Genomic DNA, 57,671 nt, shown 5'->3' with positions numbered 1-57,671 from the left:
CAGCGTCCTCGAGAACGTCATCCTCCCGCTCAAGATCGCCGGCGTGGGCCGCTCCGAGCGACGCCGCCGTGGTCACGCCGCGCTGGAGCAGCTGGAGCTCGATGACAAGGCGAAGAACAAGGCCGTGAATCTGTCCGGCGGCCAGAAGCAGCGCGCGGTGATCGCGCGCGCACTGGTGAACAACCCGCGGGTGATCTTCGCCGACGAGCCGACGGGGAATCTGGACACGACTACCGGCGCGATCGTGGAAGACATCCTGTTCGCACTGAACCGCGAGAACGGCATCACCCTCATCGTCGTGACCCACGATGATGAACTCGCTGCTCGATGCGATCGCCGCCTCTTCATCCGCGATGGCCTGCTGGTCGAGGACTCGGCGGCGGTTGCCGCATGAGAACCGTCGACCTCATCGGCTCCGCCGTCTCCAACACCTTCCGCTCCAAGACCCGCACGATTCTGACGATCCTCGCCATCTTCGTCGGCGCCTTCACCCTGACGCTCACCAGCGGACTCGGAACCGGCATCAACGCGTACATCGACGACACTGTGGCCTCGATCGGCGCCTCCGACGTCATGACGGTCACGCACACTCCCGAAGGGGCGACCGGAGTCGATGCCACCGACCCCGTCGAGTACAACCCGGACGCCATCGCCAGCGGCCAGCCCGGCCCTCCCGGCACGACGGTCGTGGCCCTCACCCCTGAGGACCTCGAGACCGTCGCGGGGATCGAGGGCGTGACCGACGTCGTGCCGACGCTCTCGATCACTCCCGACTACATCCAGGCCGGCGACGGCACGAAGTTCGTGATCGGCGTCGGGACGCTCGTCGCCGGGCAGACGATCCAGCTGGTGTCGGGCGCCGCGCCCGACGACGGCTCCTCCGAGGCGCAGGTGGTGCTGCCGATCGCTTTCGTCGAGCCGATGGGCTTCGACGACGCCGAGAGTGCGATCGGGCAGACAGTGTCGATCACGATCACGGATGCCGAGCGCACGCAGCACGTCGTCGATGCGACGGTCGTCGGCATCGCAGAGGAGGGCCTGGCCACCCCGACGGGAGCGAGCATGCTTCCGAACACGGCGCTCAGCGATGAACTCTACGCCGCGCAGAACATCGGCCTGCCCGCCGAGGACGTGGAGCGCTACGCACAGGCGAGCGTCTTCTTCGACCCCGCCGCCACCGACGACGAGGTCGCCGCGCTCAAGGACCGCCTCGCCGACGCCGGCTTCACCGGGTCGACCGTCGCCGACCAGCTCGGCCTGTTCAAGACGGTGATCGACGGGATCGTGCTCGTGCTGAACGCCTTCGCCATCATCGCGCTCCTTGCCGCGAGCTTCGGCATCGTCAACACGCTCTTCATGTCGGTGCAGGAGCGCACCCGTGAGATCGGACTGATGAAGGCGATGGGCATGGGCAACGGTCGCGTCTTCAGCCTGTTCAGCCTCGAAGCGGCCTTCATCGGGTTCCTCGGCAGCGCCATCGGAGTCGCGATCGCGATGCTCGCCGGGTCAGCGCTCAGCTCCGCCCTCTCGACCTCTCTGCTGGCGGACCTGCCCGGACTCACCATCATCGCCTTCGACCCGCTGTCGATCGTCGGGATCATCGTCGTGGTCATGCTCATCGCCTTCCTCGCCGGCACCTTGCCGGCCGCGCGCGCAGCACGCGCGGACCCGGTCGACTCACTCCGCTACGAATAGGAGTCAGCGGGCGCGTGGGTCGACCCCGAAAAGCCAAGAGGTGAGCGCCAGACGACTAGGTCGACGACTGGTCCGAGGTCTACCTGTCGCGGTTCCCGCGCTCCTTCGCGGCATCTGCGGGCTTGCCGTTCGCGGGCTCCCGCTGGGCGGGCCCGTCGACTGCCTCGTTCTTCTTGGGCTTCGGCTCGACTTCGGGCTCCGCTTTCGGCTCGTCGTCTTTCGGCTTCGGCCCGTGCTCGACCTTGAGCGGGTCAGTGTCGGTTCGTGTCACCGAGCCGGGATCGACGACCTCGTTCGAGGATGGGGTGTCCGAGGCAAGCTCGACAGTTGCCGGGGACAGCGCGGGGTTCAGGGCCATTTCTTCGGCGAGACGGTCGACAACGAGACGCGGGGCGGGCGTCGTGCCGGTCGATCCCGCCACCATGCCCGGGATGCACACCAACGCGACCGCGAAGAAGGATGCTGCCGCGCCGGCGCCGATCCATGCCCCCGGACGATGGCGGCGGCGAGCGACTTGGGTGGGCGTCGGTGCAACCGGGCGACGGCGCATGGGTGCAGTGTCGGCCGGGACCACCGACTGCGGGAGCACAGCGGTCGATGCGGGGCGGGCGGCGCTCGCGGGCAGCGTCGAGACGGTGTCCAGGACCTCGAGAGCCGTGGGGCGTGCCGTCGGGTCGGACAGGGTCATTCGTCTGACCAGATCCGCCCAACCGGGGTCGACGTCGCTCGGGATGGCGGGCGGCTCCAAGAGCCTCGCCATGACGGCGCCGATTCCCGACGCGTGCCCGAACGCTCGCTCCCCGGTCAGGGCTTCAAGGAGAACCAGGCCGAGCGCGTAGGTGTCCGAGGCTGCTGAGCTGGCCTCACCTCGGACCTGCTCCGGCGCGAGGTAGGCCGCTGTACCCGTCACCATTCCCGGAGTGGTGACGGATGTCGCATCCGCCAGCTGCGCGAGCCCGAAGTCGGCGAGCTTCACCCGGAAGAAGGTGTCGGGTCGCGGGGCGGGAGCGAGGAGGATGTTCGACGGTTTGATATCGCGATGCACCAGTCCGGCGGCATGAACGACCGCGAGTCCGGAACCCAATTCGCGGGCCAGGTGCGCCACCTGCGCCATCGAGAGTGGCCCGTCCCTCAGGAACCGGGAGAGGTTGGGGCCGTCGATGTACTCCATCACCAGGTAGCGACAATCGCCGGGAGCGAGGTTCGCCTCCAACAACGTCACGAGGGAGGGGTGATTGAGTCGGGCGAGCGCGCTGACTTCCCGATGCGCGCGCACCGGAGAGGCCAGCACCTCCGCCTCATTCCTCAGCAGCTTGATGGCGACAATGCGTCCGAGAAACGTGTCCTCGGCTCGGTACACCGTGGCCATCCCGCCCTCGCCGACGCGCTCATGAAGCTGGTAGCGGGCGTCCAGAAGAGCCACCGTCTGGGGCGGTTCCATCGGAAGTGTCACGCTGAAGTCCTCCCCCCGCTCTGCAGCAGCATTGGCGCCGACTGCCGCAAAAGTACACGCCGAGGGCGCGGCGAAATGCCGGGTTGACAGCGGACCCGGGAGCACTCCGGCAATCGGCGCGCGCAGCCCGGTCGGTCGGTCTCGGGATGAGCATCCGGCAGCGATGCCGTTCGCGGCGTGAGTGGGCCAAGATATGCGCATGGCGACTGTTTCAGGAATCCTCGGGACTCTGGTCCCGCCGAGTCAGCGTCAAACCGCTGCCGACGTGACCGAGGCGCTCGATCTCGGCTCCGGCGACCGGGTGGGAAAACGCAGCGGCTTCCTCATCATGCTCACGCTCGCCGGCATCGTGGCGATCGCGGGCGTCCTGACGGACTCCACGGCGACGGTCATCGGCGCCATGATCATCGCGCCACTGGGAACACCGATCCTCGCGATCGGCCTCGGCATCGTCACCGGTCATCTGAGCCTGGTGGTGCGATCGATCCTCTGGGTCCTCGGAGGCGTGGCGATCGTCATCGTTCTCGGCTTGTTCTTCTCGATGTTCGTGGCCACACCGCAGAGCCTGGAGAGCAACTCGCAGGTGCTCGGGCGCACGTCGCCGAGCTTCATGGACCTCGTCGCCGCACTCGCCACAGGATTCGCGGGCGGATTCGCCATGTGCCGCAAGGACCTCAGCGCCGTCCTTCCCGGGGTGGCCATCGCGATCTCGCTCGTTCCCCCGCTGGGCGTTGTCGGCGTGTGCGCAGGTCAGGGGCTGTGGGCCGACGCGGCCGGCGCGCTGTGGCTGTTCCTCTCGAATGTGGTCGCGCTCGTCATCGCCGGCAGCATCGTCTTCACCCTCGCCGGCTACGCCCGCGAGCCAGGTTCGTCACGGGTCGCCAACCGCCGCCGCGCGTACCTGATCGTCAGCGCGTTGATGGTCGTCATCGCCATTCCGCTCGCCGTCAACTCCGTCGTGTCGATCGCGCTCGCACGCTGGTCGGTGACGATTCAGCAGGCCACGACCGACTGGCTCGCCGACGAGGCCGGCGCGCGGGTGTACGGCGTCGACTGGTCGGGAGCGAATGCGACGGTCGAGATCACGACCGAAGACGGCTCGACACCTTCCATCGAGGCGCTGCGCACATCGCTCGCCGGCGTGCTCCCGGGAGTCGTGGGCGTCTACATCGACGTCGGGCAGGGCACCGAGATCAAGATCCGATAGGTTCTGTTCTCCGCACGACGGCGCGTGACGGAGCATCCGTGCAGTCGGGGCACCTCCGCGTCACCATCACCGGACCTCTTCGCGTCGGTCCACTCCGGTGACCAGGCGAAGGCCGGCGCGTGCGGGGCGGACGTGCGGCCCCTCAGCAAGGAGCCAGCTCGCGGACGTCTGATTCCGCTCGATCGCCCCTTCGTCTACGGATACTCCGTGCCCCGGAGTGTCGCCGAGCACGATGCCGCCGTCGACGATCTCCTGATCGATCGTGAGTCCGAACGGGGAGCCGAGATCCTGCACTTCGATCGAGAGATGATTCGGAGCGGATGCCGCGGCATGCGCGACGGCTTGATTCGTCGTGAGTCCGACCGGACTGATCGGGAGGTCGCGCGAGTGCGCGACGGCCGCGACGCGAAGGAAGTGAGTAACCCCCCACGTGCATCCGACCTGTACGACGTCGACGCCGTTCGCGTCGAGGAGCGGGCGAAACTGCTCGAGCCCCGAGAGGTTCTCGCCTGTGGCGACGGCGGCTCTGATGGAGTTGGACAGCCGCGCATGCCCTGGGGCATCCCACCGGCGCAGCGGCTCCTCGATCCACGTGAGGTCCATCTCGCGCTCGATGTCAGACACATAGCGGACCGCCTGTTTGAGGTTCCATGACTCGTTCGCATCGAGCATGAGCGCAGGTTTCGGGGTATTGCGCTTCAAGGCGTCACGGACGATCCGCAATCGCCGCAGGTCGGCATCGAGGTCGAGGCCGCCCTTGAGTTTGCCGCTCGTGAAGCCGCGGTCCGCCATGACGGAGTAGAACTCGGCGAGCTGTTCGTCGTCCAGCGCGATATCCAGACCCGAGGCATATCCCTCGACGAATCGATCTCGGGCACCGAGCAGGCGCCACAGCGGCTCTCCGGCGATCTTGGCCTTGAGATCCCAGAGCGCCATGTCCAGAGCGCCGATCGCCCCGAAGGTCGCCCCGTTGTGGCCTGCCTTGAACACGCGAGCGAGCATGCGGTCGTACAGCGCTGCCACCGCGCGCGGATCCTCGCCCTCCAAGGCGGGGAACAGCTGGTCGAGATTCTGGTCCGATCCCATGCCGATCCCCTCGATCCCCTCGTCGGTCTCGAGGATGACGATCGGCACGTCCGTGACGCCGTTCTTCAAGAAGCCGTTGACGTCCCCGATGGGCCGCCCCCAATCGCGAAATGTGCGGAGACATCGGTAGCCGGTGATCTTCATATCGTCCTTCATTCGTGAGCGCGGGAGAGGAACGGATGCCGCCTCGCTCGGCCCGGATCATGGAGCGACCGCACCGCCGCTCACTCGTCCCGGTAACCCAGCAGCGGGGAGTGACGGAAGTGGGCCGTCGCCGCAGCGACATGTTCGAGTTCGAGGATGACGAGGTGATTCGAGCCCGCACGGGTGACGGGAGCGGGGACGTAGAGCGTTCGCTGCGGTCCCTCCGACCAATACCGCCCGAGGTGGAATCCGTTCACGAACGCGAACCCCTTCGCCCAGCCTGTGGTGTCCAGAAACAGGTCCGACCGCTCCTCGAGCACGAAACCGCCGCTCAACGCGACCGGGCCGACCACGGGGCTCTGCGTTGCCTCATCCGCCGTCCGGCAGTCGTCGACCTGGACCTGGCGGGCCATCGACTCGACATCGATCGTGGTGGCCCGCCACCCCTGCAGCGGCTGCCCACCCAGATGCACCGATCCGATCAGTCCCTTCGGCTCGCCGATGTGGCTCGCGTAGTTGACCCGACCCTGATCCTCGACGAGCACCGTCAGAAGGCGACCCGGGGCAACGGCGACCGCCCGATCATTGCTGCGTCGGCTCAGCCGCTGCGGGGGCCCGTCGTCTACGCGCACCCACGCGAGATCACGCACCTCACCGAATTCGAGCAGCTGAGGCGATGTCATCTCCGGCAGGTCGACCTCGTACCTGACCAACGCACCATCGAACCCCAGCTCGTCGAAGGTCGGCGGCGAATCGGACCGGGTGCCGGATTCCCCGGCGACAGGCATCCAATCTCCTGCGGGGTGCAGCTCGACGGTGACCTGCGGTGAGGGAGACCCTGTCGCAGGCAGCTCGTCAGGCACGCTCGCATACCGAGCGATGACCTCACGGAAGGCGAAGTACTTCGCGGTCGGGCTGCCGGCTTCATCCAGCGGCCCGTCGTAGTCGTAGGACGTGACGATGGGGTGGTAGCGACCATTGTCGTTGGCGCCGTTCGTCAGTCCGAAGTTGGTCCCACCATGGAACATGTAGAAGTTGACGGATGCACCGGCGGCGAGCATCGACTCGAGCTCCGCGGCAGCCTCGGCGGGATCGGTCGTGTGGTGGTGGCCGCCCCACCGGTCGAACCATCCGTCCCAGAACTCCATGCACATCAGGGGCCCGGTCGGCTGGAACTCGCGGAGAGTGGCCAGCCTCTCGGATGCACGGGACCCGAACGAGCCGGTGAGGTGGACGCCGGGCACGCTGCCGTCACGGAGCATCTGCGGCTGCGGTTGATCGACGGTCGTCAGCGGGACGGTGATCCCGGCGTCGCGGGTGACCGCGACCAGTGCCTCGAGATAGTCCTTGTCGGCGCCGTAGGCTCCGTACTCGTTCTCGATCTGCACGAGGACGACGTTCCCGCCCCGATGGATCTGGCGTGGGCCGACGATCTCGTAGACGCGCCGGAGAAAGCGGGACGCCTCGGCAAGATAGCCGCGCTCAGAGCTTCGCAGGCGGATCCCGTCGTCGGCGGTCAGCCAGACGGGCAGTCCGCCGTTCGCCCACTCCGCGCAGATGTACGGACCCGGCCGCACGATCGCATACAGCCCCTCTTCGGCGACGGCATCGAGGAACGCGCCGAGGTCGTTCCAACCCGAGGCATCCCACTCGCCCCGGATCGGCTCGTGTGCGTTCCACGCCACGTAGGTCTCGATCGAGTTGAGCCCCATGAGGCGCGCCTTGCGGATGCGGTCCGCCCACTGGTCAGGATGAACGCGGAAGTAGTGGATGGCGCCGGACAGTACGCGGAACGGCTCTCCATCCAGCAGGAAGTCGGTGTCCCCGATGGTGAAGGATCGGCCGTTCGCCGATGCGTCGTCAACGCCGCGCATATCAGCCCTTCACGCTGCCGGTCGCCAACCCGGACTGCCAGTAGCGCTGAAGGAAGAGGAAGGCGACGATCAGCGGGACGATGGCGACGAACGACCCGGTGATGACCGTGGAGAACAGCGCCTGGGTTCCACCGCCGGCCGTGGCAGCGGCCTGCAACTGCGCGAGACCGACGGTGATCGGGTAGAGCTCCGATGTGTTGAGCATGATGAGGGGCAGGAAGTAGTTGTTCCACGTCGCGACGAGCGAGAAGAGAAAGACCGTCACCAGTCCAGGCCCGAGCATGCGCAGACCCACCTGCCAGAAGATGCGGAACTCCCCTGCTCCGTCGACACGCGCCGCCTCGATGAGAGTGTCGGGGATGGCGTCCGCAGCGTAGACGCGCATGAGGTACACCCCGAACGGGCTGACGAGGGAGGGAATGATCACCGCCCAGGGGGTGTCGGTGAGACCGGCCTGTGAGAACAGCAGATAGGTCGGCAACGCCAGAGCGGTGAGCGGGATCATGACGGCGCCCAGGGTCGCGCTGAACAGCACCTTCTTGCCCGGAAAGTCGTACTTCGCGAACGCGTAGCCGGCCATGGCCGAGAGGACGGTGGCGCCGAAGGCGGCCGTCACGGAATAGACGACCGTATTCAGGAGCCACCGGGTGTAGAGGCCGCCGCGGATGGTGAACAGCGTCTGCAGGTTGTCCCAGAGCGAGAGCTCCGGAGCGAACCACAGCCCGAACGTCGAGAACAGAGCGGAGTTGTCCTTGGTCGAGGACACGAACAGCCACCACAGCGGAACGATGAAGTACAACACGCAGAGCCACAGCAGCACGGTGAGCAGGATGCTGCGCCGACGCGCTGGGTCGTAGTGCCGGCTTCCGCCGCGACGATGACGGGGCGTTCCGGGAGCGACGAGAGCCCGGGTCTCGGTGACTGTCATCACGCCCCCTTCCGCTCGCGGCGCGCGCTGCGTTCGGAACCGAGTTGGACGAAGTACGAGATCACCGCGATCACGAGTCCGAGCAGGAACGCGACAGCGGCCGCGTAGTTGAGCTCCTGGTTGACGAACGCGAGGTTGTACGCGTAGTAGTTCGGAGTGAAGGAGTTCGTGATCACGGTCGGTGCGATCGTGTTCAGGAGGCTCGGTTCGGCGAACAACTGGAACGAGCCGATGATCGAGAAGATCACGGTGAGCATGATCGCGGGGCGGATGGCGGGGATCTTGATACTCCACGCCAGGCGGAACTCGCCGGCGCCGTCGATTTCGGCCGCCTCGTACAGTTCTCCGGGAATGGCACGGAGGGCCGCATACATGATGATCATGTTGTAGCCGATGAACTCCCACGTGACGATGTTCATCATCGAGAAGAGGATGTTTCCGGGCGACAGGAAGTCCGGTGTGCCGAGGCCGACCGCCCGTGCGATCTGGGCGATCGGGCCGAAGTCCGGGCCGTAGAGGTAGCCCCACATCAGCGTGGCGACGACCGCGGGCACGGCGTACGGCATGAAGATCAGCAGTCGGATGCCCTTCGATCCCCTGGCCCGCATGGTGTCGAGCGCCAGGGCGAAGAAGAGCGCGAGGCCGAGCATGATCGGCACTTGGACGATGAAGAACAGCCCCACCCGGCCCAGGCCGCCGAGGAACTCCGGGTCGGTCAGCGCGCGGGCGTAGTTGTCGAGGCCGGCGAAGACCTCGCCGCCGATGAGCTTGCTCTCGAAGAGGCTCAGATAGCCGGCGTAGACGAGCGGGATGACGAGCATCGTGATGAACACGACGAAGAACGGGACGAGGAAGAGGTACGCCGCCAGGTACTGCTTCCGCTTTGTCGGACTGGTGCGCCGCGTCACTGCGGACTTCCCGGTGGTGCGCGCGACCGTGAGCCTCGATGCATCCGACACGGTGACTCCCTCGAAGAATCGATCTGGATCCGGTTGTGGGGCGCCCGCCGCGCTGCGACGGGCGCCCAGTCCTGGTTTACTCCACGGTGAAGCCCTGGTCCTCCGCGTAGGAGACGATCTGCTCCTGCCACGCATCGAGGGCGGCAGCGATGTCGCCCTTCTCGGCGATGACCGTACCAACCGTCTCCGCGTAGGCGGAGTCCACGTAGTCCATGAACGGCAGCCACTGGAAATCAGGGTCGACTGTCGTCGAGATCTCAGCGAACAACGCGTTCACCTTCTGTCCCCCGTAGAACTCCGACTCCTGATCGATGAACGCCGGGTCCTCGAGCACGGAGACCTGCGGGGGGAAGAGGAACTGCTCCGTCGCCAACCTCAACGCGGACTCGGGGTCGTTGTTGACGAACTTCGCAAGCTCGTAGGCGGCGATGGGGTTCTCGGTGTCAGCGAGGACCGCATCCGAGGAGCCGCCGAAGTTGCCCGACACCTCGGTACCGGCCTCCCACTGCGGCAGCGGCGCCGCGCGCCACAGCCCAGAGGTCTCCCCCGCTGTGCCCGACAGGAAGACCGGCGCCCAGGCGGCCGTGAGCCACCCGGCGTACGTGCCGTTCGCGAACTTCTGGAACCACTCGTCCGTGAAGTCGGGATCTGTGGAGATGAGGTCGTCCTGGATCAGCCCGGCCCAATAGTTCGCCACCTCCTTGGCCCGATCGCTGTTGACATTGATGCTCACTGTCTCCTTGCCGTCGTACGAGAACGGCTTGACTCCGGCCTGCCAGAAGAAGCCCTCCATCTGGGCAGCTGACGTCGGGGCGACGTTCGAGATGTACGAACCGGTCTTCTCCTTCACCGCCTTCGCCGCCGCAGCGTAGTCGTCGTATGTGGCGGGGGGTTCGGTGATCCCCGCCGCGGCCAGGATGTCCTCGCGATACAGGTTGCCCATCGGTCCGACGTCCTGCGGAATGGCCCACACCTCATCGGCGGGCGACACCTGGTCCCACGACCAGCCCACGTAGTCGTCCGCGAGGTCATCGGCGCCGTAGGGCGCGAGGTCGAGCAGCGACTCGGTCAGCACGAACGAGGGGATGTACGGGTACTCGATCTGTGCGACATCGGGTGCGCCTTCACCCGCTTCGATGGCGGTGCGCAGCTTCTGGTAGTGCGCGAGGCCCTGGCCCACGTTCTCGACCTTGACCGTGATGGCGGGGTACTTCGCCTCGAAGAGATCGACCTGATTCTGGATGTCGGGAACCCACGTCCAGAAGGTCAGCTCGGTCGGGGTGGTCATCGCCTCGTCGATGTCGGCCTGGCTGATGCCCGTGGCGCTCGGGGTGGTGTCGCCCCCGCCGCCGCTGCAGCCGGCGAGGACCAGACCTGTGACCGCAATGCCTCCCAGCAGCGCCATCGCTGTTCTTGGTGCCTTGTTCATGGTTGCTCTTTCTTGTTTGGGTGTCGGATCTCGTGATCCCGGAGTCTCACCGGCTGACGAATGCTCGCGTCGACCATCCCTCGAGTGAGAGTGCGGTACCCGCCTCGAGCGGGCCACCCGTCACCAGATCTGTGACGGGACGTGAAAGTGTCACTTCTTGTTGCGGCCATCCCCAGTTGAAGACGAACCAGGCCCGGCCGCCGTCGGGCAGGGCTCCCGACGACACCGTGACGGGGAGGGATGCTGAACCCACCAGTTCCGATGCGATCGCCGCGGGGACGATCCACTCGATGATGCGAGCGGCCAGCTCCGGCGAGGGCACAGTGCCCACCACCGTGATGCGCCCGGAACCGAAGCGATGAGTCGTCACCGCCGGGAAGTCGCCGAATCGTGGGTGCTCATAGGTGGCGAGCACGTCCGCGCCTTCCGCGATGAGACCGTCGATCCACAGTTCCGCGGCCGCGGCATCCGTCTGCAGCCGATCGGTGCCGACGACGGGGATCCTCGCCTCGAGGTTGGAGTACTCGTCGTAGCGAACTCCGGCTGCCTCGTGCAGGCCCGCTGGCGACACGGCGATGCGTGCGCGTGCCTCGTCATCGGCGTAGCCGGTGCGGATCCCGAGGACGAGATGACCGCCGTGCTCGGCGTACTCGCGGAGGAGCGCGAGGTCGTCGTCCGTCGAGATGTAGAGTCCTGCCGCGATGAGAACCGGGAATCGCTCGGCCAGCTGCGCCGCACCCATCCCGCGGGCCTGATCGACGTGGAGGATGCGCGCTTGACGGCCGGAGTCGACGACTCCCCGGTGGAATGCGTCGATGATGCGCTCATAGGCCGCGTCGTCGACCTCGCCGGCGAGGCGGAACGGCGGGGCGAACTGCAGGGCGAATCTGCTGTCGTTCGACCACAGGATGGCCACGTCGGCATCCGGCTCGTACCCATCCAGGGCGTTGCCGATCTTCTCGAGCGAGGAACCGAGCTGCGAGAGTTCTTCGTAGATGCGACCGGGAATGAGACTGTGCGGCAGAACTCCGCCCCAGTAGGTTTCGGCTCCGTAGTGCAGGGTGTGCCAGTGCCAGTACTCGATCATCGCCGCTCCGCGGGAGATCAGCGCGAACGCGGACTGGGCGAGCTGGCCGGGGTACGGCGGGAAGTTCGTGTCGGACCCGCCGATGGACTGCGCGTTCGTCTCGGTGACGAGGAACCGCGACTGCTGAGACGAGAACAACCGGTCTGCCTGTCGGAACAGGCCCGCCACGCCTGTGGTCGGCCAGCTGAGCGCGGGCACTTCCTTCATTGCATCGAGGCGATCCTGCATTCCGTAGTACGGGTTTCCCGCTGTGATGTCCAGCCGCTCGTTGAGCTTCTCGTCGTCGACGGCAGGACGGGGGTACTGCAGGCAGGTCATCACGAACTGGTCGTCTCGCCGGTATTCGCGCACCAGACCCGCCTGCCAGGCGATGAACTCGGTCGTCAAGCTGGCCTGGAAGCGACGCCAGGCGAGGTCGTACTGGGGGAAGGAGTTCCCATCGGGCCGCCAGAGCTCGGTCCAGTCATCGAGCCTGTGTGACCAGTACGTCAGGCCCCACTCGTCGTTCAGCGCTTCCACGTCCAGGTATTGCCGCTCCAGGCGATCCCGGAACTCCTGGAAGACGTGCTCGTTGTGGAACAGTTCGAGCCCAGGCTCGTTGTCGACCTGGAACCCGATGACCGCCGGGTGGCGGGCATGGCGGTCGAGAATCGCGCGAATGACCCGCTCCGCGTAGACGCGGAAGACCGGGTGCGCGAAGTCGATCTCCTGACGGGCACCCCAGGCAACCCGCTGCCCTGTCTTGCGCTCCGCGGCGATCTCGGGGTGCGCGACCTGCAGCCATGGGGGCACCGCGTAGGTCGGGGTGCCGAGAATCACTCGGATGCCGCGAGCATGCGCACCGTCGAGGACCGGCTGGAGCCACTCCAGGTCGAACTCGCCGTCGCGCGGTTCCCATGTCGACCACACCGACTCGCCGACGCGAATGACAGTGAACCCTGCCGCCTTCATGAGGTCCAGATCGAGGTCGAGACGCTCGCCTACGTGGTACTCCGCGTAGTAGGCGGCGCCGAAGAGGACGCCGGTCGGGCGGTAGGCGGCGGAAGACGAGTCCATCGAGGCAACTCCGTTGTCACTGGCGGAACGTGTGTGTGTGGAATGTAGCGCGAGATGTTTTCGAAAACAACGGTCTGGGACCAGAATGTTATCGATAAACTCCAGATTGACGTTTGGCCATCGCAGAGCCGACACGTCGGATGATGACGCCTGCGCGACGGCTAGGGTGGATCAACCCCGGAGGAAGTCATGGATTCGGAGCTCGCGGACACATCGAGTCAGGCCGACGCGTGGGAAGCCGCCGCAGATGAGACGAGCGGTGCGTCCTCGCTCTCCAAGCCGGCCACGATCTACGACGTGGCAAGGCGCGCCGGCGTGTCTCACCAGACGGTGAGTCGATTCCTCAAGGGCTACCAGGGAATCCGGCCGGCGACACGGGACAAGGTCGTCAGTGCGCTGGATCAGCTCGGTTATCGGCCGAACCTCACAGCCCGCTCTCTGAAGAGCGGGCGATCGCACCGCATCGCTGCGCTGACGCACGAGATCAACCAGATCGGGCCGAGCAGGATCGTGCAGGGCGCGAGCACGGCTGCACGTCAGGCCGGCTACCTCCTCGACATCATCGCCCTGGACATGGGCGATCCGGCCGCCATCCAAGAGGCTCTCGATCTGGCGGCTCAGCTGGACGTCGCCGGCGTCCTGGCGTTGGCGTCAACCGACGAGATGGCCGAGGCATTTCAGCACACGGACTTCCGGGTCCCGGTCGTGTTTGCGACGGAGGTGAGCGACTCCGTGGCGGGGCAGCCGAGCGAGCTGACGTCCGCGGGCTTTCCTGCTTTGATCTCGCACCTTCGGGATCTGGGGCACGAGCGAATTCTCCACATCGCCGGCCCGGCAACGTGGTCCGCGGCGCGCAACCGCACCCAGGCCTTCGATTTGGCACTGAGCGCCAGCGGGCTTCTCCCCGTCGGCCAGGTGAGCGGCGACTGGTCGGCATCCTCTGGCTACCGAGCGATCCGGGACGCCCCCCACCTGTTCGGTGCGACGGCCGTTGTGGCGTCCAACGACCAGATGGCGCTCGGTGCGATTCTCGCGCTGACGGAAGCGGGTCTGAGAGTTCCGGATGACGTCAGTGTGACGGGCATCGACGACATCCCCGAGGCGGCGTTCTTCCGCCCACCGCTGACCACACTCAGACTCGACTTCGAGGAAGCCGGCGCGATCGCCGTGGACAAGCTTCTCTCCTCGATCGAGGAGATTCCCCGCCCGACGAGCGATCCCTCACGGATGGCGCCCCTGATCGTCCGGGAGTCCACAGCACCTGCACGGACATGAATCTCAGACGTCAGCTCTCTTCTCGCACGCTCGCCGAGATGACCCCAGACGCGACGTGCGGCGAGCGTCGGCATCAGGCATCCTGAGTCAATGGCGACCGTCCGGCGTTCCATCGGCAGGCGCGCTGCACGCGGCGCCCTTCTGGGGTTGGTCACGTTGGCCGTGATTCTCAGCGGGTGCAGCTCGAAGCCGGGACTGGAATGGACCCGCGTCACACCAGGCGGGGACTGCCAATGCGCCGACGGAAGCGAATTCGCATTCTGGGAGTGGCGGGCCGACCCCACCAGGGTGGTGATCTTCCTGAACGGAGGCGGCGTCTGCTGGGACGCCGCGACGTGCGCGCTCACGGGCGACCACGGCGAGAGCGACTTCTACGACTGGAGCATCCAGGGGACGGAACCTGAGAATCGCAGCGGCATGTTCGACATCACCCGAGGCGACAATCCCTTCTCCGAGTACTCCTTCATCTACGTCAGCTCATGCACCGGCGACGCGCATCTCGGCAACGTCACGCAGGACTACTCGTCGAGTCTGACCGTCGAGCATCGTGGATATGTCAACGGCACCGCTGCGCTGGCCTATCTCGCCGAGAACTACCCCGACGCCACCGAGGTCATCGTCGTGGGCAAGACCGCTGGATCCGTAGCGGCGCCGATCTACGGGGGCCTCGTCGCCGACCTCCTCCCCGACGCCACGGTCACCGTGTTCGGCGCCCAGTCCGGCGCCTGGCCCGACGACCAGCGTTTCAACGCCGACATCCTCGAGGGGCAGTGGGGCGCGTACAGCGCGATGCCCGACTGGGCGGTCGCCGGACTCGGCGTGCGGGAATGGGGCGTGCCACGATTTTGGAGTCAAGCCGCCAGACACGATCCGCGACTCGTGTTGGCCCGCTTCGACTTCGCCTTCGATCCTCAAGCCGCCTCCGAAGTGACCCGCTGGATCGGCGCGGAAGACTCAGATCTGCTGGAGATCATCGACGACAACGAGGCGACGATCGAGGCGAGCGGGGCGACCCTTCACAGTTACACAGCACCGGGCGCCGACCATCAGATCTTCGAGCCGAACAAGTTCTACGACCTCGAGGTGAACGGCGTCCGGCTCGTCGACTGGCTCGACACACTGGTCACCGCCGATCCGCCTGCCGACGTCCACTGTGACCAATGCGGACCATGACTCGGGACCCAGTTCCGACCACACCGCGGACGACGACGCCACAGCGAGTAAGGAGCAGCACGATGCACACACGCACCCTCGGACAGGGCCTGCAGGTCTCCGCCATCGGACTGGGCTGCATGGGCATGTCACAGAGCTATGGCCCCAACCCCGGCACCCGCGAAGACATGATCGCGGTCCTCCGATCTGCTGTCGACCTCGGCGTCACCTTCTTCGACACCGCCGAAGTGTATGGGCCGTACGTCAATGAGGAACTCGTCGGCGAAGCCCTCGAGCCGGTCCGCGACCAGGTCGTGCTTGCGACGAAGTTCGGCTGGGACATCCAAGACGGCGCCAGCGTGGGCCTGAACAGCCGTCCCGAGCAGATCCGACGCGTCGCCGAGGCATCCCTCACACGGCTCCGCACCGACGTGATCGACCTGTTCTACCAGCACCGCGTCGACCCCGACGTTCCCGTCGAAGATGTCGCCGGCACCGTCGGCGACCTGGTCGCTGAAGGCAAGGTGCGCCACTTCGGGCTGTCCGAGGCATCCGCTCCCACAATCCGCCGCGCCCACGGTGTCTTTCCGGTGACCGCGTTGCAGAGCGAGTATTCGCTGTGGACCCGGGACCCCGAAACCGAGGTCCTGCCCACCCTCGCTGAGCTCGGCATCGGCTTCGTCCCGTTCAGCCCTCTCGGCAAGGGGTTCCTCACCGGCACCGTCGACACCTCCACCACGTTCAGCGACGACGACATCCGCCGCCGTGTGCCCCGTTTCGAGGAAGAGAACCTTGCCGCGAATCGGGCGGTCATCGATCACGTCAAGGAACTGGCCGCCGCCAAGGATGTCACTCCGGGCCAGATCGCCCTGGCGTGGCTGCTCGCACAGCACCCGTGGATCGCGCCGATCCCCGGCACCCGCCGCACGTCCCGCATCGAGGAGAACGCCGCGGCGACCACCGTGGCGCTGTCGGCGGACGAACGAGACGACCTCGACGGTCTCACCCGCCGACTCACCGTCCAGGGCGATCGGTACAACGCCCAGCACATGGGCTACCTCGACCGCTGAAGGCCGGTGACGAACGCCCGTCGAATCGCTGCACTGCGTGCCACGATCTAGGGCACCTTGATCGATGAACGGCGGCTCGTTGACCCGAAGAACGGCCTCGTGGCCGGGCGGACAGGCGAACTGCCCAGGTGTCAGCCGCCGGCGGAAAGTGCCTCGTCGTAGCCTCGGCGCGCCGCGCGGATGAACTGCGCCGCGGCATCCGTCGGCGACGCCGCGCGCAGCACTCCCGACGTCGATCCTGTCCCCTGCGCACCGCTGCGCATGATCCGGTAGGCGTCCTCCGGGACGGCGACGCCTCCTGCGTGCATCATGAGGACCTCGGGAGCGACCTCGCGGACTCGCCGGTCGATCGGGCGGATCCAGGGACGGTCGCCGCCGCCGGCTCCGCCGATCAGCTCCGGTGGCTCGTAGAGCACGATCGTGGGATCGAGCCGGGCCAGATCGAGCGCCTGCTCATCGGTACCCGCGCACACCATCGTCATGAGTCCGCTCTCGGACGCACGGCGGACGGTTCGCGCCAGCGTCGTGGGATCGAGGGGACTGCTGTCGTGGTTCAGCATGACGCCGCGCGCGCCGGCATCCACGAGGGACTCCGCCGTGATCCGGCCGACGCTCGGCCCGGGCTCATCGTCATCCATCGTCTGCGCGAACACGAACACGTCGGGCACCGCGCGCTGGACCTGCGCGATGAGCGGCGCCGGTACGGTGACGATGACCGACACGCCGTTCTCGTCGCCGGCGCGAACGGCGGCGAGGGCGACCTCGATGATCGCCGGCAGTCGGAGCAGGTTCTTCGGGCCGATCTCGAAGAACGGCGCGGAGAGCCGGGAGTCTGCCGACATCACGGCCTCACGCCGTACGCACGAGGGCCGGGCTGGGCTTGACGATGACCACGCGCACCGTCGCGGGCATCGCGGCGATCGCCTCGTTCTCGGGCTCGGCATCGGTGACGACGACGTCGACATCCTCAAGCCCAGCTACGCGAGACATCAGCACCCGGTCCAGCTTGGAGTGGTCGAACGCCAGCACGACGCGGTCGGCCCGCTCGAGGGCGAGACGCTTGCCTGCGCTCTCGTCGGGGTCGTAGTCGGTGAGGCCTCGTGCGGGGTGTACGCCGCTGATCCCCATGACGTACGTGTCGACGTTGTAGTGCCGCAAGTCGTCGGCCATTGTGGAACTCGTGGTGACCATCTCGGACGACTTCACGCGTCCCCCGAGGAGGAAGATATCGACGGTCGGCTCGTGAGCGAGCTCCGCGGCGATCAGCAGACTGCGGGTCAGCACTGTCAGGGTCTTGCCCGTCCCTCGGAGTGCGTGAGCGACGGCGAGTGCCGTGCTCCCGCCGTCGAAGTACACCACCTCGTCGTCGGCGATGAGCTCGGCCACGGCGCGTCCGATGTGAGCCTTCGTCTCGTGTGCGGTGTCAGCGCGGGCCGAGAGTTCTGGTTCGACGCTCTTCGGGTCGACCATGACGGCGCGTCCGCCGACGAGACGGCGCACGACGCCGTCCTCCTCAAGTGCCTCCAGATCGCGACGGATCGTCATCTCGGAGACGCCGAAGTGCACGGCGAGGCTCGGGATGTCGACCTCGGCGCGATCGCTCATCAGCGACTCGATCGCAGCACGCCTGCGCTGCGGTGCACGACCGCTCATCGGATCTCCTGCCCCTGTCTGCCCGGCGTCGGAGGGAGGCTCCGGCACCTGTCCGAGAAACTATCACACCGGGTCAGGTGATTGTAAATGAATCACACATAAATCCGGATGCTTGCGCTGTATTTGTGATCCTGTTACATTTACCCGTAACAGCCTCACACTGGTTCCCGGCATAAGAGGCAGTCCGCTCACCCGACCGGAAGGACGACGATGTACCTCTTCTCCCATTCCAGCCCCGATGCGCGAGCGAAGAGCACAGGCCGCGCGCTGGCGCTCCTCGCCGGCTCCGCTGCAGCCACACTCGTGCTCGCGGGCTGCGGCTCGTCAGGGTCCGACGTCGATCCCGCGAATGCCAACGGCTGGTCCCAGGAGTTCGCGGGCACCGAGCTGAACGTGCTGGCCGAAGCGACGCTGAACTCCGACATCCTCAACGAGCTTCTTCCCGAGTTCACCGAGATGACCGGCATCGACGTGACCATCGAGACGGCACCCTTCGCACAGCTCGTGCAACGTGCGACCCTCGACTTCTCAACGTCGCAGGGAGACTTCGACGTGGTCTCGATCCCCTACGACTACCTCGGTGCGTACGCCGGCAGCGGATACCTCGAGGAGATCACGCCGCTCATGGACGCCAACGCCGACAACGTGAGCGACGAGTTCAACCAGGAGGATCTCCTCCCCGGCCTGTGGGACACCGCGGCACTGTGGGACGGCAAGTACTACGGCATGCCCTCGAACAGCGCCGTCACGATGATGCTCTACCGGTCCGACCTGCTTGAGAACGAGTCCGAGAAGGCGGCGTTCGAAGCGGAGTACGGCTACGAGCTCGCCCCCGCGACGACGTGGGACCAGTACTACGACATCGCCGAGTTCTTCACCCGGGATGCCGGGGAGGAGCTGGCTGGCGAGACGCTCACCGACCCGATCTACGGTGTGACGCTCGCCGGCAAGCGCCACGAGGCAGCCGTGTTCGAGTGGATCAACTACGCGAACTCCTTCGGTGGCGGCATCCTCTCGCCCGAAGGCGAGCTGATCGTGGACAGCGAGGGCTCGGTCGCCAGCCTCGACTACATGAGCTCCCTCGGCGAGTTCGCCCCGCCCGGCTACACGTCCGCCACGTGGGACGAGGTGACCGCGCAGCTTCAGCAGGGAGTCGCCGTCCAGGCGATCTCGTGGGGCGACACCGCGGGCGCGATGGAGAATCCGGAGCAGTCCGCGGTCGTCGGCAAGATGGCCTACGGCGACGTCCCGGTCCTCGCGGAGGGCGACGACCCGCACGCGCTGCACGGCGCCTGGACCTATGGCATCAGCACGCAGGCGATCGACGCGAATGCCGCGTACCTCTTCACCGCGTGGGCACTGTCTGAATCGGTGCAGAAGAAGATCGGCGAACTGGGCGGCGTCCCGGCGACTCGCTCCGCGTTCGAGGATCCCGAACTGGTCGCCTCGCTCCCCTCATGGCCCCAGCAGCTCAGCAGCCTCGAGAACGCGCTGGCCCGCCCCCGCAACGCGGAGTGGCCCCAGATGCTCGATCAGCTGATGCTGCAGGTCTCCAACGCGCTGGTCGGTGAGTCGACGTCGGAGCAGGCTCTCACCGACGCCCAGGACGAGATCACGAACATTCTGGGCGACAAGCTTCCGCTGAAGGCCTTCTGATCCCCATGTCCACGCAATCTGGCACGCTCCCGCAGGCGCCCACCCGGCGCCTGCGGGCAGCCAGGCGGCTGCGATGGACCCGAGTCGGGATGCAGGCGCCGAGCCTGATCATCCTCGCCCTGGTGCTGGCGTTCCCCCTGGTCTACAGCCTCACCTTGAGCTTCCAGTCCTACAGCCCCGTCGACCCCACCGCGAACGGGCAGTGGATCGGCCTCGACAACTACACGCGCATGTTCCACGATGCGCAGTTCGGCCAGGCGATCCTCATCACGATCGCCTACGTCGTGCTCGCCGTCGCGATTCAGACAGTCCTCGGCACAGCGATCGGAGTGTGGCTGTCTCGACTCATCCGCACCCGGCGCCTCGTCACTTCGTTCCTGCTGCTGCCGATGATCGCCACGCCGCTCGTGGTGGGCCTCATGTTCAGCTTCGGCCTGAACCCGCAGTTCGGGTACATGACATCCGTGCTTCAGACCCTCGGCCTCGTCGGCGAGGCCGGTGTGCTCGACAGTCCGATCGGCGCGTTCTCGGCACTCGTCGCGATGGATGTCTGGGAGTGGACGCCGTTCATCGCCCTCATGGTGCTCGCGGGGCTATCCGCTGCGCCTCAGGCGCAGATCCAGGCCGCCGAGCTCGACGGCTGCAACACGTTCCAGCTCTACTGGCACGTCATGCTGCCCATGATCCGTCCGGTCATCGGCGTCGCCATCCTCTTCCGTGCGACAGAGGCGATCCGCATGTTCGACCAGGTCTACATCCTCACCGGCGGCGGTCCGGGCGCAGCGACGACGGTCAACGACATCTTCCAGTACCGGGTGAGCTTCACCGCGTTCGACATGAGCTATGGCGCCGCGCTCGGCATCGCGACCTTCGCCGTGGTGGCCACCATCGCGTGGTTCCTGTTCCGGTACCTCAGCAGAAAGGGCGTGAACGGATGAGTACGACAACGGTCACCACCACCCGCGCCATCGTGACCAATGGCCGAGGCTCCACCCTCCCGCTTCGGCCGCGGTCGGCCGGCCGGGGTGTCGTCAGGGTCATTGTGGCGGTCGTGGCGGTCGCGATCATCGTCGCCTATCTGTCACCGATCGTGTGGCTCGTCCTGACGTCGTTCAAGGACCGCATCGACATCTTCTCGTCCGCCCCGACACTCTTCTTCACGCCGACGCTCGACAACTACGTCGAGGCCTTCGTCGACAAGGGGTTCGCCGACAACCTCGTCAACTCGGCCGTGGTCGGTGTCGTCTCGACGCTTGTCGCCATGGTCGTCGGCGTTCCCGCTGCCTACAGTCTCAGTCGCATCAGCAAGGGTGAAGGCTTCATGATGGCGCTGCTCGCGGCCCGTCTCCTTCCGGCGATGGTGCTCGCGGTTCCCCTGTTCGTGCTGGCCTCGAATCTCGGGCTGCGGGATACCTACGTCGGGTTGATCGCCGCGCATCTCACTTTCGCCCTGCCGTTCACGGTGTGGATGATGCGGGGATTCTTCCTCTCCGTTCCCACCACCCTCGATGAGGCGGCGCGACTCGACGGGTGCGGGGAGTGGGGCACGTTCCTGCGCGTCATCCTCCCCATCGTGAAGCCCGGCCTCGCGGCGACTGCGATCTTCTGTCTCATCAATTCGTGGAACGAGTTCCTCTTCGCGCTCGTCCTCACGGGCCGCCACACGCAGACCCTGCCCGTCGCGATCCCCAGTCTCATCACGCCGATCGGAACGTCGTGGGGTCAGGTCGCCGCAGTCGGCACGGTGACGATCCTGCCCGTCATGATCGTCGCCTTCATCGTTCAGAAGCACATCGTCGCCGGCATGACCGGGGGGGCGATCTCCGCCGAATGACCGAGTCGACGCCCGCTCAAGCCAGCGAACCGACGGTCAGCGACCGTCCCGGAGCCATTGCAAGGAGAAACAGCATGCTCGTCCAGTCACGTTCCTTCATCGTGAGCACCCCTGCTCGTCAGGAGTTCTTCGACGTGACCGACCGGCTCACGCAGCTTGTCGCGGAGTCGGGGATCGAGGAGGGGATCGCGATCGCCTACACCCAGCACACGAGCTGCTGCGTGTTCATCCAGGAGGAATCCGAGGACGTCACGTACTACGGGACCCAACTGATCCTGCAGGACACTTTGAATGTGTTCGCGAAGATCGTCCCGCCCGCCCGCAACGAAGGCCAGTACCTCCACCCCGGCCCGATCCACATCAAGAACGCTGCCGACCTGCGCGGCGAACATCCCTCATGGGGACTCAACACCGACGGGCACATCATCTCCTCGATCCTGGGAAGGTCGACGACCGTGCCGGTCGTCGCCGGCGAGGGCGTCCTGGGCGAGTTCGGCCGGATCTACTTCGGCGACCTCGACTCCGTGCGCACCCGCGAGCGCACCGTCTTCCTCACTGTGATGGGGCGATGACGTGATCGTCTACGCCGTCGATCTCGGCACGACCAACATCAAGGTCGTCCGGTACGACGAGCGCGGGCGACTTCTCTCCGCGGCGCAGGCGCCGATGCGATATCTGCGCGAAGGGAGTCAGGTCGTCTTCGACCCCGAGTCCGTCTTCGACAGCGTGCTGGACCTCATCCACCGCGCCGCGCCGGAGGCGAGCGGCGTCGACGCCGCGACCATCGTCTTGACAGGTCAGGCCGAGTCCCTCGTGCTGACCGATCACGCGGGTCGCCCGGTCGGTCCGGGTATCTCCTGGCTCGACGAGCGCTCGACCGCGCAGGCGCGCGAGATCGCCGAGGCGTTCGACCCGGTGGCGGCCTTCGCGATTACCGGCGAGCCGGAACCTGTCGCGACCTGGCCCGCCACCAAACTGCGGTGGCTCGCCACCCACCAACCTCAGGTGCTGGAGGCGGCCGCGCAGGTCCTCATGCTCAAGGACTTCGTCCTCATGCGTCTCACCGGCGTCTCGGTCGGCGAAGAGACCACGCGAGGGTTCACCTACCTCTACGACGTGCCCTCGCGGGCGTACTGGTCCGAGATGGTCGACTTCTGCGGCATCCGTCTGGAGATGCTCCCCGAGCTCGTGCCGGCCGGCACCGTCTTGGGGCCCGTGCGCGACGAGGTCGCCGTTCGTCTTCCGCCGGCGACCTCGTACACCGTCAATGCAGGAGCGCTGGACCACTTCTGCGCGATGGTCGGCACCGGCACCTACGCCCCGGGATCGGTCAGCGCGTCCGCAGGCACCGTACTCGCTCTCTCGGTGCTTGTGCCGGAGTGGACGTTCGACCCCGCCATGAGGGTGTCGTTCCATGCCGGCCTTCGTCCCGGCGACACGGTGCTGTTCGCCTGCGCCGACAGCGGCGGAGTCGCGCTCAACTGGTTCCAGGAGCAGATCGCCGACGGACTGTCGTACGACGCGCTCGAGCACGAGCTGCGTGAGCGGACGTTCGCCGATGCTCCCCTGTTCCTCCCTTACCTCACCGGCGTGAATCCCCCCGACTTCAACGCCGCGGCACGCGGAGCCTTCATCGATCTGCAACTGCAGCACGACCGCGTCGATCTCGCCTATTCCGTGATGGAGGGCGTGGCGCACCTTCTCAAGCGCAACCTGGACGACCTCGCTGCACACGGCCACCCGACGCGATCGGTCACCTCCGCCGGCGGCGGGACCGCCTCGGGCTTCTGGAACCAGCTCAAGGCCGACGTGACGGGGATCGAGCTCCGTGTTCCGGCGGAGCCCGAAGATGCCTGCCGCGGCGCCGCGATGCTGGCGCTGACGGGCGCCGGGGTCATCGATTCCCTGACCGAGACCGACGGGCTGCACACGCCGCCCACACGCACCTACCGTCCTCGTGCGGACCTGGCGCGCCGCCGACGATACGACGCGTTCGACAGCGCTCTCGCGCGGCTCTACGGACCGTAGCCCCTACCAACGACTCTCCGAAGGAGACCCAACGATGATCCTGTGCTGCTCGAGCCCGATGGTTCCCGGCGCGACCCTTACGTCGAAGGCGGAGCTGCTCCGCGGGTGGGGCTATGACGCGATCGCCGTCTTCCAGCCGCTCGCCAGCTGGAACGACTCCGTCCGCCGCGAACTGACCGAGTTGGAATCGCGCACCGGCATCCGCCCCGTGGAATTCGTCCTGACCGACGACATCTACGGCAAGGCCATGTCGACGGACTCCGCGCTCCGGGCCGCCTGCAGGGACATGTACCGCCAGGCGGCCGATGTGTGCGCCGAGCTCGGCCTCGTCACCGAGATCGAGTACGAGTACGGCCCGCAGGACCCGATGCCGCTGTTCGACCCCTATCAGCAACTGAGCCCGCAGCAGGAGTCCGACTTCCTCGAGTTCTACCTCGAGCTCCTCGACCGCGTGGCAGGGTCGAATGCCTCGATCCTGCTCGAGCCCCTCAATCGCTACGAGAGCCGGTACCTCAACTCGGTCTCCGACAACCTCCGCCTGCTGGCGAAGGTCGCCCACCCCAACGCGGGCCTGCTGCCCGACACATTCCACATGTCGATCGAAGAGGCGAGCATCCCCGACGCCCTCCGCGCGGCCGAGGCGGAGGTGCGTCACGTGCACCTCGGAGACAACAACAGACTTCTTCCCGGCAATGGCTCGCTCGACTGGGAGGCGATCTTCGAAGCGCTGCGAGACATCGGCTACGACGGGGCGGTCAACCTCGAGTGCTCCACGAACGGCGACCCGCACCGGACACTGCCGGCGAACGCGGGCCTCCTTCGACGGCTCGCGGCCTGACCGCGCCCGACCAACACCCACGATCAGGAGAAGAACATGGAACTCAACCTTGCAGGAAAGACCGCGGTCGTCACGGGCGGCGCACGCGGCATCGGCCTCAGCGTCGCGCGGGCTCTCGCAGCCGAAGGCATGAACGTCGCGCTGCTCGACCTGCTCGACGGCGTCGGTGCCGCCGCAGATCGGATCGCCCAGGACTTCGGCGTCCGCGCTTACGGCCAGCGGCTCGACGTGACCGATCAGGACGCGACGAACGCCGCCTTCGACGCCGTCCGCGACGAGCTCGGGACCCCGCAGGTGCTGCTGACGGCGGCGGGCATCGAGATCAACGGCGACTCCATCGACGTCGCTGCGTCCGATTGGCGCAAGGTCATCGATGTGAACCTGACGGGGACCTTCTTCGCGTCGCAGGCATTCGGCCGCGGCCTCCTCCAGGCCGGGCTCCCGGGGAGCGCGATCCTCATCGCCTCCATGTCGGGGCTCATCGTGAACGTGCCGCAGTGGGCGGCCTCCTACAACTCGTCCAAGGCGGCCGTCGCGCATCTCGCGAAGTCGCTCGCGGTCGAGTGGGCAAAGTCGGACATCCGCGTCAACGCGATGTCGCCCGGATACGTCCTGACCGACCTGACCCGCCAGATCATCGAGCGCGAGCCCGAGCTCGAGGCGGACTGGGTTTCGCTGATCCCGCAAGGCCGTATGGCGACCCCCGAGGACCTGACCGGCCTGGTCGTGTTCCTCGCCTCGGACGCCTCCCGCTACATCACCGGCCAGCAGCTCGTCATCGACGGGGGCTATACCGCCGTGTAGCGCGCCGATTCTGGAGGACCAGTGCGCTGAGGCAGCTTGTCCTGGGCGATTGCGACCCGCAAACCAGAGCCGGCGGGATCACGCTTCAATTCCGGGAGGCTCCCTCAGCTATTGGTGCTGGCTGGCGCATGATTTCGCCTGAATTGAGAGCACGTCACGAGGTCGTGCCCGACGGGGACCCGGCGGGGCTCGCCGCCCAGGATGCCAGCAGCCGCAGTCGTTCGGCGGAGGCCGACCCGGGCTCGGCGCTGTAGATGAGGAGCACCTGGCCGGGGTTCGCGGTGATCGCGAGCTCCTCGTATACCAGGGTGAGATCACCGACGACAGGGTGATGGAACCGCTTCGTTCCGGTGCCGTGAGTGCGCACGTTGTGCGCTGCCCACAGCGCGCGGAAGGTATCGCTGCGGGTGGAGAGCTCGCCTACGAGGTCCTGGATGCCCTTGTCATGCGGGTCGCGGCCGGCCTCGGCGCGGATGACGGCGACGCACATGTCGGCGAAGAGGTCCCAGTCGGGATAGAACTCCCGAGCGGCCGGATCGAGGAACTGGAAGCGGGCGAAGTTCGGGGTCCTCCCCCCGTCGCCGATCAGCGGCGAATAGAACGCCCTCCCCAGCTCATTGAAGGCGAGCAGGTCTTGCCGCTGATCCCGGACGACCGCAACGGCGTCCGTGACGGCGGCGAGCGCCCACTGCAGACTCGGCCGGGGCGGACCGGACTTGGCGGCGCGCCGCCGGTGGCGCCCGGAAGACGGAATGCCGTCGGCGTTGCGGGCGAGATCCAAGAGGTGCGCGTGCTCGGCATCGCTCAGCTGGAGTGCTCGCGAGACCGCATCCAGCACTGCCCCCGAGGCACCGGCGATGCTTCCGCGTTCGAGCTTGGCGTAGTACTCCACGCTGACTCCGGCCAGCGTCGCGACCTCGCTGCGACGCAGCCCTGCGACGCGCCGGTTCGAGCCCGCGGGGATGCCCGCGGCATCCGGCGACACCGCGGCGCGGCGCGTCATGAGGAACTCGCGGACCTCATCTCGATTGTCCATAGCCCCAACGTTAGAGCGACCGAGTCCGGCGAGGGGTGCCCTCTCGGTACACCCTCCGCCAGGGACTCCCCCGTGCGACGCAGCACGCGAAGACTGGATCCATGCCTCAGAACCCCTCATCGCCCGGGACCGCAGCCCGCCCGCTTCTGCCGGCGCTGCTCCTGCTGCTGACGGTGTTCGGGCCGATCTCGATGGACCTGTACCTGCCGGCGCTCCCAGCGCTGACCGCCGAGCTCGGCGCCGTCACGTCCGTTGCTCAGCTGACGGTCACCGCGTGCCTGATCGGGCTCGCGGCCGGACAGCTCGTCGCCGGGCCACTGTCGGACCGCTTCGGCCGTCGCGGCATCCTGCTGACCGGCATCGTGGCGTACATCGTCACTTCGGCCCTGTGCGCCGTGAGCCCGTCGATCGAACTCCTCATCGTCGCCCGCCTCGTCCAGGGCCTGGCGGGGGGCGTCGGGATCGTCATCGCGATCGCCGCGGGAAGGGACGTGTTCTCCGGGAGGAAGCTGATCCGCTTCTACGGCAGCCTCACCGTCATCGGCGGGTTCGCGGCCATCGTCGGCCCGCTCCTGGGCGGACTGCTGAGCGCCTTCACGGACTGGCGGGGTCTGTTCGTCTTCCTCGCCGTCATCGGCGTCGCGATCCTCATCGCCACCCTCCTCGGCTTCGACGAGACCCTCCCCGCCGACCTCCGCGTGTCGGGAGGTTTCGGGCAGACGCTCCGCGATTACCGCACCCTCCTCACCGATCGGACCTTCCTCGGCGCCGTCCTCAGCCAGGGGTTCCTGTTCGCCGCCCTGTTCGCGTACCTCGCCGGCTCGACCTACGTGCTGCAGGACATCTACGGCCTGTCGCCGCAGTGGTACGCCGCCGCCTTCGGGCTCAACTCCGCCGGGCACATGGTCTTCGGCTACCTCGCGGGCCGCGCCGCTGAGAGATGGAGCATCCTCGGCACCCTCTGGATCGGTGTGGCCATCACCGGTCTCGGCGCACTCGGCCTCCTCGCCGCGGGCATCGCCCCGATGCCGCTCTGGGTGGTCATCGTGTCGCTGTTTGCCCTTTCGAGCGGTGTCGCCGTGACCGCACCGCCGTCGACGACCCTCGCGATGACGGACTACCCGCAGATGGCCGGCACCGCCTCCTCGCTGCTGGGGATGGTCCGATTCGGGTTCGGCGGGATCGCCGCGCCTTTCGCGGGAGTCGCCGGCGCTCTCAGCATTCTTCCGCTCGGAGTGACCACCACCGTCGCGGTGCTCCTGGCCGCGGCATCCTGCCTGCTCCTCCTCCGGCATGGAGGGGCGGATGCCTCGTCCACCACCGTCGCTGCAGCGACCACTCCTGTCCACACCTCGTAGACCTCAGAGAAAGGACACCACAATGCGTGGAGTCATCATGTACGCCCCCGGCGACGTTCGCGTCGAGGACCGGGAGAGCCCCACGATCGTCGAGCCCACTGACGCGATCATCAAGCTGTCGGCGTCCTGCATCTGCGGCTCCGACCTGTGGCCGTACCGCGGTGCCGAGCCGGTCGACCACACGCCGATGGGCCACGAGTACGTCGGCGTCGTCACCGAGATCGGCGCAGACGTGAAGACCATCAAGGTGGGCGACTTCGTCGTCGGATCGTTCTTCGCCTCCGACAACACCTGCGAGATCTGCCAGGCGGGATACCAGACTCACTGCGTGCACCGGCAGCCCGGCGCCGCAACCGGCGCGCAGTCCGAGTACTGCCGCATCCCGCTCGCCGACGGCACGCTCGTCGCGACCCCGGGCCAGCCCGACGAAGACCTGATCCCCTCGCTGCTGGCCGCCTCCGACGTCCTCGGCACCGGATGGTTCGCCGCCGTCGCGGCCGAGGCCGGCCCCGGCAAGACGGTTGCGGTCGTCGGCGACGGCGCCGTGGGCCTGCTGGGTATCCTCGCCGCCAAGCAGCTCGGCGCCGAGCGCATCATCGCGATGTCCCGCCACGCCGACCGGCAGGCGCTGGCCCGCCAGTTCGGCGCGACCGACATCGTGGAGGAGCGCGGTGACGAGGGCGTGGCGAAGATCAAGGAGCTCACGGGCGGTCTCGGCGCGCACAGCACCATCGAGGCCGTCGGCACGCAGGAGTCGATGATGCAGGCGATCCACGCGACGCGCGCGGGCGGACACGTCGGGTACGTCGGCGTCTCGCACGACGTCTCCCTCGACGGCCTGGAGCTCTTCTTCTCCGGTGTGCATCTGCACGGTGGCCCGGCGCCGGTGCGCCGGTTCCTCCCCGAGCTGATCCAGCTGATCTGGGACCGCCAGATCGACCCGGGTGTCGTGTTCGACCTCACCCTCCCCCTGGAGGATGCCGCAGAGGGCTATCAGGCCATGGACGAGCGCCGCGCCACCAAGGTGCTGCTCACCGTCTGATGCACCGGGAATCGCAGCAAGGAAGGAACCCGCTTGTGGCCCCCCGTCAGCGTCTCACCGTCGTGAGCGCGGCGATCGCCGCCGCACTCACGCTCGGCGGATGCGCGCCCGGACCATCCGGAATCGAATCCGAATCGACCGCCGCGTCCGCGACCCCCCGCGCGACCGATGCCGGCAGTCCGACACACACCCCGATTCCGCCGACCCAGACTTCGGAGGCACCCGTGACCGAGACGAGCATCACGATCACCGTCAATGACACCACCGTGACGGGAGTTCTGCGGGCCAGCGCGGCAACAGCATCTCTGCTGGAGCAGCTCCCGCTCGAGCTCTCGTTCGCAGACTTCGGCGGCCAGGAGAAGATCGCCGCACTCCCCGCGCCCCTCGCGCTGGACGGGATGCCCTCCGGCAGCAGCGCCGAGCCGGGCACCATCGGCTACTACGCCCCTGACCAGGCGCTCGTCCTCTACTACGACACCGTCGGCTACTACAACGGCATCATCCCGCTCGGCACGTTCGACGACGTCGCCACCGTTCGCGACGCACCGGCCTTCACGGGCACCCTGACCGCGAACTGAGCCACCCGCGCCGCCCCGAGCTCAGCCCTGCTCTTCGTCTACCAGCGCTCAGACCCGGACGGCATCCGACCCGTTGATCCACCGAATCATCCGCTCGACGGTGCGTCGCGCGCCCGGCACCTCGGGGAAGTTGAGGTGACCATGCTCGACATCCTTCTCCCGGACGAGAGTGACATCGACCCCCGCGACAGCGAGTTGGGCCGCAAACGCCTCACCGGATGCCCTCAACTGGTCGCGCTCGCTGTTGATGAGCAATGTGGGCGGCAGGCCGCTCACTTCGGCGTTGGCAGGGAATGTGTAGGGGTGCGAGAGCATCTCGACGGCGCCGACGTAGTTGAGGTTCATCTCACGCACCACCTCCGGGGAGTAGATCGCTTCGGGAGGAAGAAGCTCGAGCTTGGTGCGCAACTCGGCAGACGGCTCCGGCAGCTCGGGGTGATAGACGCCGTAGACCAGCACGAGCGACTTCGGCAGTGCACGACCTCGGTCGCGGAGCTGCAGGGCGACGGTTGCCGCGAGGTTCGCGCCAGCGCTTCCCCCGCCGATGTGCCACTCCCACGCCGGGACGCCGAGGTCTGCAGACACAGCCCACTCCCATCCCGTGAGGCACTCGTCTGTGAGGACCGGGAAGTGGATGCCGTCTTTCGCGAGCCGGTAGTCGATGGCAACCGTGAGGATGCCGGCATCCGCGAGCAGGCCCGCGACCCAGTGGGACTCGGGAACGTCGATGTCATTGTGCGAGAACGCCCCGCCGTGGAGCCAGACGAGGCCGGCGGTCGACGGCCCGTCTGGTCGATAGACGCGCAGCGGAATCTCACCGTGCGGGCCGGGAATGGTTCGGTCGACTTCAGAGTGCATACGGCCGCCCGGGCGGTCGGCACCGGTCCGGGCTACCACGCGACCTCGACTTCACCGCTGATGTCGGTGCTCGAAAGGCCGACAAGAAGGGCGAAGACTCCGGGTTCGACGGACCATGCGCCGTCCCAGTGCGCGAACCGTCGACGCGGGATCTCGATGGCGACATCCACCGACTCTCCGGCCTCCGCGGAAACGGCATCGAATCCGGCAAGCCACTGCACCGGACGATCGACGTGCGAATCCGAATCGCGGCGGAGATAGGCCTGCACGACGGTCGAACCTCGCCTCGAACCGGAGTTCCGCACCCTGACGTTCACGCGCGTGGATCCGTCCTCTCCCGCGACGCGCTCGATGCCCTCGATGGCCCAGGTGGTGTAGCCGAGACCGAACCCGAACGGGAACGCCGGCTCGACCCCGGACCGCATCCACGCGCGGTAGCCGACGTGGATGCCCTCCGCGTAGTTCAGCACCCCCTCCGTCGGGGTCACGGTCGACACCGGGATGTCGTCCTCCGAGTCCGGCCACGACATCGGAAGTCTGCCCCGCGGTTCGCTGGCTCCGACGAGGACGTCGCCGAGAGCGCTTCCGAACTCCTGACCGGGAAACCACATCGACAGGATCGCTCCGACATCGTGGCGCCATGGCAGGGTGACCGGCGCGCCGGCGTTGACGACGACGACCGTACGCGGATTCGCTGCTGCGACAGCTCGGACGAGCTCGTCCTGAGCGCCGGGGAGGCCGAGGGAGTCGCGATCGAAGCCTTCCGATTCCACCTCTGACGATGTCGACACGATGACGACTGCCACGTCGGCTGCGCGCGCGGCGGCGACGGCCTCGGCGATGAGCTCGCCTGCGGGCCGGTCGCTCGGAGGGGTTCCGATGCGGAAGGACATCGCGACACCCATGTCGCCCAGCTTCGGGGTGAATCGCACGGTGAGGTCGATCTTCCCGTTCTCCAGTGGCGCCTCGAAGGTCGCGGTCGGCGGATGCAGCACGGCCGCCGCCGGGTCGTCTGCGGCGTCGAGCCTCAACGCGCCACCAGCGATCTCGGAGCCCCCGACGAGGACCTCGTAGTCGCAGAGACCGGCGATGCCCAGGGCCACTCGATCCGACGCCACTTCTGGCGCGTAGGTCAGCGTGAATTCGATGAGGTCGGACCTCGCAGCGAAAGCGTTGGCATCGAAGGAGACGATCCCCGATGCAAGGCGGACCTCCTCCGCGATGAGGGTCCCACTGGAGTAGTACCGCACGGTCATCCCCGGCTTGCCCGCGGAGGAGTATGTCCCGTCCGCGAGGTCTGCGAGACCGCGCTGCACGACTGCCCCCTGGGCCCAGCGGACGGATGAGTGCGGGAACGCCGCCTGCACGCCCTGCAGCGGTGTGACGACCGACGAGGGGATCACGGTGGCGCTGCCGCCGCCCTGCGTTCGCGCGATCAGCGCGCCCTCGCCGATGAGCGCGATCGATGCAGGAGCGGCGAGCGGCAGGATGCCGTCGTTCTTCAAGAGCACCGTGCCTGCGGTAGCGGCCTCTCGCGCGAAGGCGCGCAGCTCGTCCTGGGGCAGCGGGTGGCGTGCCTTATCCGCGTGATCGACCTTCAGCGCCCCGACCCGTGCGGCGAGTCTGAGCAGCCTCACCACCTTGCGATCGATCACCGCCTCTGCGATCGCACCGTTCCGAACGGCATCCACAAGACCCTCGCTCCATGCGCTGCGCGGACCCGGCATAGCCAGGTCTTGGGGAACTCGCGCACTCTCCAGCGATCGGACGGCTGTCCAGTCGCTGACGACGAGCCCGTCGAAGTCCCATTCCGAGTTCAACGGAGTCTCGAGGAGGGGGTTCTCCGACGCGGAGGCTCCGTTGATGGAGTTGTAGGCGCTCATCACAACCCACGACCCACCGCGGACGACAGGCTCCTCGAATGCCAGGAGGTAGACCTCGCGAAGCGTCTTCTCGTCGACCCGCACGTCCACCGTGAAGCGCTCGGTCTCGGACTCGTTGGCAATGTAGTGCTTGACAGTCGCGCCGACGCCGAACGACTGCACACCCGTCACGTACTCCGTGGCGAGCGCACCCGTGAGCACGGGATCCTCACTGAAGGCCTCGAAGTGGCGCCCGCCGTAGGGCGTGCGATGGAGGTTGATGGTCGGGCCGAGGACGACGTGCACGTTCTTCCGCACCGCCTCGCTCCCCAGCGCCTCACCGTAGCGACGCATGAGCCGACGATCCCACGCCGCTGCCGCCGCGGTCGGCGAGGGCAGATTGATGGACGGGGAGCGCTCGTCCCACGTGTCACCCCGCACGCCCGCCGGTCCGTCCGACATCACAATCGACTGCAGACCGATCCGCTCCATCGGCCACGTCGACCAGGAGTCACGTCCGGTCAGCAGCTGAACCTTCTCCTCGAGCGTGAGCATGTCGCAGGAGGCATAGAGCTGCTCGTCGGTCGGAATGATCATGACGCACCTTTCGGACAGGTCGGACCGCACCGGCGCGCGAGAGCCGGCGTCGTCGACGAGGGTCGGGTCAGCCCTTGATGGCGCCCGAGGTCAGGCCAGCCACGATCTGGCGGTTGAAGAAGATGTACATCACCAGCGGCGGAATGGTGATGAGGAGGATGTCGGTGAACAACAGATTCCACGTGGTCTGGAACTGGCTCTGGAAGTTGAACAGCGTGAGCTGCACGGTCGCGTTCTCCTCCCCAGGGAGGAAGTAGAGCGGATTGGCGAAGTCGTTGAACACCGCAACCGACTGCACGACGATCGCCGTCACGATGACGCTCCGCAGCAGCGGGAACCCCACCTGGAAGAAGAGGCGGATCGGACCGGCTCCATCGATCGTCGCGGCCTCGTCGAGTTCGCGGGGGATGTTCGAGACGAACGCGCGGAACAGCAGGACGCAGAACGACATGCCGTACGCGACCTCGACCAGGGCGAGCCCGAAGATCGTGTTGAAGATCCCCAGGGATTGCATGATCCAGGCGGTCGGAACGATGGCGGGAGGCACGATCAGCCCGGCCAGGATGAAGAACGTGATGATCCCGTTCCATCGTGACGGCCGCCTGGCGAGGATCCAGCCGATCATCGCCGACAGCACCACCATGATCGTGACCGACACCACCGTGAGGATCGTGCTGTTCACGAACGCGGTGATCAGCATGTAGTCGCGCGTCTGGAAGACGGCGACGATGTTCTCCCAGAGGACGAAGTCGATCGGCCAGGTGAACGAGAGGCTCGCCGAGTCCGGACCGGTCTTGAACGACTGGACCACGATGAAGGCGAACGGCACGAGGAAGACGATGGCCGACACGGCCACGGCGATGCCGCCGATGACATGGCGCCTGACTGTCCGGCTCACAGCTCAGTCTGCTTTCTGTTGAGCCACCAGAAGAGCGGCAGGATGATGGCGCTGACGACGGCGAAGAGCACGACGTTCCCGGCGGTCGACAGTCCGTAGAAGCCGTAGGCGTACTGCTTGTAGATGACCGACGCGAGGACGTCGCTCGCGAACCCTGGGCCACCGCCGGTCATGACCCAGATGAGCTGGAACTCGCGGAGGCCGCCGATGAGGGACAGGATGATGACCGTCGTCGTCGCCGGACGCACGAGGGGAAGAGTGATTCCCCAGAACCGGTGCCAGGCGCCGGCTCCGTCGACCTTCGCCGCCTCGTAGTATTCCTGCGGTATCGCGACGAGGCCCGCCATATAGATGAGCGCGGCCAATCCGACTCCCCGCCAGACATCCACTCCGATGACCGAGTACAGCGCGAGATTGGGGTCGGTGAGCCATCCCGGCCCTTCTATCCCGAACACCGCGAGCGTTCTGTTGATCAGGCCGTCGTAGGGATCCATCAACGCCTGGAATGTGATGCCGACGCCGACGGTGCTGACGAGCACGGGGAAGAAGACCACCGCTCGCAGGTAGCCGCGCGCCGAGATGTCGGATGTCAGCAGGAGACCGATCAGCAGCCCGAGAACGACCTTCAACCCCGACGTCAGCGTGCCGAAGATCAGAGTGTTCGTGAACCCCTTGCTCAGCTGGGGATCGGAGAAGAACGTGATGAAGTTGTCGAACCCGATGAACTCGACTTCGAACAGCGTCCACCGCGTGAAGGCGTAGTAGAACGACGCGAACGTGGGTGCGATGAACAGCACGAAGAAGATCGCTGCTCCGGGAAGCAGGAACCAGTGCGGGTACATGCGATGCGCGTACCGGCGGCGAGGCGGTCTGCCACCGCGGACCGTGACCAGCGTCTCTGTCGAATCGGGGGGCGCAAGGGTTGCCATGGTGACACCTTCGTTGGTGCCGGGGGTCGCTGTCATCAGGTGACGGCGACCCCCGGGGTGAGTGTGGACCGCGGGTTACCAGCCGGGCAGCCCGAGCTGCTGAGCCTGCTTCGCGGCATCCGCGTCGTAAAGCTCCGCACCACTCTGACCGTCACGCACGCCGGAGCCGATCTCGACGTCGATCTGCATGAGGTTCGGGCCCTTTACCGGTGACAGGAACTCGAGCGCGGGCGCGATCTTGCCGCTGTCGAAGTACGGCGCGAAGTCGGCGACGATGCGCGGCGCCTCCTCCGGGACCGTGCAGCCTTCGACCAGGTATGCGCCCGTGGCTCCCAGCGCCTCGGTGATCGCGTCGCAGCCGGCCGGGCTCGCCACGAAGGCCATGAACTGCTTGACCTCGTCCGGGTGCTCGGTGTTCGCCGGCGCGTACAGCGCGGGCGGCATCCAGATCGTCATGCCGGCGTCTTCCGCCGAATCGCCCGGGATGCCGAAGAATCCGACATCCTCGACGTGCTCCGGCCAGTTCGTCGCGATCGTGGCCTGCGCGAACCCGAGCATCGGGTAGTGGCCGGCCTCGCCGGTCGCGACCGCCTCGAGACCGTCGTTCAGCAGCGCCGAAGCGAAGTCCTCGTTCAGATATCCCCCGTCGTAGATGTCCTGGAGCTTGGTGAAGCTCTGGACGGCGACCGGGTCGTCGGCGAAGTTGACCTCGTTGGCGGTGTACTGCTCCGCCCACTCGTTGTCGCTGGCCCAGATGTTGTAGAAGTCCGCGAGCGTGATGATCTGCGACGTCCACGAGTCGCCGTACGTCTGCTCGACGGCGGTGTAGCCCGCGGCCTTGATGGCGTCAGAGTTCGCGAGGAACTCGTCCCACGTCGTCGGGACCTCGAGGCCGAGCTCCTCATACATCGGGATGTTGTAGAAGATGCCGCCGCCGCCCGCCGTCTGCACCGGCACCCCGAAGACCCCGTCCGCGGTCGACACGGCCGAGATCCACGCGGGGTCGAGGTTCGCCACGAAATCCTCGTCGGCGATGTTGAGCATCGTCTGGTCTGGGTTGAGCGCCTGCAGCAGCGAACCGCTGTTGTACCAGAACATGTCCGGCATCTCGTTGGTGGCCAGTCGCGTCTTCATGAGGTTGTCGAGCTCGGCGGAGTCACTGGGCCCCGAGGCGTCGATCTCGACCACGACATCGGACTGGCTGGCGTTGAAGGCGTCGGCCAAGGCCTCTGCCGTGGCGATGTTCGTCTCGACGCCGGATCCCTGGAACCACTCCAGCGTCACGGGACCGTCTGCGTCGTCGTCGCCTCCGCCGGCGGAACAGCCGACGAGCACGGTGAATGCGGTGATGACGCCGGCTGCCGCAAATGCGCGCGAGCGTCGTGAAACTGCGGACATCACTTACCTCTCTGTAAGCCGTCTCTTGGTGCGACGGGAACCTGGTCGATGAAAACAGATCAACGATTGGTGTTTGAAACGATAAACACACAAACCACCCCTCGTCAATCCCTACCTGTGACTTGTGTTCAAACCGAGACGCCCACCCGCGGACCAGCCGCATGAGGGCTACCATGACGGACTATGGCGGAACGAGGGCCCTACGCGAAGGGCGTGGCGAAGCGGGAGGAGATCCTCACTGTCGCGCTCGAGCACTTCGCGCGACGTGGCTACGATCGCGCCTCTGTGCGGGAGATCGCGCGGGAGTCGGGCCTCAGCCAAGCGGGACTCCTCCACCACTTCAGCAGCAAGCAGGAGCTGTTCCTCGAGGTGATCCGGCGCCGCGACGACCGCGACGGCGACCCCGTGAATCACCGCCACCTCCACTCGGTCGATCACCTGATCGCCGCCGTCGAGCACAACGTCGACGAGCCGGGCCTCGTGCGGCTCTTCGTCACGATGTCGGCCGAGAGTGTCGATGAGCCGAGCGTCGCACGGTCCTTCTTCGAGTCGCGATACGAATGGCTCCGCGGTGAGCTGCGCGCCGACATCCGGGCTCGCCAGGATGCCGGTGAAGTGTCCGCGTCATTGGACGCCGACGACCTCGCTTCGCTGATGGTCGCGGCCGCTGACGGGCTGCAGCTTCAGTGGCTCCTGCAGCCCGAGAAGGTCGACATGCCGCGCAGGCTCAAGACTCTCTGGAGCTTGATGACGCAATCCGGCAGTTCGACTCAGTCGCCCGAATGACACCCCGCGACCAGATCGGTCGATGACTTTCGCGGCAATACCATTCAACGAATGGTATAGGGTGACACGCACCCGCCCTGTCGATCGAGGAGGATGACTGTGCTGGAGGCGACCGCCGATCCACGTTTCGAGAACATCTCCGCCAAGCTGCACGACCACGCAGCCGCACACCCCGGCTTCAGTGCTCAGCTGAGCATCCGCATCGGCGATGACCTGGTGCTCGACGATGTCGTCGGAACGCGCCTCGACGGCGGGTCGATCACCGGGGTCTACTCGGTGTCGAAAGGAGTCGCCGCTCTCGTCATCGCGCAGCTCGTCCACGACGGTGCGCTCGAACTCGACCGGGCGGTCATCGACTACTGGCCGGAATTCGGCGCCAACGGCAAGACCGCCATCACCGTTCGGCAGGTGCTGTCTCATCGGGCGGGGCTCCCGCTCGCGGCCCGCACATTGGCGATACAGGAGCTAGCGGATGCCGGTGCGGCGGCGGTGCTCGCGGAGCAGCGGCCACTGTGGGCACCGGGCAGCGCCTTCGGCTACCACGCCCTGACGATCGGCATCCTCATGGAGGAGCTCGTCCGCAGAAGTGCGGGCACGACACTTCAGCGGTTCTTCGATACACAGATCCGGGAGCCGCTCGGCGCGGACTTCTATCTGGGTCTGCCAGCGGATCTCGACCATCGATACCGATGGGTCGAGGACCCTCGCCTCGATCCGACGCAAGCGGCGGAAGTCGCATCGCGTCCTCCGGTCGACGATCTGGCCGCCGCCGTGTTCTCCAACACCGATGCGCCGGACGACCGCTCGCCGCAGGGGGTCTCCACCAACAATGTCGAGATCCGGCGACGCGGACCGGCCGCGATCGGCGGCGTCGGCAATACGCGCGGGCTGTCGCTGCTCTACGCAGCAACACTGCCGGGAACGCGACGACCTATCGCCAATCCGGAGGTCTTCGCCGACATGGCTCAGCAGCAGTCCTGGGGCATCGACCGCGTGCTCAACGTGGCCAACTGCTTCGGGACCGTGTTCATGCTTCCGCAGCCGCGGATGCCGTTCGGCTGCGTAGGCGCCTACGGCCACGACGGCGCCGGCGGCGCCCTCGCGTTCGCCGACCCGGCCACGGGAGTGGCCTTCGCCTATATCCCGTCACCCATGCAGTACCCGGGCGGCGCCGACCCGCTCTCCATCGAGCTCGCACGCGATGCGATGCTCGTCGTGCGCGCGAGCGCGTGAGCGATCCACGAAAGGACCACGAAATGTCGCCCACCCCTCCGATCGCCACCGAGCTGGGATCCGCACACTTCCTCGCAGCCGACAGCGACCGGGACGCCGTCGTGCGGTTCCGGACCACTGGTCGCCTCGATCGCCCCCGCGCGGACATCGTGCTGGCTACGCTCCGCGCGACCGCGCACGGCATCTACGAAGCATCCCTGGACGGACAGCCGGTGACCGAGTCGGTTCTCAATCCCGGCTGGACCGCGTACGAATGGCGGCTTGCGTACCAGACGTTCGACGTCACGGCGCAGCTCGCCGGCGGCTCCGGTGCCGATCTGCGCATCGAGCTGCTCCTCGCGAACGGCTGGTACCGCGGCGACCTGGGATTCGCGCGCGCCAACGCGAACTACGGCGACGAGACCTGCATCGCCGCCGAACTCGTGATCACATACGCTGACGGCTCCACCCAGACCATCGCGACCGGGCAGGACTGGATCGCCGAGGGCTCCGGCATCCGCAGTTCGCTCTACAACGGGCAGACGATCGACGCCCGCGGCGGCACGACCCCCCTCGTGACTCGCGTCACCGACATCGACCGGACCACGCTCTTCGCGCAGTCGGCACCCCCCGTCCTGCGCCACGAGATCCTGCACCCCACCGCGGTGTTCACATCTCCCACCGGCCGCACCCTCGTCGACTTCGGGCAGAACCTCGTCGGGTGGGTGCGGTTCACGCTCCAGGGTGAAGAAGGTCAGGAAATCGTCATCCGACATGCCGAGGTTCTCGAGGATGGCGAGCTCGGAACCCGCCCGCTTCGCGGAGCCGAGGCGACAGACCGGTTCATCCTCTCGGGTGGCGTCGACACGTTCGAGCCGACGTTGACCTTCCACGGGTTCCGCTACGCGGAGGTGGAGGGCTGGCCCGGCGACGTCGATCCTGACGCCATCGAGGCGGTCGTCGTCCACTCCCGGATGAACCGCATCGGCGCGTTCGAGTGTTCCGAACCGCTGGTGAACCAGCTCATCCAGAACTCGATCTGGGGTCAGAAGGGCAACTTCCTCAGCGTGCCGACCGACTGCCCGCAGCGCGACGAGCGACTCGGATGGACGGGTGACATCGCCGCGTACGCGGCATCCGCGGCATTCCAGTTCGACACGGCGGACTTCCTCGACGGCTGGCTTCAGGACCTGCGCGCCGAGACCGAGCACACCGAAGGACGCATCGTTCCCCTGACAGTGCCCGATGTCCTCAAGTACGCGAACTTTCCGGACGGGTTCACGCTCCCGTGGCACCGTGCGACGGCGGTCTGGGGCGATGCGGCGGTGTGGGTGCCGCAGGCCCTGTGGCACGCCTACGGCGATCGCGACAGGCTCGCGTCGCACTACCCCGCCATGGTCCTTCATCTCGAGTCCGCCGAGAAGGATGTCTCGCCGACCGGCCTGTGGGACCTCGGGAACCAGCTCGGCGACTGGCTCGACCCGGACTCACCGCCCGAGGATCCAGCCGCGGCGAAGGCTGACCCGTCCGTCGTCGCCACCGCGTGCCTCTATCGGTCGGCATCATTCGCCACAGAGGCCGCGGAGATCCTCGGTGAGGAGGTGGATGCTGCCCGCTGGAGACGGCTCGCCGAGACGACCCGAGCCGCTTTCAACGAGCACTACGTAAATCAGGGGATCGTCTTCTCGGACTGCGCGACGGTCTATGCCCTCGCGATCGCCTTCGATCTGCTGGACGAACCGGACCGCACCACGGCGGGCGACCGCCTCGCAGACCTGGTGCGCGACTCCGGCTATCGCGTGACCACGGGCTTCGCCGGCACTCCCTTCGTCACTTGGGCACTGTCGGAGACAGGACACATCGACGACGCCTATCGCCTGCTCCTCGAGCGCGAGTGCCCGTCGTGGCTGTACCCGATCACGATGGGCGCCACGACGATCTGGGAGCGCTGGGATTCGATGCTCCCCGACGGCACCGTCAACGCCGGCGATATGACGAGCTTCAACCACTACGCCCTCGGCGCGGTCGCAGACTGGATCTACCAGGTCGTCGGAGGAGTGCGAGCGGCAGAGCCCGGCTATGCGCGGGTACGCATCCAGCCCGTCCCCGGGCCGGGGATCACCTGGGCACGGACGCGGCTCGAGACCCCGCGAGGATTGGTCTCGTGCGACTGGCAGGTCGACGGGGACGAGTTCACGATCGTCGTGTCACTGCCCGAAGGGGTCCCGGGCGAACTCATCCTCCCCGATGGCAGCCCCACGCGCCTCGTCGAAGGCGAGGTCTCCGCTCACTGCGTCCTGGACGGACCGCGGATTGCCCGAGCGCGGTCTCACCAGTCGTGGACGGTGCCGTCGAGCAGTCGGTTGTAAGGGAGGTAAGCCTGCTCATACGGGTACTTGCCGGCCTCATCCACGTCGAGTTCGACGCCCAGGCCCGGCTGATCTCCGGGGTGCAGGTAGCCGTCGGTCCAGGTGAAGGACTGCTGGAACACCCGATCGGTCATCGCCCCGTGCTTCATGTACTCCTGGATGCCGAAGTTGTGGATCGCCAGTCCCAGGTGCATGGCGGCCGCCATCCCCACCGGTGAGATGTCGGTAGGGCCGTGCATGCCCGACTTGATCTGGTACATCGCCGCATAGTCCAGGGTCTTCTTGAGCGGGCTGATGCCACCCATGTGCGTCACTGCGCCGCGAACGTAGTCGATGAGCTGGTCGCGGATGATGTCCTTGAAGTCCCAGATCGTGTTGAAGATCTCGCCGATCGCCAAGGGCGTCGTGGTGTGCTGGCGCACCAGCCGCAGCGCCTCCTGGTTCTCGGCAGGTGTGCAGTCTTCGAGCCAGAACAGGTCGAACGGCTCGAGATCCTTCCCGAGCCTCGCCGCCTGGATCGGGGTCATCCGGTGGTGACCGTCGTGGAGGAGTGGGATGTCGGGCCCGAACTCGTTGCGCACCGCCTCGAACACCCCCGGCAGATGAGTGAGATACGCCCGGGTGTCCCAGTCCTCCTCGACGGGCTTGGCGCCGCGACGTGCGGGCTCATGGTCGTAGCGGACGGTCGCGTCACCGACATCCGCTCCCTGCGCGGCGATACCGTAGATCGCCTTCAGCGTCGGCACCCCGGTCTGCACGCGAATCGCCTTGTAGCCCTGCTCCTGGTGCGCGCGGATCGAGTCGAACAGCTCGGGGAGCTCCTTGCCCGAGGCGTGGCCGTACGCCATGAGTCCGGTGCGACTCGCACCACCGAGCAGCTGGTAGACCGGCATCCCGGCCGCTTTGCCCTTGATGTCCCACAGCGCCATGTCGACCGCGGCGATCGCCGCCATGGTGACCGGGCCGCGGCGCCAGTACGCCGAACGGTAGAGGAACTGCCAGGTGTCCTCGATGCGCGAGGCGTCCGCCCCGATCAGCAGCGGGACCACGTGCTCGCGCAGGTACGCCACCACCGCGAGCTCCCGCCCGTTCAGCGTCGCGTCTCCCAGCCCCGTCAGTCCGTCGTCCGTCGTGAGTTTCAGTGTCACGAAGTTCCGGTCGGGACTGGTGACGATGACCTCGGCCTTGTCGATGATCATGGGGTTCCTGTTCCTTCTGTGGACGATGAGGTGGACACTCGGGATGCCGCGAGCCGGCCGAACGCATCGGCGACGCGCGCCGCGAACGCGGCATCGGCCGACAGCCGCGGATCGAGAGCGTCGAGCAGATCCGCGAGGGTCTGAGGATCGAGGATGCCGCTCCCGTGCACGTCGACGCCAGCGGGGTGCGGGACCGTGCCGGCGCCCACGCCCACCATCCACGCAGCGATCGCGGCCGCGCATCCGTCCGCGGACCTCCCCGCCGCCAACTCGCCCAGCGCGACCGGCACGACCCGCAGCCGCATCTTGGTGGTGGAGTCGAGAGCGATCTGGGCGAGCCGATGCTCGATGCGCCGGTTCCTGAACCGCTGGACGAGCGCGACGCGGTATCCCGACAGATCCCGCATCGGCAGCTGGCGGGCCGCGTCGTCCCACAGCGCCCGCACCACACGGCGGCAGACGTGGTCGTCGATTGCGGCGCTCACCACCGTGTGCCCCCGCGCCTGCCCGAGTGCGGCGAGGACGGTGTGCGCCCCGTTCAGCATCCAGAGCTTCCTGCTCTCCCACGGGGCGAGGTCCTCTGCGAACCGGGCGCCGGCTGACTCCCAATCGGGGCGACCGGCGGGGAAGTCGCCGCTGAGCACCCAGTCCGAGAACGGCTCGGTCACGACGGGCGCCGCATCCAGCCATCCAGTCGCCTCGGCGACCGCCGCGGACTCGGTCGCCGTGTCGATGGCCGGCGTGATCCGGTCGACGGATGTCGAGACGAACGACACCGATTCACTGATCCACGAAAGGAGGTCGGGCGAGATTCTGGCGACGAGGTCGCACAGGGCGCGGCGCAGGACCCCGCCGTTGTCCGGGAGGTTGTCGCACGAGACGAGCGCGATGGGCCCGCCGCGGGCGAGACGGCGGGCGTGCAGGGCCAGTACGATCCGACCGAGCGCGGTCCGCGGATACGTCGCCTCCGCCAGCTCCACCGAGCCCGCGACGGCGGCGCGGAGAAGGCCGATGTCCGCCTTCGTCGCGGGATCACTCTGATCGAGGCTGCCGCTCGCGTCGACGCGATATCCCGCCTCGGTGATGGTGAGTGTGAGGATCGCGACGTCAGGACTCGCCACCGCGCGGACGAAGAGGGCGACGTCGTCACCGGCTTCCACACGGACGATGCTCGGCACCATCTCATATCTGTCGCGCTCGGCGCCGCGCTCGACCAGCGTGAACAGGCCCTGCTGCGGAGTCATCCGATCCACGAGGTCGCGGCTGCGTCCGGTGAACGCGACGATCCCCCACGCACCGGCATTCGACGCGTGCGCGGTGTACCACGCCTGGTGTGCTCGGTGAAAGGCGCCCAGGCCGAGGTGGACGATCCGCTCGGGCGGGCTGGGCACTCCCGCACTCGCTCGATCGAGGAAGGCGCCGAGAGCGGCATCGGTGCGAGGAGTCGTCGCACTCACAGCTTGAACACCTCTCGGGGGATGGCGTCGACGAGATCGCGCATGATCCGGCGCGCCGTCGGTGCGCTCACGCGACCTTCCTCCACGAGCCGAGCGAGCACGCCGGCGTCGACGCGGCGCGACGCATCGTGCCGCGCCGGGATGGACAGGAATGCCCGGGTGTCGTCGATGAATCCGCTCGACCGGTAGAACCCCGCGGTCTCCGTGATCGCCGAGCGCCAGCGGCGCATCGCATCCGGCGCGTCGAGGAACCACCACGGAGCGCCGATATAGACGCTCGGGTAGAACCCGGCCAGCGGTGCGATCTCACGGGAGAACACCGTCTCATCCACGGTGAACAGCACAAGGTGGAACCCCGGGACAGCGCCGAAAGCCTCGAGCAGCGGGCGGAGGTTCTCGGTGTACTCCGTCCGTACCGGGATGTCGTGCCCGGTATCGGGCCCGAAGACCTCCGAGGTGGGCCGGTGGTGGTTGCGCCGCACCCCCGGGTGGAGCGTCATGACCAGGCCGTCCTGTGTGCTCATGCGCGCCATCTGAAAGAGCATGTGGCCGCGGAAGAGTCGCGCTTCTGCGTCGCTGAGTCCGCCGGCGAGCGCTCCAGCGAACAGCCTGTCTGCGGCCGCGGCGTCGAGGTCGACGGTGAACGGCTTGAGCACGCCGTGGTCGGCCGACACCGCGCCATGGTCGACGAAGAAGCCTCGACGGTCTTCGAGCGCACCGAGGTACCCGTCGAAGGTCGCGCTGCGGCCGGTGGCATCGAGGAGTCGCTCGATGCGGTCGGCGAATCCGGATGCCTCGGGGTCGAGGTACGCGTCGGGCCGGAAGGTCGGCACCACCCGGCCTGTGAAGGAGGGGTCCGCCGCGAGGCGCGCATGCACGGAGAGATCATCGAGCGGGTCGTCCGTGGTGGCGAGGACCTCGATGCGGAACCGCCGGAAGAGCGCGCGAGGGCGGAACCCGTCGGTGCGCAGCGCCGACGAGATGCGATCGTAGACGGCGTCGGCGTTCTCCGGCGAGAGCTCCTCTGTCACTCCGAAGAGCGACTCGAGTTCGTCGGTGAGCCAGTAGCCGCTGGCGGTTCCGGCGAAACGGTGCCAATGAGCGGCGAGAGTGCGCCACGGCTGGCGCGGATCGACCGTGTGCGCGGGGTCCAGACCCAGGTCCTCGAGAGAGACACCGGCCGAATGCAGCAGCCGCGTGACGTAGTGATCGTGAGTGATGAAGAGCTCTGTCGGATCCGCGAACGGGATGTCGTCTGCCAGGATTCGGGGATCCACATGTCCGTGCGGCGAGATGATCGAGGCATCCGCGACCTCGCCGTACAGGTCTGCCGCGACCTCGCGCACGCGTGGTTCGGCAGGGAAGAGGCGGTGCGCACGGCCCGCGCGCGGCGGGGTGCTCATTTCGCGATGAGGTTGAGCTGAGCGTTGAGCGCCGCGACCTGCTCGATCGGCACCTCCCCGGCCTGCCGGAGGAGCTTCTCCACGCTCATGCGGTCGATGATCTTGAGCATCGACGGCGGGATCTGGACGCCCTTCCCGACCTCGCCGCGGCTGGTCGCCATCGCGTCCATCACCGACGCGATGAGGCGCGCGCCATCCTCGGACCGCTTGATGTCGGCGAGGGTGTCGCGGATGGAGTAGAACCCGGTAGGGCTGGGCAGTTCGGCGTCGTCGAACCAGTTGGCGATCGTCGTCGTGGGCATGACGCTGGCTGCCGGGACCTCGTCGACCTTGCGCAGGAGGATGGTGTCGGACACCTCGCCGGACCGGGCGGTGATCTGGTGCTGCCCGGCGATCGGCACCTGGAATCGGAACGCTCGACGCCCCTCGGTCGCCTCGACCTCCCTGCCATCGACCAGAAGCGTCACGAAGGGCTGGTTGGAGTACACGACGACCTCGGTCACCTCCTCCGCGCGGTCCGCCCTCCGCCGGCCCGCGATGTGCACGAAGGGCTCGGCCGACCATGCCGCCTTGTAGACGTAGAAGGCGTCCTTCTTGAGGGTGCGGTCGAACGAGACGAGCCCCTTCTGGTTGCGGCCGGCGACCCCGCCCTCATCACGACCCGCCGAACCGAAGTCGGCGAGGTTCCACACGTGGGTCGCCCAGAGCCAGGGCCGCTCCTCGATCATCTCGACCAGGTGCTCGTGGTACAGCGCCTGGTAGCCCTCCGTGTAGTCACCCTTCGCTGGATCGGCGGACTGGAACTGCGGGTTCGCGTCGGCGCCGTACTCCGAGAGTCCGATCGCGACCTCGGGGTGCGCGGCGTGGAAGTCGTCCAGCCACGCGTCGTTGTCGGGGGTCTCACCGACGTACCAGCCGAAGTAGAGGTTGTACGACATCACATCGGGCACGGTGACCAGAGGGTGGTCGGTCTCGAGCAGGAAGAGATGGGCCATCGCGGTGAGCCGCGTGGGGTCAAGCCGGTGCGCGAGGTCGTTCAGCTCACGGTGGGCACCGACGACGTCCGCGCCCGCGCCCGCGAGGGTGATCTCGTTCGACAACCCCCAGCACACGATGCTCGCGTGGTGCCGGTTCTGGACGATCAGCTCGGTGAGCTGGTCGCGGGCGTTGCCGGTCGCGCCGGGGAGGAACACCGTGATCTGCGGGATCTCCGCCCACACCACGATGCCCGCCTGGTCGCACAGGTCGTAGAAGCGCTGGTCGTGCTGGTAGTGCGCGAGCCGTACGGTCGTGGCGCCGAGCTCGCGGATCAACGCGAGATCGGTCTGCTTCATCTCCTCCGTGATGGCGTTGCCGACGCCTTCGAAGTCCTGATGGCGCGAGACACCGCGGAGCGGGTACTCCTCGCCATTGAGCAGAAAGCCGTGTTGCGGATCCACCGCGAATTCGCGGCATCCGAACCGCAGCTCGACCTCGTCGACTACGACGCCCGCGACGAGCAGCTCGGCGCGTGCGGTGTACAGGTGCGGGTCGCGCAGCCCGTGCCAGCGGCGCACGCTCTCGATGGGCATCGTCGCGGTCACCTCGTCGCCCGACACCGGGACGGTGACCGCCGACTCGCCGGCGACGAGGAAGCGCACGGATGCCTCACCCACGCCGGTGACGCGGGCGCCCATCTCCACGTCGGCGCGGTGGCCGTCGAGGCGCGGCGTGACTGTCAGGCCGGGACCACCGGCCTCGTCGAGCGCGAAGTGGGAGGAGCCGACACCGAGCAGCCGGACATCGCGGTATATCCCGCCGTAGAACGTGAAGTCGGCCTGCTGCGGGTAGACCGAGTCGTTCGCGGCGTTGTCGACGATCACGAGCAGTGTCGCGGGGCCATCCTTGAGGACACGAGTCAGGTCCACGCGGAAGGTCGAGTATCCGCCGTCGTGCCGGGCGAGGACCTGACCGTCGACGTACACCTCGGCGGTGGAGTTCACACCGGCGAACTCCACCCACGTCTCTGCACTGCCGGGCATCGCCGCGATGTGCCGCGCGTACGTCGAGCGCCCGCGCCGGTACCCGCCGCCGGACTGCCCGTCCGCCGCGTTCCAGGTGTGCGGCACGGTGACCGTCTCGCCCGCGGCGACGACGGCATCCCAGCTCGAATCCGTCGCGAGCTCGACGGGGGCGAACGCCCACTCGTCGAGGATCGGCATCACCCGTCGCGGGGGCGTGGTGGGAGGCGGCGTCATTGTGGTCTCCTTCGGCGCACAGCACCGGCGATTCCCGGGCCATTCCAACCTACGAACGCCGAAGAGGAGGATGATAGAACTGCTCGCGCACGAACAGAACTGATCCCGCACGGGTCCGCCGGCGAGAGGAGCATCCGTGACGACGACGACACCGACCGATCGCGGTTCGACGCTCGAGGCGATCCTGGCGGTGCTGGCCGAAGTGCTGAGCTGCCCCGTGGTCCTCACCGGAGACGTCGATGCTGCCCTGACGGCCTTCGAGCACGAGCACTGCCTGAACCCGCAGCTTCAGCCCGCCTTCACCGCCGCCGCCCTGCGCACGTTCGTCGACGAGATGCCGGGCCAGGTCGTCCACGAGATCGAGGAGCCACTCGGCATGGCCCTGGCAGTCGCACGCGGGAGCGATCGACTGCTCCTCATCGGCCCCTACACGCACGAGCCGATGTATCCGGGCACCGCGGAGGAGCTGATGAGCCGCCTCGCCATTCCCACCGCCCACCTCTCGCACTACAAGCTGTACCGCACCCGCTATCCGATCGTGGACGCGGAGTACGTGTACCGCGGTGCCGCCGCGCTTCTGCGTGCCGCCGGATTCGAGGATTCGCTCGGCAGCCTCCAGCACATCAAGGCGGAAGCGGGGACGATCTCGCCCGGGCTCGGGGACGCCCCGCAGTCGGCCTCGTTCGCGGTGGTGGAGGAGCGCTATCGGCGCGAGCAGGAGTTCATGGATGCCGTCGCCGACGGGTCGGCCGAGCAGGCTCTGGCCGCGCTGCAACGGCTGTCGGGGATGCCGCGGATCAGCGGCTATCTGAACACGCCCTTCCTCGGAGCGACGATCCTGCGGATCATGGCGCGCGTCGCCGCCCAGCGCGGAGGCCTGCCCGCTGTGACGATCGACGCGATCTCGCAGGAATACGCCCAGCGCCTGCATCGCATCGGCCATACGTCCGACCCTCGCCGCACGTTCGGCTTCACGGCGCAGATGGTGACCGACTTCTGTCAGGGCGTGCGGCGCCATCGGCAGCGCAGCTATCCCCCTCTCGTCCGCCGCGTCACCGACGAGATCGATCTGCACCTGAGTCACCATGTCTCGACCGCGGAGCTGGCCGAACGGCTCGGGGTCTCGACGTCGACGCTCGCGCGCCGGTTCAAAGAGGCGACCGGCACCACCGTGGTCGGCTATGTCGCCCGTCGCCGGGCGGAGCGTGCGGCGCGCCTCCTCGCGACCACCTCGCAGAGCGTCCGGGACATCGCGCTCTTCGTCGGCTACGACGATGCGAACTACTTCGTCAAGGTCTTCCGCGCCGAGTACGGGGTGACTCCGACGGCCTACCGGGAGCTCCACGCCAGGTGACGAGGCAGCCGGAACGTCAGGCGAGCGACTCGGCCGGCTGCTCCTCTGCCAGCGCTGCCTTGCGGTTCGCGACGCGCTTCTGCACCTCGATCATCTCGACACGATCCAGCTTGTAGCCGTGCATCGCGAAGAGCGTGCAGACCCAGCCGAGGATGGGGAGACCGAAGAAGAGGAGCATCGTCATCAAGAGGATCGCCTGGTTCGGGCTGTCCGTGGGCTGAGGCATGACCGTGGTGAATCCGATCAGCGCGACGGCTCCCAGGGCGAGCGTGGAGCCGAGCGACGAGATGATCTGGTCGACGATGTTGTACGTCGCGGTCACGGTTGCAGGCAGGTACTTGCCGGAGCGGTCGAGTTCGTAGTCGATGATGTCGGCGCGCATGGCGCCCGAAGCGACCGTGACGACCATCGACGCGCCGTTGAGAAGCAGGTAGACGAGGAAGAAGATGATCGTGAGCGGGAGGCTGCCGAGGATGGAGCGGGGGTCGATCACGACGCAGAACCCGGCGAGGACCGCGGCCAGGATGAGGCAGATCCACGTCCAGGTGACCGTGGCGGCCTTCGAGCCGTGCTTGCCGTTGTAGCGGGCTCCGAAGATCGCGAACACGATGCCGGGGAGGATCGCGATCAGGCTGAGGGTCGTGCCGAGCTGCATGTTGCCGAGCAGGATCCCCCACATCAGAGTTCCGATCACCGCCTGCGACCTGACGACCTGAGCGAGCTTGTCGGAGGCGCCGCTGATCAGGTAGCGCTGGAACGGCCCGTTGTGGGCGAGCACGTTCCACATGTCGCGCGCGGAGACCTTGGCATCCGTTTTGGTGATCGAGAGGTGCTCGAAGCTCCCGGGCTTGTCGACGCGGGAGACTCCCACGCAGGCGAGCACCTGGAAGAAGAACGAGCAGACGACGTAGATGATCGCCGTCTCACTGAGCATGGCGACCGTGAACTCGTTGCCGTGGCGCGGCAGGAAGACCACCGTGGAGATGATCGTGAAGATGGCGGGGATGAGGTAGGCGTAGACGGTCGCCCACACCTGCACGGTCGGACGCTGCCGCGGGTCGTTCGTCAGGACCGGACCGGACATCTGCCCGGCGATGTCGTTCATGGACGAGCCGACGATGTACACGAGGTACATCGCGATGAAGAAGACGGGGCCGAGACCGGTGTCCGAGCCCCAGACGAACAGGAGCAGGATCGCCAGCGAACGGATCGCCCAGCCGGTGAGCATGAAGAACCGGAGTTTGCCGAAGCGGAAGGTCACGCGCTCGATGACGATTGCGATCAGCGGGTCGATCAGTCCGTCGAAGACGCGGGTGACGGTGAGGATGATGCCCGCGACGGCCACCGCGATGCCGTATCCGGCGTTCTGCAGGTAGCTCATGAGCCCGACCAGCACGTAGAAGATCATGGCGGAGCCGTTGTTCAACTGGGAGAAGGCGATCTCCCACGTCCGGGCACGGCGGTACACCACGCCATCGGCTTCGCTGGCTGACTGCTTGGGCGTACGCGCCATCGCGTTCACACTCCTTCGGGTCATCGCCTCGGCGCCGTGGCCCATTCCACGACTCCATCGAGGCGATCGCAACGCTATGTCCGCCCGTACGCGCTGGAGTAGAACTGAAGCGGCAGCGTAAGTACAGATTCGGCGCGGATCGCCGGGTTACATCTCGAAGAGGATCTGATCCATCGCCCGGGAGACCGCCAGCGTGTCCGCGTGGGTGTGCCACGGGTGCTCGAGGAGCCCCGATTCGATCGCATCGGCGACAGCGATGAGCATGGGGCGGTACCCGTTGCCCGCCCGCGGATGCTCTACTGCTTGCGGCGACCCGAAGATCGACTCCACCGACCCTGCATGCACGGAGGCGCGCGTCCCTGCCCAGAACATCGGAGCAATCGTCACCCAGCCTCTCTCCCCGGCCACGGAGGCCGACAGATCGAGGAACTCCGTGCCGGACCAGGAGAGCTGCGCGAACCCGCTTCGGCCCTCGAGCGTCGCATGGCCCGAGACATCCACATCCGCCTCGAATGTGCCCGACGCCAGGATCCGCGACGGCTCACCGAGGAACCAGTGGCTGAGCGTGACCGCATAGATCCCGCGATCCCGCAGCGCGCTGCCTGCCTGGGCCGGCGTCAGAACGCGACCGCGGGCACGGAACGGAGTGCCGAAGCCCGCTCGCACGCTGCTCACCTCACCGAGCAGGCCCGAGCCGATGCGGTCGATCAGCTCGACGTGAAGGGGGTTGAACCGCATCCACATCGCTTCCATCGCGAAGCATCCTGCGGCGCGCGCCGCAGCGAAGATGCGTGCCGCATCGACGGCGCTCTCGGCGATCGGCTTCTCGATGAGGACATGCTTGCCCGCCGCGAGGGCTTCGATCGCGATGTCGGCGTGGGTGGCGGCGGGGGTCGCGATGTAGATCACGTCCACGTCTGCGCGGGCGAACAGCTCCGCACGGTCCTCGGTGGCGAAGCGGACGCCGTGGTCCGCCGCGAAGGCCTGCGCCCGCTCCGCCGTCCGCCCCCACACGCCTGCCACCGACGCCGGCTCGACCGCGATCAGGTCGGACACGACCCTGTCCGAGATGTCGCCCGTTCCGACGATCCCCCATCTGAGCATCGCGGCTCCCTTCGATCGGTGACCCGCTGTCAGCGTCAGATCGTCTCGCCGGCGTCCGCCAGCAGCGTGCTCCCCGTCATCACGAGCGACAGGTCACTGGCGCAGAAGAGCACGACGCGAGCGATGTCGTCGGGAGTGCCGACACGGCCGATGAGGCTGTACGACATGGCGGCAGGCATACTCGACAGATCGGTGCCGGCAGCCGCCATCTTCTCCATCGCCGCCGCGGCGGCGGCCATGTTCCCCTCGGTGGGGACGTAGGACGGCGCGACGCCGAGCACCCGGATGCCGCGGGGCGCGAACTCGAGTGCCATCTGCTTGGTCATTCCGCGCACGGCATGCTTCGACCCCACGTAGGCCGACAGGCCCGGGGCGATGCCGCGGAAGCCGGCGGTCGAGACGACGTTCACGACCACTCCCCCGTCGGTCATGCGGCGGGCGGCCTCGCGAGCGCCGTTGCGCACGCCGCGGGTGTTGACCGCGAACACGTGGTCCCACTGCTCGTCGCTCATCTCGAGCACCGGAGCGCTGGGGAAGACGCCGGCGTTGTTGACCCAGATGTCCACACCGCCGAGTACGCCGACCACGCGGTCCGTGGCCTCGGCGACCGACGCCGAGTCGGCGACGTCCATCGCGACGCCGACCGCCGCGACCGCATGGAGGTCCGCGATCGCGGTGGCTGCGGCATCCGCTCTTCCTGCATCGAGGTCGGCGATCGCAATGGATGCGCCGGCCTCGGCCAGTCGCTCGGCGATCGCGCGGCCGAGCCCCTGTGCTCCGCCCGTGATCACCGCCCGTCGGCCGGACAGCGACAGCAGGTCGGTCAGCGAAGCGGCAGAGACATCGGCGAAGGGAAAGGTCACGATGCCACCTCGGCAGGGACACCATTGCGCTGTGCGACCTCGCCGAGCCACGCGAGGCTGGGCTTGGGGGTGCGGACGAAGGTGTCGCGGTCGACGGCGATCAGGCCGAAGGTCGGCTCCCAGTGGCCCCACTCGAAGTTGTCGAGCAGCGACCAGTGCAGGTAGCCGCGCACGTCGATGCCGTCGGCGATGGTGCCCCGCAGGCCGCGCAGCGCTTCTGCCGTGTAGCGGATGCGCTGCGTGTCGTCCGCGGTCGCGATCCCGTTCTCGGTGATCACGATGGGCGTGTGCTCGCTGACCTCCCACGCGTGGCGCACCGCCATGGCGAGCGAGTCGGGGCGGAACGAGGTGCCGACGAGCGTGTTGTCGGGGTGCGGCGGGTGGGGCACGAGACCGTTGGCGTCCACCTGCTGCGAGGAGTAGGCCTGCACGCCGACGAAGTCGTCGCCGCGGCTCCCCTCCCAGTACACGTCCTCCTTGCCGTACCGGATCTGCCGCAGCTTCTCCTCCCCGCCGGGCGCGGCGGTCAGCGCCCCAGCGGCGATGGTCCAGCCGACCTTGGCACCGGTGCGGGCGCGCACGATCTCGCGCGCCGCATGGTGGATGCGTGTGAACAGACGGCCGATCTCGGGGTCGGCGTAGGTGAGGAACTCACTGTGGGTCTGCTTCTTCTCGTCGTCGCCGTCGGCCTCCACGGTCGGGCTGGTCCAGTCCGCGCCGGATGCGGCGAGGCGCCGCATCGCGGTCATGATCGCCGCCTGCATGTTCGGCTCGTTCATGGTCGCCACCCACTCGACGCCGTCGAGGATTGTGCACGCCTGCTCGACGTACGCGCAGAACAGCGCCTGGGCATCGGGCGCCTCCCACCCGCCGAGTGCGGCGAACCACTGCGGGGTGGTGAAGTGCTGCAGGGTGACCACCGGCGTGACTCCTCGCTCGAGGCAGAAGTCGATCATGCGGCGATAGTGCGCGAGCTCGGCCTGGGAGAAGTGGCCGCGGACCGGCTCGATGCGGGACCACTCGAAGCTGAATCGGTAGGACGTCAGTCCGGCGTCCGCGAGGAGTGCGATGTCCTCGCGGTAGCGGTGGTAGCTGTCGACCGCATCGCCGGAGAGCTCCATGCCGGGCATCATCTGCTCGCGCGCCCACCAGTCGCTGTTGACGTTGTTGCCTTCGATCTGGTGTCCGGCCGTGGCGGCACCCCACAGGAAACCGTCGGGGAAGCGGGTCTCGTTCATAGTCATGCTCTCTCTTTCACGTCGATGTGTGCGAATGTCACCGCGAAGCGGAGACGGGATCGGATGCCGGCAGTGCGGCGGATTCGGTGAACCAGCCCGGCCCGGCGTCGCGGGTCGTGCCGTCAGGGAAGACGATGCGGGCGGTCGTGCCTGCGGGGATGTCGGCGCTGATGCGGATGCGGCCGTCTTCGATGACCCACTCGACGGCGATCTCGCCCTGCGGCCCGTCGTGCGTCCCCCGAGCCCACGTCACGCCGGGCCCCGGGACCGGTGCGATGACGACGTTCTCCCACGCGATCGAATCGGCGTCCTGCCGGAGGCCCAGGGTGTGGGTGTGGAGGAACCGGATCACCGCACCCTTGCTGTAGTGGTTCAGGGAATCGTGCGCGACGCCGTGCTCGTCGATGCCCTCCCAGTCCTCCCAGATCGTCGTCGCTCCGCGGTCGATCATGTACAGCCACGACGGGGCCGTCCGCTGCGCGAGCAGCTCGTAGGCGACGTCGGCATGTCCCGCGTCGGCGAGCACGGGCAGCAGATCGCCCGTAGCGAGGAACCCGGTGCCGAGATGCGTGCCGGCGACGCGGATCAGCTCGACGAGGCGATCGACCGCCGCCGTGCGCAGCCCCTCAGGGACGAGGCCGAACGACAGGGCGCGGACGTAGGCGGCCTGCGTGTCCGTGACCGTCGTTCCGTCCTCGCGCAGGTAGGCCGCGCGCCAGGCGTCTGCCACGCGTCGCGCGGTGTCCGCGTAGCGCGCAGCATCCGCCTCCTGGTCCAGGATCGTCGCGATCCGGGCGAGCGTCGCCGCCGAACGGTGGAGGTACGCGGTGCCGACCTCGCCCTTGTCAGCCATGAACCAGGCCATCGGGTTGTGCGCGATCGGATCGATGCGCTTGCCGTCGGCGTTGCGCATTCTGGGCTCGGTCCACTCCCCCCAGTGGAAGGTGCCGTCCCACAGGTACTCCTCGAACGGCTCCGGCTCCGGCGACGCCTGCACCCGCGCATGGTGGCGAGCGGTTCGCGCGCTGGAGAGCGCCCAGTCGACCCATCGGGTCATGGCGTCGTAGTTCTCTGCGAGGACCTCGCGGTCACCGTATGCCGTGTACATCTCCCACGGCACCGAGACGATCGCGTCGCCCCAGCCCGCGGATCCCGTCATCATCGCGAATTGATCGTCGAGGTGGTGCTTGATGCGGCGCCCGTCGGGCGAGAAGTTGGCGATGCGGCCGTCGTCGAGCTGATCGTCGCGCACCGATCGCAGCCATTTGCGCGTGAAGCCGAGGACGTCGTACAGCCGCGTCGCGGTCGGGGCGAAGACGGCATAGTCGCCGGTCCAGGCGAGGCGCTCCCGCGTCGGGCAGTCCGTCGGAACGTCCACGGCGTTGCCACGGAAGCTCCACCGGGCGATCTCGTGCAGGCGGTTGAGGTCTTCGTCGCTGCTCGCGAACGAACCCGACGGCGCCAGGTCGGTGTGCAGGATCTGCATGGTGACGGATGCCGCATCCAGCGGCGCGCCCGTGCGGGTGATGCGCGCGTACTGGAATCCGTGGACCGTATGGCGGGGTTCGAAGACCTCGCCGAGCGCGCCGGCGATCACCTCGTCGCGCTGGACGAAGACGATGTCCTCAGAGCCGCGGCGCTTCGAGTCGAGGTGCGTGGTCGAAAGGTCACCTCCGGCATCCACGTACTCGCCGTACTCGATCACGGTGTGGGTTCCGGGGGTGCCGAGATCGGTGAGGCGGATCCACCCGGAGGCGTTCTGACCGAAGTCGACAACCCACACTCCGTCGCGGAGTTCGAGGACCGACGCGGGCACGCGCGATTCCAGGACCCGCACCGGCGGTGCGGGCGACCAGTCGATCGGCGGTGCGTCGGGAACAGCTCCGACTCGCACCGGGGTCGACCCGTGTACGCCGGCGCTGAAGTCGACAGTCTGGCCGTCCATCAGGTCGGCGCGCGTCGTCGCTGAGCGGGCGCTGGACCAGGTGCGGTCGCTCGTGAACACCTGCACGGTCCCGTCGCTCCGACGCGCGTGCAGTTCGACCCGGGCTGCGGTGGTCGTGCCCCAGCCAGCCGGGAGGCGGAAGGCTCCGACCTGGCCGCGATACCAGCCGTCGGAGAGCTCGATCTCGACGAGGTTGTCGCCGGGAACGATCGCGGCGGTGACGTCGTAAGCCTGTGCGTACAGGGTGCGGTCGTACGAGCTCGATCCCGGGGCGAGCTCGTCGCGGCCGACGCGGCATCCGTTCACCGTCGCGGTGTAGACCCCGAGCGCCGTGGCGTACAGCCGTGCCGAGACGACGTCATCAGGCAGTGCGAACCGACCGGACAGCAGATGGGACGGACGCTGCCCATAGCCGGGATCGGAGCCTTCGACCGGCGAGATCCATTCGGCGGTCCAGTCCTGATCGAGCAGGCCGACTTCGAACGTCGCCGCCTCCGACCAGGCGGCATCCAGCGTCTCCGGTCGCACCCGCCACCGCACGCGGCTACCGCTGCGCAGTTCACCGAACGGCCACTCCACGAAGCGGTGCCCGGTGACCTCGGCCGTCACCGGATCGGCGTCGTCGATGCTCGCTTCCACGACGTTGCGCAGGGCGGTTGCGTCGGGGTTCTTCCACGAGAGTCGAGGGCGGGCGCCGGTGACGGTGAACTCGTCGCCGCCGCTGTCGACGGAGAGCGCGTAAGGCGATGTGGGCGGCATGATGCTCGGTACCTTCTGGGCTGGCGGATCAGCGGACGGACTTGACCTTGAGCAGGATGATGAGTCCGCCCACGAGCGCGAACACGGCACCCACCAGGTAGAGGAGCGTGTAGTTCTTGTCGCCGCCGACCGCGCCGATGGTGATGATCACGCCGGCCAGCAGCGGGGCGATCGCGCTCGGGATCTTCTGCGCGAACTGGATGACCGCCATGTAACGGCCCGCCTGATCGCGCTCGGGGATGATCGCGAAGACGATCGCCTGATCGACGGTGGCGAAGACCGCGATCGCGAGTTGCATGAGGACGGCGCCGACGATGATCTGCGGCAGCGACCAAGCAGTGGCCTCGACGACCGCACCGGCGACGAAGATCAGCGCGGCGAGCATGACGAACAGGCGTCGTCGCTGCAGCTTGTCGGAGAGGAAACCGCCCACGAGTGCACCGGTGGCGGCGGCGAGCACGCCGATCATGCCGACCGTCGCGACGATGCCGGCGACTTCGCGCACGGGGAGGTCGAGTCGCTGGGCGTAGAAGAACGTGCCGAACGTGGTGTTGAAGTACAGGCCGACGAAGAAGACGAAGCGGCCGAGCCAGTTCCACGCGAAGTCCGGATACTTGCGCACGTCGAAGCCGTAGCTGGTGACGACCGACTTCACGGTCACGTGGTCGCGCGGGGGGATGCCCTTCGAGCTGCCCTCGGGCTTCACGAGCGGGAAGAGCGCGAGCAGCACCGCTCCGATCACGCCCGGCACGAGGAAGATGAGCAGCGTGCTGGAGGACACCGCGTAGGCGACGCCGATTCCGAGAACCGGCGCGATCTGGGTCATGAGCCCGGTGAGGGCCGATACCTTTCCGCGCTGCTTCTCGGGCAGCTTGTCGGCCTGCAGGGTCTGCAGGGCGGCACCGGCGATCGACCAGCCGACCATGCCCAGGACCCAGCCGGCGCCGACGATCAGCAGGTTCGGCGCGAGTCCGATGATGACGAGTCCGACCAGCCCGATGGCGGTGCCGAGATAGATGAACGGCGAGCGGCGCCCGAAGCGGGAACGCGTACGGTCACTCCAGATGCCGACGAGCGGGCTGATGATCAGGTAGACGAGCTGCGCGGCTCCGGTGATGTAGCCCAGCACCTCTTCGTGGCCCGGAGCCAGCTCGCTGATGCGCACGGCGATGCCGTACGACAGCGGCACCATCATCGCCATCGACGCACCGAAGCTCGCGAGCATCAGCCAGAAGATGTAGCCCTTGCTCATCGGCGTCGTCGGCTCACCCGCACCGGCGTTCGTCGCACCGTCGATCACGTCGAGCGCTGTCTCGTTGCCGGGCAGCGGCTCCGCGGCTGCCAATCCTTCGGCGAGTGCACGCGCGCGCGGCTCGTTGTCAGACACCATGACTCCCTTATCAGTGTGAGGATGCTCGCCCGCGGCCCCGCGGACAATCCCAGGCGGACGTCGCGTGTCCGCTAAAAGTAACCACGTCGGTAACTCTTCGTAGAATGTAACCGCTCCGGTTACACTTGGCAAGTCGCCTGGCGTCACACGTCAGGCGCGCAGCAGAGGGAGCCCTCCATGTCCGCCGTCACTGCCGACGCCGCATCCGACGGGCCGGCGCACGCCCGTCGTCGCCGCGGGCCGTACGCAACGACCCCGGCTCGCCGAGCCGAGATCGTCCAGGCCGCGTCGGCGAGCTTCGCCGAGCACGGGTACGAGCGCGCATCGCTGCGCGACATCGCTGCACGTGCGAACGTCACCCACGCCGCGCTGCTCCGGCACTTCGCCAGCAAGGACGAACTCCTGCTCGCCGCGCTCGCGCTGCGCGACGAGCAGGACGAGGAACTCGCCCGCCAGATCGTGGAGTCCGAAGTCCCCGCCGAACGCGTGCTCTCAACCGTCCTGCGCGAGGAGTTCGCGCATCCGGATCAGCAGCGCAACTGGCTCGCGATCACGGTGGCCGCCACGAACCCCGATCACCCGGCGCACGACTTCTTCCTCGCGCGTCGCGACCGGATGCGCGAAAGCTTCACCACCGGTCGCCTGGCCACCACGGAGGATCACGAGGAGCTCACCGCGGACGACAAGGTCACGATGGTTCTCGCCATGATGGACGGCCTGCGCATCCAGTCGCTGCTGAACCCCGGCAGGGACGTGCTGCCGCTGATGGAGCGGCTGATGCGGATGCTCGCCACGACCGGGGCCTCCTGAGCGTCGGCACTCGAGCGCAGATCAGCCTCACTGACACACTCTGCCCGGCGTGGGACCAACGGGGATCGTCCGCCTGCACCCCGGATGCCGCTGAACCCCCCCCATAGGATGGGTGGATGCCCTCCCCGGTCGATCGATTCTTCCGCCGTGCGCGCTTCTTCGTGCGCCGCGTGGTCTCGTTCGACTTCGATCGCGTGAACCAGTTCGCGGCCCAATCGGCAAAGCTCTCCCGTGCTCCGCGGTGGTGG

General features: G+C 67.4%; 46 protein-coding genes (1 of these 46 running past the window's edge). 21 read left to right on the top strand and 25 right to left on the bottom strand.

Features of this window, described 5'->3' with window-relative positions; genetic code table 11:
* On the top strand, positions 1–394 hold the 3' portion of the coding sequence (locus ASD93_RS15450; RefSeq protein ID WP_082569427.1) for an ABC transporter ATP-binding protein. The gene continues 305 nt to the left of window position 1, outside the view; the window shows 394 of its 699 coding nt (coding positions 306–699); the start codon falls outside the window, past its left edge; the stop codon is at positions 392–394.
* Complete coding sequence (locus ASD93_RS15445; protein WP_056125053.1) at positions 391–1,695, top strand: ABC transporter permease; 1,305 nt, start codon at positions 391–393, stop codon at positions 1,693–1,695. The genes ASD93_RS15450 and ASD93_RS15445 overlap by 4 nt, the downstream gene beginning before the upstream one ends.
* 79 nt (positions 1,696–1,774) lie before the next feature.
* On the opposite strand, the gene ASD93_RS15440 is transcribed toward ASD93_RS15445, so the two are convergent.
* Positions 1,775–3,136 carry a serine/threonine-protein kinase gene (locus ASD93_RS15440; RefSeq protein ID WP_056125050.1) on the bottom strand — a complete coding sequence of 454 codons (1,362 nt, stop codon included), beginning with the start codon at positions 3,134–3,136 and terminating at the stop codon, positions 1,775–1,777.
* A 211-nt stretch (positions 3,137–3,347) separates the two neighbouring features.
* Here ASD93_RS15440 and ASD93_RS15435 point away from each other — a divergent pair, with 211 nt between their 5' ends.
* Entirely contained in the window at positions 3,348–4,355 is a 1,008-nt protein-coding gene (locus ASD93_RS15435; RefSeq protein ID WP_056125048.1) for a TIGR00341 family protein, read from the top strand.
* 66 nt (positions 4,356–4,421) lie between these two features.
* Here the strand turns inward: ASD93_RS15435 and ASD93_RS15430 are convergent, their stop codons facing one another.
* The 6 genes from ASD93_RS15430 to ASD93_RS15405 form a co-directional block, all read right to left on the bottom strand.
* Positions 4,422–5,585: a mandelate racemase/muconate lactonizing enzyme family protein gene (locus ASD93_RS15430; RefSeq protein ID WP_056125045.1), complete on the bottom strand. Its 1,164-nt coding sequence runs from the start codon at positions 5,583–5,585 to the stop codon at positions 4,422–4,424.
* Positions 5,586–5,665: 80 nt separating this feature from the next.
* Positions 5,666–7,459, bottom strand: coding sequence for a glycoside hydrolase family 35 protein (locus tag ASD93_RS15425; protein WP_056125042.1), 1,794 nt, complete (start codon positions 7,457–7,459; stop codon positions 5,666–5,668).
* Position 7,460: 1 nt separating this feature from the next.
* Positions 7,461–8,387, bottom strand: coding sequence for a carbohydrate ABC transporter permease (locus ASD93_RS15420; RefSeq protein ID WP_056125166.1), 927 nt, complete (start codon positions 8,385–8,387; stop codon positions 7,461–7,463).
* Entirely contained in the window at positions 8,387–9,346 is a 960-nt protein-coding gene (locus tag ASD93_RS15415; RefSeq protein WP_056125040.1) for a carbohydrate ABC transporter permease, read from the bottom strand. Before ASD93_RS15415 ends, ASD93_RS15420 begins: the two co-directional genes overlap by 1 nt.
* 76 nt (positions 9,347–9,422) lie before the next feature.
* Positions 9,423–10,751 carry an ABC transporter substrate-binding protein gene (locus tag ASD93_RS15410; RefSeq protein ID WP_056125036.1) on the bottom strand — a complete coding sequence of 443 codons (1,329 nt, stop codon included), beginning with the start codon at positions 10,749–10,751 and terminating at the stop codon, positions 9,423–9,425.
* Positions 10,752–10,821: 70 nt separating this feature from the next.
* Positions 10,822–12,918: a beta-galactosidase gene (locus ASD93_RS15405; RefSeq protein WP_056125034.1), complete on the bottom strand. Its 2,097-nt coding sequence runs from the start codon at positions 12,916–12,918 to the stop codon at positions 10,822–10,824.
* Between the two features lie 189 nt (positions 12,919–13,107).
* Here ASD93_RS15405 and ASD93_RS15400 point away from each other — a divergent pair, with 189 nt between their 5' ends.
* The 3 genes from ASD93_RS15400 (at position 13,108) to ASD93_RS15390 (ending at position 16,415) form a co-directional block, all read left to right on the top strand.
* Entirely contained in the window at positions 13,108–14,193 is a 1,086-nt protein-coding gene (locus tag ASD93_RS15400; RefSeq protein WP_056125032.1) for a LacI family DNA-binding transcriptional regulator, read from the top strand.
* Between the two features lie 90 nt (positions 14,194–14,283).
* A complete protein-coding gene (locus tag ASD93_RS15395) occupies positions 14,284–15,366 on the top strand; it encodes a pectin acetylesterase-family hydrolase (protein ID WP_082569424.1) in 1,083 nt (360 codons plus the stop codon).
* A 62-nt stretch (positions 15,367–15,428) separates the two neighbouring features.
* On the top strand, positions 15,429–16,415 hold the full coding sequence (locus tag ASD93_RS15390; RefSeq protein WP_056125026.1) for an aldo/keto reductase: 987 nt from the start codon (positions 15,429–15,431) through the stop codon (positions 16,413–16,415).
* Between the two features lie 131 nt (positions 16,416–16,546).
* Here ASD93_RS15390 and ASD93_RS15385 read toward each other — a convergent pair whose 3' ends face one another.
* Both ASD93_RS15385 and ASD93_RS15380 read right to left on the bottom strand, forming a co-directional pair.
* A complete protein-coding gene (locus ASD93_RS15385) occupies positions 16,547–17,257 on the bottom strand; it encodes a triose-phosphate isomerase (protein ID WP_162253405.1) in 711 nt (236 codons plus the stop codon).
* A gap of 7 nt (positions 17,258–17,264) precedes the next feature.
* The gene (locus ASD93_RS15380) at positions 17,265–18,068 is read right to left on the bottom strand and encodes a DeoR/GlpR family DNA-binding transcription regulator (protein WP_056125021.1); all 804 of its coding nucleotides are present in this window, start codon (positions 18,066–18,068) and stop codon (positions 17,265–17,267) included.
* Positions 18,069–18,278: 210 nt separating this feature from the next.
* Between ASD93_RS15380 and ASD93_RS15375 the strand changes: the two genes are divergently transcribed.
* The 7 genes from ASD93_RS15375 (at position 18,279) to ASD93_RS15345 (ending at position 25,228) form a co-directional block, all read left to right on the top strand.
* Positions 18,279–19,724, top strand: coding sequence for an extracellular solute-binding protein (locus tag ASD93_RS15375; RefSeq protein WP_056125014.1), 1,446 nt, complete (start codon positions 18,279–18,281; stop codon positions 19,722–19,724).
* Between the two features lie 5 nt (positions 19,725–19,729).
* Positions 19,730–20,662: a carbohydrate ABC transporter permease gene (locus ASD93_RS15370; protein WP_082569423.1), complete on the top strand. Its 933-nt coding sequence runs from the start codon at positions 19,730–19,732 to the stop codon at positions 20,660–20,662.
* Positions 20,659–21,558 carry a carbohydrate ABC transporter permease gene (locus tag ASD93_RS15365; RefSeq protein WP_082569422.1) on the top strand — a complete coding sequence of 300 codons (900 nt, stop codon included), beginning with the start codon at positions 20,659–20,661 and terminating at the stop codon, positions 21,556–21,558. The genes ASD93_RS15370 and ASD93_RS15365 overlap by 4 nt, the downstream gene beginning before the upstream one ends.
* Positions 21,559–21,632: 74 nt before the next feature.
* Positions 21,633–22,130: a YjbQ family protein gene (locus tag ASD93_RS15360; protein ID WP_056125007.1), complete on the top strand. Its 498-nt coding sequence runs from the start codon at positions 21,633–21,635 to the stop codon at positions 22,128–22,130.
* 1 nt (position 22,131) lies between these two features.
* Positions 22,132–23,586 carry an FGGY-family carbohydrate kinase gene (locus tag ASD93_RS15355; protein WP_056125004.1) on the top strand — a complete coding sequence of 485 codons (1,455 nt, stop codon included), beginning with the start codon at positions 22,132–22,134 and terminating at the stop codon, positions 23,584–23,586.
* 34 nt (positions 23,587–23,620) lie between these two features.
* Positions 23,621–24,424 (top strand): sugar phosphate isomerase/epimerase family protein, encoded by an 804-nt coding sequence (locus ASD93_RS15350; RefSeq protein WP_056125002.1) that lies wholly within the window; start codon positions 23,621–23,623, stop codon positions 24,422–24,424.
* A gap of 36 nt (positions 24,425–24,460) precedes the next feature.
* A complete protein-coding gene (locus tag ASD93_RS15345; RefSeq protein ID WP_056124998.1) occupies positions 24,461–25,228 on the top strand; it encodes an SDR family oxidoreductase in 768 nt (255 codons plus the stop codon).
* Between the two features lie 154 nt (positions 25,229–25,382).
* Here ASD93_RS15345 and ASD93_RS15340 read toward each other — a convergent pair whose 3' ends face one another.
* Positions 25,383–26,264 (bottom strand): helix-turn-helix transcriptional regulator, encoded by an 882-nt coding sequence (locus tag ASD93_RS15340; RefSeq protein ID WP_056124995.1) that lies wholly within the window; start codon positions 26,262–26,264, stop codon positions 25,383–25,385.
* A 101-nt stretch (positions 26,265–26,365) separates the two neighbouring features.
* Here ASD93_RS15340 and ASD93_RS15335 point away from each other — a divergent pair, with 101 nt between their 5' ends.
* From ASD93_RS15335 to ASD93_RS15325, 3 genes are all read left to right on the top strand, one after another.
* A complete protein-coding gene (locus ASD93_RS15335) occupies positions 26,366–27,622 on the top strand; it encodes a multidrug effflux MFS transporter (RefSeq protein WP_056124994.1) in 1,257 nt (418 codons plus the stop codon).
* 22 nt (positions 27,623–27,644) lie between these two features.
* Positions 27,645–28,664 carry a zinc-dependent alcohol dehydrogenase family protein gene (locus ASD93_RS15330; protein ID WP_056124991.1) on the top strand — a complete coding sequence of 340 codons (1,020 nt, stop codon included), beginning with the start codon at positions 27,645–27,647 and terminating at the stop codon, positions 28,662–28,664.
* 224 nt (positions 28,665–28,888) lie between these two features.
* Entirely contained in the window at positions 28,889–29,242 is a 354-nt protein-coding gene (locus tag ASD93_RS15325; RefSeq protein ID WP_157537000.1) for a cyclophilin-like fold protein, read from the top strand.
* Positions 29,243–29,290: 48 nt separating this feature from the next.
* Here ASD93_RS15325 and ASD93_RS15320 read toward each other — a convergent pair whose 3' ends face one another.
* The 5 genes from ASD93_RS15320 to ASD93_RS15300 form a co-directional block, all read right to left on the bottom strand.
* Positions 29,291–30,100 carry an alpha/beta hydrolase gene (locus ASD93_RS15320; protein ID WP_056124985.1) on the bottom strand — a complete coding sequence of 270 codons (810 nt, stop codon included), beginning with the start codon at positions 30,098–30,100 and terminating at the stop codon, positions 29,291–29,293.
* Between the two features lie 32 nt (positions 30,101–30,132).
* Positions 30,133–32,559 (bottom strand): beta-glucosidase, encoded by a 2,427-nt coding sequence (locus ASD93_RS15315; protein ID WP_056124982.1) that lies wholly within the window; start codon positions 32,557–32,559, stop codon positions 30,133–30,135.
* Between the two features lie 67 nt (positions 32,560–32,626).
* Positions 32,627–33,457: a carbohydrate ABC transporter permease gene (locus ASD93_RS15310; RefSeq protein ID WP_056124979.1), complete on the bottom strand. Its 831-nt coding sequence runs from the start codon at positions 33,455–33,457 to the stop codon at positions 32,627–32,629.
* Positions 33,454–34,386, bottom strand: coding sequence for a carbohydrate ABC transporter permease (locus tag ASD93_RS15305; RefSeq protein ID WP_056124977.1), 933 nt, complete (start codon positions 34,384–34,386; stop codon positions 33,454–33,456). Before ASD93_RS15305 ends, ASD93_RS15310 begins: the two co-directional genes overlap by 4 nt.
* A 75-nt stretch (positions 34,387–34,461) precedes the next feature.
* Positions 34,462–35,784 carry an ABC transporter substrate-binding protein gene (locus ASD93_RS15300; RefSeq protein WP_056124974.1) on the bottom strand — a complete coding sequence of 441 codons (1,323 nt, stop codon included), beginning with the start codon at positions 35,782–35,784 and terminating at the stop codon, positions 34,462–34,464.
* A 183-nt stretch (positions 35,785–35,967) separates the two neighbouring features.
* Between ASD93_RS15300 and ASD93_RS15295 the strand changes: the two genes are divergently transcribed.
* The 3 genes from ASD93_RS15295 (at position 35,968) to ASD93_RS15285 (ending at position 40,151) form a co-directional block, all read left to right on the top strand.
* Positions 35,968–36,570: a TetR/AcrR family transcriptional regulator gene (locus ASD93_RS15295; protein ID WP_056124969.1), complete on the top strand. Its 603-nt coding sequence runs from the start codon at positions 35,968–35,970 to the stop codon at positions 36,568–36,570.
* Positions 36,571–36,669: 99 nt separating this feature from the next.
* Positions 36,670–37,803: a serine hydrolase domain-containing protein gene (locus ASD93_RS15290; protein ID WP_056124965.1), complete on the top strand. Its 1,134-nt coding sequence runs from the start codon at positions 36,670–36,672 to the stop codon at positions 37,801–37,803.
* Positions 37,804–37,826: 23 nt separating this feature from the next.
* Entirely contained in the window at positions 37,827–40,151 is a 2,325-nt protein-coding gene (locus tag ASD93_RS15285; RefSeq protein ID WP_082569419.1) for an alpha-L-rhamnosidase, read from the top strand.
* Here ASD93_RS15285 and manD read toward each other — a convergent pair.
* The 4 genes from manD to ASD93_RS15265 are packed head-to-tail and all read right to left on the bottom strand — an operon-like array spanning position 40,112 to position 46,447.
* Complete coding sequence (gene manD, locus ASD93_RS15280; RefSeq protein WP_056124963.1) at positions 40,112–41,350, bottom strand: D-mannonate dehydratase ManD; 1,239 nt, start codon at positions 41,348–41,350, stop codon at positions 40,112–40,114. The genes ASD93_RS15285 and manD overlap by 40 nt on opposite strands.
* A complete protein-coding gene (locus ASD93_RS15275; RefSeq protein WP_082569418.1) occupies positions 41,347–42,807 on the bottom strand; it encodes a mannitol dehydrogenase family protein in 1,461 nt (486 codons plus the stop codon). The genes manD and ASD93_RS15275 overlap by 4 nt, the downstream gene beginning before the upstream one ends.
* Positions 42,804–44,210: a glucuronate isomerase gene (gene uxaC, locus ASD93_RS15270; RefSeq protein ID WP_056124960.1), complete on the bottom strand. Its 1,407-nt coding sequence runs from the start codon at positions 44,208–44,210 to the stop codon at positions 42,804–42,806. Before uxaC ends, ASD93_RS15275 begins: the two co-directional genes overlap by 4 nt.
* Complete coding sequence (locus ASD93_RS15265) at positions 44,207–46,447, bottom strand: glycoside hydrolase family 2 protein (RefSeq protein WP_056124957.1); 2,241 nt, start codon at positions 46,445–46,447, stop codon at positions 44,207–44,209. Before ASD93_RS15265 ends, uxaC begins: the two co-directional genes overlap by 4 nt.
* 136 nt (positions 46,448–46,583) lie before the next feature.
* On the opposite strand from ASD93_RS15265, the gene ASD93_RS15260 reads away from it, so the two are divergent.
* Positions 46,584–47,801 (top strand): helix-turn-helix domain-containing protein, encoded by a 1,218-nt coding sequence (locus ASD93_RS15260; protein WP_056124954.1) that lies wholly within the window; start codon positions 46,584–46,586, stop codon positions 47,799–47,801.
* Between the two features lie 16 nt (positions 47,802–47,817).
* Here the strand turns inward: ASD93_RS15260 and ASD93_RS15255 are convergent, their stop codons facing one another.
* From ASD93_RS15255 to ASD93_RS15230, 6 genes are all read right to left on the bottom strand, one after another.
* On the bottom strand, positions 47,818–49,314 hold the full coding sequence (locus ASD93_RS15255; protein WP_056124941.1) for an MFS transporter: 1,497 nt from the start codon (positions 49,312–49,314) through the stop codon (positions 47,818–47,820).
* Positions 49,315–49,461: 147 nt separating this feature from the next.
* On the bottom strand, positions 49,462–50,418 hold the full coding sequence (locus ASD93_RS15250) for a Gfo/Idh/MocA family protein (RefSeq protein ID WP_056124939.1): 957 nt from the start codon (positions 50,416–50,418) through the stop codon (positions 49,462–49,464).
* Positions 50,419–50,453: 35 nt separating this feature from the next.
* Positions 50,454–51,281, bottom strand: a complete 828-nt coding sequence (locus ASD93_RS15245; protein WP_056124935.1) for an SDR family NAD(P)-dependent oxidoreductase — start codon at positions 51,279–51,281, stop codon at positions 50,454–50,456.
* Positions 51,278–52,525, bottom strand: coding sequence for a glycoside hydrolase family 1 protein (locus ASD93_RS15240; protein ID WP_200950745.1), 1,248 nt, complete (start codon positions 52,523–52,525; stop codon positions 51,278–51,280). The genes ASD93_RS15245 and ASD93_RS15240 overlap by 4 nt, the downstream gene beginning before the upstream one ends.
* A gap of 31 nt (positions 52,526–52,556) precedes the next feature.
* Positions 52,557–55,223, bottom strand: coding sequence for a family 78 glycoside hydrolase catalytic domain (locus tag ASD93_RS15235; protein WP_056124929.1), 2,667 nt, complete (start codon positions 55,221–55,223; stop codon positions 52,557–52,559).
* Between the two features lie 28 nt (positions 55,224–55,251).
* Positions 55,252–56,613, bottom strand: coding sequence for an MFS transporter (locus ASD93_RS15230; protein WP_056124926.1), 1,362 nt, complete (start codon positions 56,611–56,613; stop codon positions 55,252–55,254).
* 177 nt (positions 56,614–56,790) lie between these two features.
* Here ASD93_RS15230 and ASD93_RS15225 point away from each other — a divergent pair, with 177 nt between their 5' ends.
* Positions 56,791–57,423, top strand: a complete 633-nt coding sequence (locus tag ASD93_RS15225) for a TetR/AcrR family transcriptional regulator (RefSeq protein ID WP_056124923.1) — start codon at positions 56,791–56,793, stop codon at positions 57,421–57,423.
* The last annotated feature ends 248 nt before the right edge of the window (positions 57,424–57,671 follow it).

The organism is Microbacterium sp. Root180 (assembly GCF_001428485.1).
Classification (GTDB): domain Bacteria; phylum Actinomycetota; class Actinomycetes; order Actinomycetales; family Microbacteriaceae; genus Microbacterium.
Note: the sequence above shows the minus strand (reverse complement) of the source record. Positions and strands in the feature narration are given on the sequence as shown.

Excerpts from the sequence above, each read along its gene's own strand:
- ASD93_RS15445 (WP_056125053.1), top strand. The coding sequence starts at position 391 with ATGAGAACCGTCGACCTCATCGGCTCCGCCGTCTCCAACACCTTCCGC.
- ASD93_RS15440 (WP_056125050.1), bottom strand. The coding sequence starts at position 3,136 with ATGGAACCGCCCCAGACGGTGGCTCTTCTGGACGCCCGCTACCAGCTT.
- ASD93_RS15435 (WP_056125048.1), top strand. The coding sequence starts at position 3,348 with ATGGCGACTGTTTCAGGAATCCTCGGGACTCTGGTCCCGCCGAGTCAG.
- ASD93_RS15430 (WP_056125045.1), bottom strand. The coding sequence starts at position 5,585 with ATGAAGATCACCGGCTACCGATGTCTCCGCACATTTCGCGATTGGGGG.
- ASD93_RS15425 (WP_056125042.1), bottom strand. The coding sequence starts at position 7,459 with ATGCGCGGCGTTGACGACGCATCGGCGAACGGCCGATCCTTCACCATC.
- ASD93_RS15420 (WP_056125166.1), bottom strand. The coding sequence starts at position 8,387 with ATGACAGTCACCGAGACCCGGGCTCTCGTCGCTCCCGGAACGCCCCGT.
- ASD93_RS15410 (WP_056125036.1), bottom strand. The coding sequence starts at position 10,751 with ATGGCGCTGCTGGGAGGCATTGCGGTCACAGGTCTGGTCCTCGCCGGC.
- ASD93_RS15405 (WP_056125034.1), bottom strand. The coding sequence starts at position 12,918 with ATGGACTCGTCTTCCGCCGCCTACCGCCCGACCGGCGTCCTCTTCGGC.
- ASD93_RS15400 (WP_056125032.1), top strand. The coding sequence starts at position 13,108 with ATGGATTCGGAGCTCGCGGACACATCGAGTCAGGCCGACGCGTGGGAA.
- ASD93_RS15395 (WP_082569424.1), top strand. The coding sequence starts at position 14,284 with ATGGCGACCGTCCGGCGTTCCATCGGCAGGCGCGCTGCACGCGGCGCC.
- ASD93_RS15390 (WP_056125026.1), top strand. The coding sequence starts at position 15,429 with ATGCACACACGCACCCTCGGACAGGGCCTGCAGGTCTCCGCCATCGGA.
- ASD93_RS15385 (WP_162253405.1), bottom strand. The coding sequence starts at position 17,257 with ATGTCGGCAGACTCCCGGCTCTCCGCGCCGTTCTTCGAGATCGGCCCG.
- ASD93_RS15380 (WP_056125021.1), bottom strand. The coding sequence starts at position 18,068 with ATGAGCGGTCGTGCACCGCAGCGCAGGCGTGCTGCGATCGAGTCGCTG.
- ASD93_RS15375 (WP_056125014.1), top strand. The coding sequence starts at position 18,279 with ATGTACCTCTTCTCCCATTCCAGCCCCGATGCGCGAGCGAAGAGCACA.
- ASD93_RS15370 (WP_082569423.1), top strand. The coding sequence starts at position 19,730 with ATGTCCACGCAATCTGGCACGCTCCCGCAGGCGCCCACCCGGCGCCTG.
- ASD93_RS15365 (WP_082569422.1), top strand. The coding sequence starts at position 20,659 with ATGAGTACGACAACGGTCACCACCACCCGCGCCATCGTGACCAATGGC.
- ASD93_RS15360 (WP_056125007.1), top strand. The coding sequence starts at position 21,633 with ATGCTCGTCCAGTCACGTTCCTTCATCGTGAGCACCCCTGCTCGTCAG.
- ASD93_RS15350 (WP_056125002.1), top strand. The coding sequence starts at position 23,621 with ATGATCCTGTGCTGCTCGAGCCCGATGGTTCCCGGCGCGACCCTTACG.
- ASD93_RS15345 (WP_056124998.1), top strand. The coding sequence starts at position 24,461 with ATGGAACTCAACCTTGCAGGAAAGACCGCGGTCGTCACGGGCGGCGCA.
- ASD93_RS15340 (WP_056124995.1), bottom strand. The coding sequence starts at position 26,264 with ATGGACAATCGAGATGAGGTCCGCGAGTTCCTCATGACGCGCCGCGCC.
- ASD93_RS15335 (WP_056124994.1), top strand. The coding sequence starts at position 26,366 with ATGCCTCAGAACCCCTCATCGCCCGGGACCGCAGCCCGCCCGCTTCTG.
- ASD93_RS15330 (WP_056124991.1), top strand. The coding sequence starts at position 27,645 with ATGCGTGGAGTCATCATGTACGCCCCCGGCGACGTTCGCGTCGAGGAC.
- ASD93_RS15320 (WP_056124985.1), bottom strand. The coding sequence starts at position 30,100 with ATGCACTCTGAAGTCGACCGAACCATTCCCGGCCCGCACGGTGAGATT.
- ASD93_RS15315 (WP_056124982.1), bottom strand. The coding sequence starts at position 32,559 with ATGATCATTCCGACCGACGAGCAGCTCTATGCCTCCTGCGACATGCTC.
- ASD93_RS15305 (WP_056124977.1), bottom strand. The coding sequence starts at position 34,386 with ATGGCAACCCTTGCGCCCCCCGATTCGACAGAGACGCTGGTCACGGTC.
- ASD93_RS15300 (WP_056124974.1), bottom strand. The coding sequence starts at position 35,784 with ATGTCCGCAGTTTCACGACGCTCGCGCGCATTTGCGGCAGCCGGCGTC.
- ASD93_RS15295 (WP_056124969.1), top strand. The coding sequence starts at position 35,968 with ATGGCGGAACGAGGGCCCTACGCGAAGGGCGTGGCGAAGCGGGAGGAG.
- ASD93_RS15285 (WP_082569419.1), top strand. The coding sequence starts at position 37,827 with ATGTCGCCCACCCCTCCGATCGCCACCGAGCTGGGATCCGCACACTTC.
- manD (WP_056124963.1), bottom strand. The coding sequence starts at position 41,350 with ATGATCATCGACAAGGCCGAGGTCATCGTCACCAGTCCCGACCGGAAC.
- uxaC (WP_056124960.1), bottom strand. The coding sequence starts at position 44,210 with ATGAGCACCCCGCCGCGCGCGGGCCGTGCGCACCGCCTCTTCCCTGCC.
- ASD93_RS15265 (WP_056124957.1), bottom strand. The coding sequence starts at position 46,447 with ATGACGCCGCCTCCCACCACGCCCCCGCGACGGGTGATGCCGATCCTC.
- ASD93_RS15255 (WP_056124941.1), bottom strand. The coding sequence starts at position 49,314 with ATGGCGCGTACGCCCAAGCAGTCAGCCAGCGAAGCCGATGGCGTGGTG.
- ASD93_RS15250 (WP_056124939.1), bottom strand. The coding sequence starts at position 50,418 with ATGCTCAGATGGGGGATCGTCGGAACGGGCGACATCTCGGACAGGGTC.
- ASD93_RS15240 (WP_200950745.1), bottom strand. The coding sequence starts at position 52,525 with ATGACTATGAACGAGACCCGCTTCCCCGACGGTTTCCTGTGGGGTGCC.
- ASD93_RS15235 (WP_056124929.1), bottom strand. The coding sequence starts at position 55,223 with ATGCCGCCCACATCGCCTTACGCGCTCTCCGTCGACAGCGGCGGCGAC.
- ASD93_RS15230 (WP_056124926.1), bottom strand. The coding sequence starts at position 56,613 with ATGGTGTCTGACAACGAGCCGCGCGCGCGTGCACTCGCCGAAGGATTG.
- ASD93_RS15225 (WP_056124923.1), top strand. The coding sequence starts at position 56,791 with ATGTCCGCCGTCACTGCCGACGCCGCATCCGACGGGCCGGCGCACGCC.